General features: G+C 49.0%; 21 protein-coding genes and 7 pseudogenes. 3 read left to right on the top strand and 25 right to left on the bottom strand.

The genetic code is table 11. The features are described 5' to 3' along the window. From MKR94_RS04500 to MKR94_RS04425, 16 genes and pseudogenes are all read right to left on the bottom strand, one after another. The coding region (locus tag MKR94_RS04500; protein WP_338328006.1) for a hemagglutinin repeat-containing protein at nucleotides 1-1,318 on the bottom strand (1,318 nt) is incomplete at its 3' end. 274 nt (nucleotides 1,319-1,592) lie between these two features. Then, on the bottom strand, nucleotides 1,593-1,820 hold the full coding sequence (locus tag MKR94_RS04495) for an Imm31 family immunity protein (protein WP_241645609.1): 228 nt from the start codon (nucleotides 1,818-1,820) through the stop codon (nucleotides 1,593-1,595). 15 nt (nucleotides 1,821-1,835) lie between these two features. Beyond that, on the bottom strand, nucleotides 1,836-2,552 hold the full coding sequence (locus MKR94_RS17140; protein ID WP_422047498.1) for a polymorphic toxin type 17 domain-containing protein: 717 nt from the start codon (nucleotides 2,550-2,552) through the stop codon (nucleotides 1,836-1,838). 126 nt (nucleotides 2,553-2,678) lie between these two features. After that, a pseudogene (locus MKR94_RS17135) lies at nucleotides 2,679-3,347 on the bottom strand (VENN motif pre-toxin domain-containing protein); the annotation flags it as partial. An 88-nt stretch (nucleotides 3,348-3,435) separates the two neighbouring features. Then, nucleotides 3,436-3,792 (bottom strand): hypothetical protein, encoded by a 357-nt coding sequence (locus MKR94_RS04480; protein WP_241645608.1) that lies wholly within the window; start codon nucleotides 3,790-3,792, stop codon nucleotides 3,436-3,438. Continuing rightward, nucleotides 3,789-5,435, bottom strand: coding sequence for a VENN motif pre-toxin domain-containing protein (locus tag MKR94_RS17035; protein ID WP_338328005.1), 1,647 nt, complete (start codon nucleotides 5,433-5,435; stop codon nucleotides 3,789-3,791). The genes MKR94_RS04480 and MKR94_RS17035 overlap by 4 nt, the downstream gene beginning before the upstream one ends. 209 nt (nucleotides 5,436-5,644) lie before the next feature. Beyond that, entirely contained in the window at nucleotides 5,645-6,187 is a 543-nt protein-coding gene (locus MKR94_RS04470) for a hypothetical protein (RefSeq protein ID WP_241645607.1), read from the bottom strand. After that, nucleotides 6,129-7,757: a VENN motif pre-toxin domain-containing protein gene (locus tag MKR94_RS17130; protein ID WP_422047494.1), complete on the bottom strand. Its 1,629-nt coding sequence runs from the start codon at nucleotides 7,755-7,757 to the stop codon at nucleotides 6,129-6,131. Before MKR94_RS17130 ends, MKR94_RS04470 begins: the two co-directional genes overlap by 59 nt. Before the next feature lie 295 nt (nucleotides 7,758-8,052). Beyond that, nucleotides 8,053-8,514, bottom strand: a complete 462-nt coding sequence (locus tag MKR94_RS04455) for a hypothetical protein (protein WP_241645606.1) — start codon at nucleotides 8,512-8,514, stop codon at nucleotides 8,053-8,055. After that, nucleotides 8,514-10,919: pseudogene (locus MKR94_RS04450) on the bottom strand (hemagglutinin repeat-containing protein); the annotation flags it as partial. The gene MKR94_RS04455 and the pseudogene MKR94_RS04450, both read right to left, overlap by 1 nt. Nucleotides 10,920-11,095: 176 nt before the next feature. After that, nucleotides 11,096-11,461 carry a hypothetical protein gene (locus MKR94_RS04445; protein ID WP_241645605.1) on the bottom strand — a complete coding sequence of 122 codons (366 nt, stop codon included), beginning with the start codon at nucleotides 11,459-11,461 and terminating at the stop codon, nucleotides 11,096-11,098. Further along, nucleotides 11,458-12,198, bottom strand: coding sequence for a hypothetical protein (locus MKR94_RS04440; RefSeq protein ID WP_241645604.1), 741 nt, complete (start codon nucleotides 12,196-12,198; stop codon nucleotides 11,458-11,460). Before MKR94_RS04440 ends, MKR94_RS04445 begins: the two co-directional genes overlap by 4 nt. 136 nt (nucleotides 12,199-12,334) lie before the next feature. Then, complete coding sequence (locus MKR94_RS04435) at nucleotides 12,335-12,859, bottom strand: O-acetyl-ADP-ribose deacetylase (protein ID WP_241645603.1); 525 nt, start codon at nucleotides 12,857-12,859, stop codon at nucleotides 12,335-12,337. Then, nucleotides 12,852-13,136, bottom strand: a complete 285-nt coding sequence (locus MKR94_RS04430) for a hypothetical protein (protein WP_241645602.1) — start codon at nucleotides 13,134-13,136, stop codon at nucleotides 12,852-12,854. The genes MKR94_RS04435 and MKR94_RS04430 overlap by 8 nt, the downstream gene beginning before the upstream one ends. A 12-nt stretch (nucleotides 13,137-13,148) precedes the next feature. After that, a complete protein-coding gene (locus tag MKR94_RS17125; protein ID WP_422047497.1) occupies nucleotides 13,149-13,838 on the bottom strand; it encodes a TreTu family toxin in 690 nt (229 codons plus the stop codon). Nucleotides 13,839-13,994: 156 nt separating this feature from the next. Further along, nucleotides 13,995-15,137 (bottom strand): annotated as a pseudogene (locus MKR94_RS04425) (VENN motif pre-toxin domain-containing protein); the annotation flags it as partial. 85 nt (nucleotides 15,138-15,222) lie between these two features. Between MKR94_RS04425 and MKR94_RS04420 the strand changes: the two are divergent. Continuing rightward, nucleotides 15,223-16,534 (top strand): annotated as a pseudogene (locus MKR94_RS04420) (IS4 family transposase). Between the two features lie 39 nt (nucleotides 16,535-16,573). Here MKR94_RS04420 and MKR94_RS04415 read toward each other — a convergent pair. From MKR94_RS04415 to MKR94_RS04385, 9 genes and pseudogenes are all read right to left on the bottom strand, one after another. After that, nucleotides 16,574-17,026 carry a hypothetical protein gene (locus tag MKR94_RS04415; protein WP_241645601.1) on the bottom strand — a complete coding sequence of 151 codons (453 nt, stop codon included), beginning with the start codon at nucleotides 17,024-17,026 and terminating at the stop codon, nucleotides 16,574-16,576. Continuing rightward, on the bottom strand, nucleotides 17,023-26,217 hold the full coding sequence (locus MKR94_RS04410) for a hemagglutinin repeat-containing protein (protein WP_241645600.1): 9,195 nt from the start codon (nucleotides 26,215-26,217) through the stop codon (nucleotides 17,023-17,025). Before MKR94_RS04410 ends, MKR94_RS04415 begins: the two co-directional genes overlap by 4 nt. Before the next feature lie 14 nt (nucleotides 26,218-26,231). Then, nucleotides 26,232-27,929 (bottom strand): ShlB/FhaC/HecB family hemolysin secretion/activation protein, encoded by a 1,698-nt coding sequence (locus MKR94_RS04405; RefSeq protein WP_422047496.1) that lies wholly within the window; start codon nucleotides 27,927-27,929, stop codon nucleotides 26,232-26,234. 202 nt (nucleotides 27,930-28,131) lie between these two features. Continuing rightward, nucleotides 28,132-29,307 carry an HlyD family type I secretion periplasmic adaptor subunit gene (locus MKR94_RS04400; protein WP_241645598.1) on the bottom strand — a complete coding sequence of 392 codons (1,176 nt, stop codon included), beginning with the start codon at nucleotides 29,305-29,307 and terminating at the stop codon, nucleotides 28,132-28,134. Continuing rightward, on the bottom strand, nucleotides 29,304-31,481 hold the full coding sequence (locus tag MKR94_RS04395; protein WP_241645597.1) for a type I secretion system permease/ATPase: 2,178 nt from the start codon (nucleotides 31,479-31,481) through the stop codon (nucleotides 29,304-29,306). Before MKR94_RS04395 ends, MKR94_RS04400 begins: the two co-directional genes overlap by 4 nt. 129 nt (nucleotides 31,482-31,610) lie before the next feature. Continuing rightward, nucleotides 31,611-33,209, bottom strand: a pseudogene (locus MKR94_RS17120) (FG-GAP repeat domain-containing protein); the annotation flags it as partial. Between the two features lie 453 nt (nucleotides 33,210-33,662). After that, nucleotides 33,663-41,363: pseudogene (locus tag MKR94_RS04390) on the bottom strand (Ig-like domain-containing protein); the annotation flags it as partial. Then, nucleotides 41,364-45,113 (bottom strand): annotated as a pseudogene (locus tag MKR94_RS17425) (Ig-like domain-containing protein); the annotation flags it as partial. A 101-nt stretch (nucleotides 45,114-45,214) separates the two neighbouring features. Further along, nucleotides 45,215-46,507 carry a TolC family outer membrane protein gene (locus MKR94_RS04385; RefSeq protein WP_422047495.1) on the bottom strand — a complete coding sequence of 431 codons (1,293 nt, stop codon included), beginning with the start codon at nucleotides 46,505-46,507 and terminating at the stop codon, nucleotides 45,215-45,217. A gap of 905 nt (nucleotides 46,508-47,412) precedes the next feature. On the opposite strand from MKR94_RS04385, the gene MKR94_RS04380 reads away from it, so the two are divergent. Both MKR94_RS04380 and MKR94_RS04375 read left to right on the top strand, forming a co-directional pair. Beyond that, nucleotides 47,413-48,642 carry a mechanosensitive ion channel family protein gene (locus MKR94_RS04380; protein ID WP_241645595.1) on the top strand — a complete coding sequence of 410 codons (1,230 nt, stop codon included), beginning with the start codon at nucleotides 47,413-47,415 and terminating at the stop codon, nucleotides 48,640-48,642. A gap of 228 nt (nucleotides 48,643-48,870) precedes the next feature. Beyond that, nucleotides 48,871-49,176, top strand: coding sequence for a hypothetical protein (locus MKR94_RS04375; RefSeq protein ID WP_241645594.1), 306 nt, complete (start codon nucleotides 48,871-48,873; stop codon nucleotides 49,174-49,176). The last annotated feature ends 208 nt before the right edge of the window (nucleotides 49,177-49,384 follow it).

The raw sequence follows: 49,384 nt of genomic DNA, 5'->3' as shown, positions 1-49,384 counted from the left end.
CCCGCCAATCCTTGTATTGCGGCGGTTGAGGCGGTAATAGCCCGCTGTATGTCACCGCCTGTTCCAAATGGCTGGCTTTCGCACTTTGATAAGCTTTTTCGGCTATCTGCTCTGACGTCGGATCGGCGTTACCCTTACTCACCAACTCCGCACGTGCCGCGTCTAAGGCGGCCGGATCGGACTGTGCCTTGAGTCCTGCTATCTCCCCTTGCGTGAGCGCGATATCGGCGGCTTGATTGCCTATTTCACCGATTAACTGCAGCGTCTGCATCCGTTGCTGCTCTTTTTCCTTATCGAATATCGGGCTAAGCGTCTGGTTGGCATGGGCCACATCGCGGCTCAGGTCATAAACATTCTGTTGCTGCTTGGCCGTGTCGTTGATAATTATCGTGCCATCACTCACTGCAGCATGGGTGGTGGAGCTATCGCTTTTTTCCTTGTTGCCCACAACGGCTAAACCATTCGCTAGATTACCGATAAAGTTCGCCATACCGCCGCCAGTACTGGCGCCCACACTCTGGTGTTCGACCTTATAGGCTGCTTGGTTTTCGATATCACTAAAACCGAGGGTGCCAGTCTCTAAGCGGTTATGCTCAGCACTGGCGGTCGAGCCAATTACTGCACCATTAAGCTGGGTATGTTCACCCACCTTGACATCAAAGCCACCTTTGCCTGCAAACAGCCCAGTCTGTTCTTGCACACTGTCATAGCTACTGTGCATTTTATCTTGGCTAAGATTTAGGCTGCCTGATGGCGTCATGGTGCCGAAGGTAAAGCTGCCGCCCGCACTGGCGCTTTTTTGCTTGGAGTCGTAGCGGTTGCTGTCTTGCTCAGAGGTCAGCGTTAAGTTACGCCCAACCTCTGCTGCAATCCGTTCGCCATTCACCTGTGCACCGGTTAGCGTGGTATCGCGACCGCTATGTAAGGTCACTGCACCGCCGCTGTCGAGTGTTGTCTCTTGGTGGGTCAGGGAACTGCCGTTCTCCTTGCCTTTGCTGGCATTGACGCTGGCAGAAATGCTGAGGCCAGCGCTATTGCCGCTCGCACCAATCCCTACCCCTAACGACCCGCCGTGGCTGCTATTTTTACCGCTCAGGGTTTCACTGTCTTGGCTGGAGTGCAGTAGGATATCCTGTGCGGCACTCAGTGTCGTATCACGTCCAGCTTTAAGCTGACTGCCCGCAATATCGATATCCCCTTGGGTGGCCTGTAAGCTTAGGTCGCGCCCGGCGGTGAGTTGGCTGCCCGCATGCGTCTGCTGCGCGACGCTCTGCTCAGAGTGGGCGCTTTGATTACCGTAAGAGAGGTTAACCCCCATGGAGGATTAAGTCCTGCTATCTTCCCTAGCGTTCGCTCGATATCAGCTGCTTGGTTACCGATAAGTCGGCAGCAGTATCGAAGCCAAAGCCCAGTGAGGTGATATGACGCTATCTAAAGCATCTCTAAGCTGAGACTTAATTAAGCTTTCAGCCCGTAAATAGCGGGAGCTGTTGGTGATGATTGAGGTGATGACGAAAGAGAAAAAGCGGAATGCTGGATGATCTCAATGTAAAAATCCCAGCCGACTGGCTGGGATTTGTTTTGCATAAAGGTTAATAAAAATCATCCTGTGTAAGCTGTTTACCCGTTGGGATGATTTCATTTTTATCAAAAGACAAAAGATATTCTTCGTCGTAGAGTTTTATTGAGTACCCATAAAGTATCCCATCCTCTTCACTTACTCCCATAACTCCGCCTTTTTTACCTGCATATTTCTTATTTTTTTCTTTGCAGTCAGGGGATATTTCTACTTCTTGATAAAAACAAACCTTATTTTCCATAAAGACTTACCTTAGTTATTTATGTGTTATTCGCCCATCAAGAGATATATTTAAATGCGAACCATCTCTTGTTGCCCAGCCAAGTTGAGCTTTGCCCTTTGGTGAAAGTTGTACATCCCATTCAAAAGCCTGCCCGGCTGTACGCGAAGGACCTTTCACCCATTCATTACCGAACTTATCAAGGTAGCCGTTATTAGGTCCCCGTGGTAATGGATTACTGGGCGAATAATTGCTATCAGGGACAAAGCGAATTTTACCTTGCGTTGGAAGTTCTACATATTTTATACGCCCCTTAGTCGACCAAGGTTGAGCTGCGCTACCTGTACCAGAAGGATTGAAAGGTGGCTCTTCTACATAAGTAGGGGATTTACCTGCTTTTATAGATACTGACTCAGCCTTTCCGGCCACCTTCGCAACAACCTTTTCCGTTAGAAGCACGCCACCTTTTACTACTCCGGCACCGCCAGCTAGTAGACTGGCTATATCGGTGACCAGTTTGCCACCTTCAACACCCGCATTGAACGACCCACTGGCTCCGGCTTTCTGGTACTCCGACTCCATCCGGTCAATCCGACTGATATAGGACTGTTTCACCGCATCCGATACGTTACCGAGCACATCTCCGCTGTTAAACAGCGATTTCAGGGCATCATAGGTTTCCTGCGGATTGCTGGCCGTTTTCACGATGCTGTCTATCGTGTCGTACAGTCCTGCAGGGACCCCTGCCACCATACCCGCTGCAAAGCTACCATCCTGCCCTAGATCAATCGCTGTCCATTTTGCCTGCGTCTGTGCTTTACAGGCCACACTCTGACATTCTGCCAGCTCTTCTTTCTTCTGTACCTGCTGTTTCTGGCTTAGATAATTATTCTCAACCGTCACCTTCCCGGTCTGCATCCCTGATACTACACTTGCCGTATCGCCACCCACCAGTCCACCTGCTAATCCTGCGGCTAAACTGGCTAAGGCACTAATGGTTTGTTTCTGTGACTCATCTAGCTCAGAAGGATTTTTATCATAATAGGCCTGCGAAATCAGCCCCACCGCCTCGGCGGTCACCGCACTACTGGCTCCCGCTAAAGCATTCTCACCTTTCGCTAAGGATAACGCAGCATTCACTACCGCATGCGCCATCAGGTTAGCCGTTTTATTCACCTCGCCGTCGGCAGAGATCGTTTGGCGATGGATAACCTCGGCTAAATAAGGGGCACTCGCCCCCGCTAACGCCTTAGCGATATCTCCCCCCGCCAACCCTTGTATTGCCGCGGTTGAGGCGGTAATGGCCCGCTGTATGTCACCGCCTGTTCCAAATGGCTGGCTCGCTTTTTTAGACTCGGCTGTCTCACGCAGTTGGTCATCGGTATAGGTGGGATGCTCAGCTTTAGCGGCGGTAAATCCTGCGATATCCCCTTGCGTACGCGCGATATCGGCGGCTTGATTGCCTATTTCACCGATTAACTGCAGCGTCTGCATCCGTTGCTGCTCTTTTTCCTTATCGAATATCGGGCTAAGCGTCTGATGAACGTGCTGAATGGCAAGGGAATATGGTGGGAACTAAAGCCGCTTGAAGCTGTAGCTACAAAGAAAAATCCCAACCTGAGGGTTGGGATTTGATTCATTCATGCTGAAAGTTGTAGTGCTCAGGCACCTGATAATCCTCAGGAATATCTGACCAGTCAATATTTTTCAAAAGCAGATCAGTATCATCCTTAATATTTTCAAAAAAAACAGAGAGCCTCATCGAATAGACTCTTATGTACACCAAAGCGGCTTGCACTGCCGCTTTATCATCAGATTTCTTCGCTTTATCTAAAAATTCCGTAGCAGCAAATAATTTTTCAGTGTCAGATAAAAATAATTTATCCAAATCAATATCATAGTCAACCATCAAATCTTCACTTCCTGAGATTGCCGCAGGCATAACTCGAAGATAAATATCTTTGATTTCGTTAAAAATTTGAGATTTGTTCATTTTGGTAACCTCCTACCTTCCGCTGCTGCTTTAGCGGTCTTAACAGAATTAATTGTTCCATCTAAATTCAAAACATGAATAAAATTCCCTCTTTGATCAAAAACCTCTAAATGATTTTTGTGCGCTCCATCCAGATAAAACTGATCGCCTTTACGAATATTTTCGTTGATATTACCAGAAGACTTATAAACCGTTTGACCCTGATAAATTTTACTCGTTTTCTGAGCCGTCTCTTTCATTTGGCTACCAAAACCAGACTGCTTGAAGAATTCGCCCATATTTCCCACAGCACCGGCATTAGGCATATGCGGCACTTTTCCAGCCATCCCCAGCCTGTCAGGCGCTTTCCCTTTTCCACCTACCAGCGCCCGGACGATTTCAACTGATATCGTCATGGCATCATAGCGGGTTTCAACATCCGACCAGCTCAGCTTACCGCCGTTGGCATCAACGATACCTTTAATGACGACATCACGGGTTATACTGTCAGGATCTAATCCTTTCAGGATACTTTCAATGTTTGCCTCATCCTGCGGATACAAATCCTTGTAAATCAGCGAGTAAGTTACATTGTCGCCATACTTCACTAATGCAGACTGCGCCTCGTTAACCAGCCCCCCACAGGCCACGCTGCCTTTATTGCCCTGCGTACACGCATCTTTAATGGCCTGGTCGCGGTCTTTATCCGTCTGTTTTATTCCGGCCAGCTCTTTCTCTTCTGTGGGTGTCAACGGTTGTTTAAGAATATCGCGTTTCTGCTCCAGTGCTTTCTTACGCTCGGCTTCATCTACACTCAGCCAGTTATTCTCAACCGTCACCTTCCCGGTCTGCATTCCTGACACTGCACTTGCCGTATCGCCACCTACCAGTCCACCCGCTAATCCTGCGGCTAAACTGGCTAAGGCACTAATGGTTTGTTTCTGTGACTCATCTAGCTCATAAGGCTTTTTATCATAATAGGCCTGCGAAATCAGCCCCACCGCCTCGGCGGTCACCGCACTACTGGCTCCCGCTAAAGCATTTTCACCCTTCGCCAGCGATAACGCCGCATTCACTACCGCATGCGCCATCAGGTTGGCGGGGATATTGACCTCGCCGTCGGCAGAGATCGTTTGGCGATGGATAACCTCGGCTAAATAAGGGGCGCTCGCCCCCGCTAAGGCCTTAGCGATATCGCCCCCCGCCAATCCTTGTATTGCGGCGGTTGAGGCGGTAATAGCCCGCTGTATGTCACCGCCTGTTCCAAATGGCTGGCTCGCTTTTTTGAACTCGGCTGTCTCACGCAGTTGGTCATCGGTATAGGTGGGATGCTCAGCTTTAGCGGCGGTAAACCCTGCGATATCCCCTTGCGTACGCGCAATATCGGCGGCTTGATTGCCTATTTCACCGATTAACTGCAGCGTCTGCATCCGTTGCTGCTCTTTTTCTTTATCGAATATCGGGCTAAGCGTCTGATTCGCATGGGCCACATCGCGGCTCAGGTCATCGACATTCTGTTGCTGCTTGGCCGTGTCGTTGATAATTATCGTGCCATCACTCACTGCGGCATGGGTGGTTGAGCTATCGCTTTTTTCCTTGTTGCCCGTAACGGCTAAACCATTAGCAACAAGTAAGAAACAGGCACACCTACCACCTACAACCAAATCAAGACGCTATACCGTGGGATATATTCGGCAGTACGTAAACATCGGCCTTCACCCTCGATTACGCTGCGCGCCACTTGATGAAGAGCTAGAATTTTAGACCGGTAAGAAGGTGTGAGTAAAATATGAGCAGGAGGAGTTGATTACACGGCTAGTTGAGGAATAAACGGTAGGTAAAAAATCCCGGCTTGGTGGCCGGGATTCGCTTGTTAATAAGGTAAACAATACGCGCCTTCTAATGATTCATATTGTGTGACCGCATCTTTACCTTCGGACAAATATTCCACGTCTATTGCTTCCGGTGGATACTCTTTTGTATAGGAACCTTCCAAAAAGGAACGATACTGCTCTAGTACATATAATGTCTGCTCAATGGTTAAAAGAACCTGTTGTTCTTCCACATATTCACAGCCAATAAAAACCCTACCTTGAGTCACCATGACACAATGAGCATTGCCTAGTCCAAAATTACCATCAGTACTTTTTCCAGAAGCCAGATCAGTTAAATTTTTTATCCAAATATCAACAGAGTCTAAACCATCGGGCAAATCCGATGATAACCATCCCGCGATTTCACTTACGCCGTATCCTTGATTAGGTGTATGACGGATATCCTCATCAATTCCCAATGAGGTAGCGACAAACTGCTTATGAAAATCACTCCACCTTAAATAGATTTTTCGACTATACATCTTATTTCTTCCCATGATATACAGGCCATGCGGTTGCCCCATTGCCATCGGGTTTTCCATAGTAACCTTCTATTTTTATTCCAGAAGAAGATATACCCTGCCATTTGTTTCTATCCAAAGGATCCGGTGTAGAACCTTTGAACGCACTCTCAATCTCCTGAGAAGTTTGACGTTTTGACCAGTGTTCAGGAAAAAACGTCGTCTGTGCTTTCTTATTTACCCATTGGCCTGTCGCCGGATCTCTTACAGAAATATATCCTGTTGAAACACCGTTAACGTCAGGTGCACCAGTAATCTTTTCGACCTTAATATTAGGATCTCTAATATAGTGCCCCCCAGACCCAACTTTGGTGCCATCTTTGAGGGTTTTAACCTCTCCATTCAGGATATGATCCATTCTGATATATGCAGTTTGTGGTCCTTTTCCTGCCTGCTCTTTGACGAGTTCTAATGGTGTAGAAGACACTTTGAAATCATCAAGATATTCGCCAGCTTTCCATGATGATGTATTCTTCGCCGCATTAGCCGCCACAACCTCAGCTTTCGCTGCCGTGGCTTCAGCCGCTGTCTTACCTATCCCAACTGCGCCACCTGCACCGACTCCTCCAGGCACTATGGCTTCCGACACCTGAATGCCAGCGTTGTTAAGGCAAAGCACCACATTGCCCGCACAGGCTTGTATCGCGGCTTTGGCTGACGCAGCTATTTCCGGCGTGGCCGCAGCTAATATCCCGCCACCCAGCCCTGCTGGAAGCGCAACCATCAACACATCCTGCATCGCCAGACCTTTCTGACAGGACGCTGAACCCGGATTATCCGCACAGGAGGCAATATTCTTGCCATGCTCCCTTACGAACTTCTCCTGACCGTCCTCAGTGCCGCCCATCAGGTTATTCTCAACCGTCACCTTCCCGGTCTGCATCCCTGATACTGCACTTGCCGTATCGCCACCCACCAATCCCCCCGCTAATCCTGCGGCTAAACTGGCTAATGCACTGATGGTTTGTTTCTGTGACTCATCTAGCTCATAAGGCTTTTTATCATAATAGGCCTGCGAAATCAGCCCCACCGCCTCGGCGGTCACCGCACTACTGGCTCCCGCTAACGCATTTTCACCCTTCGCCAGGGATAATGCCGCATTCACCACCGCATGCGCCATCAGGTTAGCCGTTTTATTCACCTCGCCGTCGGCAGAGATCGTTTGGCGATGGATAACCTCGGCTAAATAAGGGGCGCTCGCCCCTGCTAAGGCCTTAGCGATATCCCCCCCTGCCAATCCTTGTATTGCGGCGGTTGAGGCGGTAATAGCCCGCTGTATGTCACCGCCTGTTCCAAATGGCTGGCTCGCTTGTTTAAACTCGGCTGTCTCACGCAGTTGGTCATCGGTATAGGTGGGATGCTCAGCTTTAGCGGCGGTAAACCCTGCGATATCCCCTTGCGTACGCGCGATATCGGCGGCTTGATTGCCTATTTCACCGATTAACTGCAGCGTCTGCATCCGTTGCTGCTCTTTTTCTTTATCGAATATCGGGCTAAGCGTCTGATTCGCATGGGCCACATCGCGGCTAAGGTCATCGACATTCTGTTGCTGCTTGGCCGTGTCGTTGATGATTATCGTGCCATCACTCACCGCAGCATGGGTGGTTGAGCTATCGCTTTTTTCCTTGTTGCCCGCAACGGCTAAACCATTAGCAACAAGTAAAAGACAGGCACACCTACAACCAAATCAAGACGCTATACCGTGGGATATGTTTAAACATCAGCCTTCACCATCGATTATTCTTAAAGATCACTTGATGGAGAGCTGGGATTTGAGACAGGCAGGAAGGTTGAAGTGAGTTGTGAGCAGGGCGGGCTGATTATACGGCTGTATAAGGAGTGATTAGTCAGTAAAAAAATCCCGGCTTGATGGCCGGGATAATCTATTAATTAATATAGATAAGACTAGCTCTGCATAAAACATCACTTTGGTCAAATTGCAGATGTAAGGCATATCCTTCTTTGTCATATTTAACCCAGCGGTTTAAATAACCCAGAAGCATATCTGATTTTCCTCCACCATTGGCAGAAGGTTTGCCTAATGTTTTCAATATTGATTTTTCATCCCAACCTGAGCATATCTCAGACAATAATTTCCCTTGAAAAGGTGCATAACCTTCATATTCATCAAAGTAAAAATGGATATGATTTACTATTCCTTTTCGAAATCCGATTTCCAATCCCGATTGCAGATATTTATAGTACTTTGTATGAGCTATTGGATCGTTATATTCCTCAGGATCTTCTGTAATAAGAGGAACTTCTCCAATAGCATTATTAAGTTCTAAAAATTCGTTTGATTTCTCATCTTTGCCAAGAGATTCAATTAATTTAATCCAACCAAACACTATTTAGTTACCCCTATCTGACGGTTTCTTTCTTTGATTTTCTGTATTGCATCATCGACCTGTTTAGGATCATATCCTCGTTCCAACATGTTCTTCTTCAATGAATCGGTATCACGACATTCTGCACCACAAAGATTAATTGCGTCTTTCTCCACTTGCGATGATGTATTCTTTCCGCCGTAAGTAGGGCCTGCCTGATGAACCTCTTTTGGAACTTCAACTGCTGTAGCATTTTGATAAAGATTCTTTGTTTCTGCATCAGTAAGCGGACGTCCTAGCTCTATTTCTTTGGATTTTTTTAGAGCAGCAAATGATGGAATATGATCATGCTCCAGCCCATCGCCGACCACTTCACGTGCTTTAAGTTCTTTATATGAACCAACATCTAGCGGTTTAACAGCCTGAATTTCATCACTGGCCTTATTGATTAACTTAGACGCTTCAGCAACATCCCCTTTCTTCAGCGCTGTTTCAGCAGCTTTAATCGCTTTACCTGCTACATCACCTGCACCGGGAATGATACCTATCGCCGCGGCTAAATAGTCTATCGCTGTCTGAGCTTCTACAAAACCTTTAATATCGCCAACGATCGGAACAAAATCCAGCCCCGTTCCAGCAACATCCTTGACCATCTGCGTACAAGCTGCCTGATTCCCTTCACAGACTGCTTTTTGCGCCTTAAGATAGTTCTCTATTGTCCCTTTCTTATTCGCTTCCGCCGCAGCCAAAACATTAGCCAGCGCATTATTCTCAACCGTCACCTTCCCGGTCTGCATCCCTGATACTGCACTTGCCGTATCGCCACCCACCAGTCCACCTGCTAATCCTGCGGCTAAACTGGCTAAGGCACTAATGGTTTGTTTCTGTGACTCATCTAGCTCATAAGGCTTTTTATCATAATAGGCCTGCGAAATCAGCCCCACCGCCTCGGCGGTCACCGCACTACTGGCTCCCGCTAACGCATTTTCACCCTTCGCCAGCGATAATGCCGCATTCACCACCGCATGCGCCATCAGGTTAGCCGTTTTATTCACCTCGCCGTCGGCAGAGATCGTTTGGCGATGGATAACCTCGGCTAAATAAGGGGCGCTCGCCCCTGCTAAGGCCTTAGCGATATCGCCCCCCGCCAATCCTTGTATTGCGGCGGTTGAGGCGGTAATAGCCCGCTGTATGTCACCGCCTGTTCCAAATGGCTGGCTCGCTTTTTTGAACTCGGCTGTCTCACGCAGTTGGTCATCGGTATAGGTGGGATGCTCAGCTTTAGCGGCGGTAAACCCTGCGATATCCCCTTGCGTACGCGCGATATCGGCGGCTTGATTGCCTATTTCACCGATTAACTGTAGCGTCTGCATCCGTTGCTGCTCTTTTTCTTTATCGAATATCGGGCTAAGCGTCTGATTCGCATGGGCCACATCGCGGCTCAGGTCATCAACATTCTGTTGCTGCTTGGCTGTGTCGTTGATGATTATCGTGCCATCACTCACCGCAGCATGGGTGGTTGAGCTATCGCTTTTTTCCTTGTTGCCCGTAACGGCTAAACCATTCGCTAGATTACCGATAAAGTTCGCCATACCGCCGCCAGTACTGGCGCCTACGCTCTGATGTTCGACCTTATAGGCTGCTTGGTTTTCGATATCACTAAAACCGAGGGTGCCGGTCTCTAAGCGGTTATGCTCAGCACTGGCGGTCGAGCCAATCACTGCACCATTAAGCTGGGTATGCTCACCCACCTTGACATCAAAGCCACCTTTGCCCGCAAACAGCCCAGTCTGTTCTTGCACACTGTCATAGCTACTGTGCATTTTATCTTGGCTAAGATTTAGGCTGCCTGATGGCGTCATGGTGCCGAAGGTAAAGCTGCCGCCCGCACTGGCGCTTTTTTGCTTGGAGTCGTAGCGGTTGCTGTCTTGCTCAGAGGTCAGCGTTAAGTTACGCCCAACCTCTGCTGCAATCCGTTCGCCATTCACCTGTGCACCGGTTAGCGTGGTATCGCGACCGCTATGTAAGGTCACTGCACCGCCGCTGTCGAGTGTTGTCTCTTGGTGGGTCAGGGAACTGCCGTTCTCCTTGCCTTTGCTGGCATTGACGCTGGCAGAAATGCTGATGCCAGCGCTATTGCCGCTCGCACCAATCCCTACCCCTAACGACCCGCCGTGGCTGCTATTTTTACCGCTCAGGGTTTCACTGTCTTGGCTGGAGTGCAGTAGGATATCCTGCGCGGCACTCAATGTCGTATCACGTCCAGCTTTAAGCTGACTGCCCGCAATATCGATATCCCCTTGGGTGGCCTGCAAGCTTAGGTCGCGCCCAGCGGTGAGCTGGCTACCCGAGTGCGTCTGCTGCGCGACGCTCTGCTCGGAGTGGGCGCTTTGATTACCATAAGAGAGGTTAACCCCCATGGAGGATTAAGTCCTGCTATCTTCCCTTGCGTTCGCTCGATATCAGCTGCTTGGTTACCGATAAGTCGGCAGCAGTATCGAAGCCAAAGCCCAGTGAGGTGATATGATGCTATCTAAAGCATCTCTAAGCTGAGACTTAAAATGAAAGTCCCAACCCCAAGGGTTGAGATTGAGATTAATTTTCATTTACAGGGATAATAATAATCTTTTGGTATTCTATAGTTCTCAGGAAAATCATCCAGACTAGGAATTTTGGCGTAACGATCAATGTCTTCTTTTGTTTGTTCAAAAACGCCAGATATTCCCGATAAGAATGTTGATATACGTAACAATGCTGCTTGCATAGCTAGTTCATCTTTATTTTCATTTGCCTTAAAAAATAACTCTATTGTTGAGTTAATGTTTCTCATATTCCTTTCTAGACTTTCTACAATCGAATAGTCCTCAGCTAAATATAGTTCATCCTCATCAAGACCTTTCCCTAATTTATGTTTTAATAAATCTAAATAAATATCTTTAAATTTATCCAACTTATTAATATCTATCATTTTGGCAACCTTCTACCTTCAGCTTTAGCTGCTTTAGTTTTTGCATCATTAAAAGAACCATCAAGATTAAGAACGGCTTTAACTTTTGTTCCTGTACTATCAAAAACTTCAATGTGGTTTTTGTGCATCCCATCAAGATAGTACTTATCACCTTTTGCAATATAATCTCCGACAGGTTTTTTCGCTTTGAAAACATTTTGCCCTTGAAAGACCTGACTTGTTTTCTGAGCAGTCTCTTTCATTTGGCTACCAAAACCTGGCTGCCGAAAGAATTCTCCCATATTCCCCACAGCCCCTTGGTTGGGCTGATAAGACTGTTTCGAGCCCTTCCCAATAACACCCAGCGCCGACAAACCTTTTCCGCCGACAGCAGCACCGAAGCCTATCGTTTCGCCCGCTTCCTTGGTATAGAGCGCAACCTTGACATATTCCGGCAATGACTGATAAATCTTTCTCGCGCTTTCTTCATTTTCTGCCAGTACAAATCTGTCTAACTGCGATAAATCGTCACTATTCAAACTTGAAAAGATCGGCAATCGCCTTAAACTGGTCGCTACATCTGTTCCCGCTTCAGCTTCGGCTAAAACTCCACTTGCACAAAATGGATCACCTGAACAGCTTTTTGCAACGGCCTCTTCGCGATTCTTTTTGCTTATTTCAGCGAATTTTTTATAAATTTCGAGCTTATCGGTGCCATTTTTATCTGCATTCTCAAGCTCCTTATTGAGCTTAATCACCTCGTTTGAATTCAGATAATTATTCTCAACAACAACAACAACAACAACAACAACAACAACAACAACAACAACAACAACAACAACAACAACAACAACAACAACAACTAATTTTATTAAAAATATTTATTTCATCCATTCATAATGACTCTATGAGTTCTTTATAAATCAAATAATTCTCAATCTCAAAGCATACGATATTAACCTTTTGAATATTATGATACAAATACAAACTATCTGTGATTGTTTCCAATGCAATCGAAGCCGCTTGATTTTTAGGGAAATTATAAATACCTGTACTTATGTTAGGAAAGGAAATGCTAGTAGCTCCATTATTATTTGCAACAATAAAACTATTTAAATAACAATTTTTTAGATTATCAGTTTCATGGTTATTACCACCATTCCAGCGGGGCCCTACAGTATGAATGACATATTTAGCAGGTAAGTTACCTGCTGTAGTAATAACGGCTTCACCAACTTTACAGCCACCTTGTTTAGCACGAATTTTTTGGCACGCATTTAAAATTTCTTTTCCGCCCATACGATGAATCGCACCATCGACACCGCTTCCACCTAGCAAAGAGCTATTTGCAGCATTTACAATTATATCAACGGGGATTTTTGTTATATCCCCATGAATTATTTCTATTTTTCTATTCATTTAACATTATATCCAAAAATAGATTGATTGAGTTTTTTTTCTTTTCAGTTTCGACTGGTTCCAAAAGAATAGTCATTACTTGTTTATCCAATTTCAGATCATAAATATCAATATCTAACCATCCCTTTGACCAGATATCAATACCCGAAACTTTGCTATCCCCTTCAATTACAACTCTTTCTAAACTACCAAAATCCCCCTCAGGATATGAACTGTAAGTTAATTTATAATCACTTAACTTAGGGGCAATGTTATCTTTAAAATAACTCATGTCCATAATTTAACTCCTTTATTTCTTATCAAGAACATTAATATTATTAACATCAGGTGTTAATGAGCCACCTTGCTTATCCAATTGATATTTCTGCGATGGTTTAGCATCACTTCCTAACATTTTGTACCAGCCATCTTTACCACCTTGAATCAAGCTACTACTTGGCACATCAAATTCTACATATACAGAACCTTTTGGAGCAGCTCCTTTGAAATCATTTACGCCGTTCGTAGATATAAATGTTTGCCCACCACCACCTTGCACAACTTTCCCTGAACTTTGCATTTGAGCAAGTTCATCAGATGACATCCAGCGGCCTACCCTCGTAACACTAATGTTATTAACAACTTTTGTCTCACCTACTTTTAGTGACGAGTTAATATTGACCTTGTCAGCATTTTTTATCGCCGTTTCTTCAGCAGTTGTATTACCGATCCCTACAGCACCACCTGTACCATTAACAATATCATCAATAGCAGAGGCTGGTTTACTTGCACTACTCGCCCCTGCTGCTGGCGTTTTCTCTCCACTTTTCGCGGGTTGATCTAACGTTAGAGCTAAAATTGTTGAAGCCAGCACTGCTTTGGTCAGGTTATCCTTATGAAGTTGTGTATTATTCGCGACTGGCTCAAGCTGCGATATTGAGTAATTTGCCAGCTCCCGACATTGACCTACGCAATCAGAAGAAGCTGCGAGTTGCTTCAATTTCGCAAGCTCTGATTTCTGATCTGCAACAGATATTCCGGTAGATAGAGCCTGTTTCTGTTGCTCCGCGTCAAGTTTTTTCAGGTCAGAGCGTAACTGTTCTCTCTCAGCATCCGTCTTCGCCTTCGCGTACTTTTCGGTGAAGGTAGTGATATCCTTATCACTCAGATAATTATTCTCAACCGTCACCTTCCCGGTCTGCATCCCTGATACTGCACTTGCCGTATCGCCACCCACCAGTCCACCTGCTAATCCTGCGGCTAAACTGGCTAAGGCACTAATGGTTTGTTTCTGTGACTCATCCAGCTCAGATGCTTTTTTACCATAATAGGCCTGCGAAATCAGCCCCACCGCCTCGGCGGTCACCGCACTACTGGCTCCCGCTAAAGCATTTTCACCCTTAGCCAGGGATAACGCCGCATTCACTACCGCATGCGCCATCAGGTTGGCGGGGATATTGACCTCTCCGTCGGCAGAGGTCGTTTGGCGATGGATAACCTCGGCTAAATAAGGGGCGCTCGCCCCTGCTAAGGCCTTAGCGATATCCCCTCCCGCCAATCCTTGTATTGCGGCGGTTGAGGCAGTAATGGCCTGTTGTATTGCGCTGCCTGTTCCAAATGGCTGGCTCGCTTGTTTAAACTCGGCTGTCTCACGCAGTTGGTCATCGGTATAGGTGGGGTGCTCAGCTTTAGCGGCGGTAAACCCTGCGATATCCCCTTGCGTACGCGCGATATCGGCGGCTTGATTGCCTATTTCACCGATTAACTGCAGCGTCTGCATCCGTTGCTGCTCTTTTTCCTTATCGAATATCGGGCTAAGCGTCTGATTCGCATGGGCCACATCGCGGCTAAGGTCATCGACATTCTGTTGCTGCTTGGCCGTGTCGTTGATGATTATCGTGCCATCACTCACCGCAGCATGGGGGGTTGAGCTATCGCTTTTTTCCTTGTTGCCCGTAACGGCTAAACCATTCGCAAGATTACCGATAAAGTTCGCCATACCGCCGCCAGTACTGGCGCCCACACTCTGGTGTTCGACCTTATAGGCTGCTTGGTTTTCGATATCACTAAAACCGAGGGTGCCAGTCTCTAAGCGGTTATGCTCGGGACTGGCGGTCGAGCCAATCACCGCACCATTAAGCTGGGTATGTTCACCCACCTTGACATCAAAGCCACCTTTGCCCGCAAACAGCCCAGTCTGTTCTTGCACACTGTCATAGGTACTGTGCATTTTATCTTGGCTAAGATTTAGGCTGCCTGATGGCGTCATGGTGCCGAAGGTAAAGCTGCCGCCCGCACTGGTAATACCGATCAGTTAAGGATCACTTGAACGATCCAGTGATTGTGTAAGAATCCAGAAACGCCCCTCGTTTCTGGTTTTTTTTATGCGCATTGCTCAGGCTCTTGACCTTGTTTCCCGTTACGACTCTACCCGCAATCCCCCTGACTTCGCTGGGGGATTTACTCGATCCCGAACTCGTCTCACTCTGTTTGGCCGAATCCGGCTCCGTCACACTACGTTCTCCCGCTGGAAATGATGGTCTGGTGCATTATTGGCATGGCACTCGAACGCGAAGAACCTCTTCACCAAATCGTTAATCGTCTGAATATTATACTCCCCGGTAATTGCCCCAAGCGCGGTTATCCAAGCACGTCAGCGTCTGGGAAGTGATGCCGTACGCCTCGTATTTACTCAAACAGCACAGATGTGGCACAACTCTGTCACTTATCCACACTGGTATGGCCTGATATTACTCGCGGTGGGCGGTGTTATATGGCAGACACAAGATACGCCAGAAAACGATACAGCGTTCCCACGCCAGACTTATGCAGGAAAACCGGGGCTTTATCCGCAGGTAAAAATGGTCTGTCAGATGGAGCTGACCAGTCATCTTCTTACTGCTGCTACCTTCGGTACGATGAAAGAAAGCGAATATACGTTGGCAGAAAAGTTAATCGAGTAAACAGGCGATAATACTCTGACTTTACTCGATAAAGGTTATTATTCACTCGTTCTATTGAATGCTTGGCATCAGGCTGGATAAAGCCGCCACTGGATGATCCCATTGAGAAAAGGAGTGCAGTACGAAGTGATGAAAAAACGTGGCAAAGGTGATCATCTGATAAGGATGAAAAACAGTCCTCAGGCCCGAAAAAAATGGTCAGCGTTGGGAGAGGATATGATTGAGCGCCTTCTAATGTTTACCCGCAAAGGTAAAGTCCACCATATGATGACCTCAATGACAGATGCCTTACGTTATCCGGGAGTAAGAAATGGTCGATCTTTACGGCCACCGACGGGAAATTGAACTGGGTTATCGTGAAATTAAACAGACGATGTTACTCAGTGGGTTAACGCTAAGAAGTAAAAAGCCAGAACTTGTTGAGTAGAAGTTATGGGGAGTGTTATTGGCCTATAATCTTGTTCGTTATCAGATGATTATAATGGCGAAAAGCCTAAAAGGTTACTGGCCTAACCAGCTAAGTTTCTCAGACTCATGCAGTCTGGTAATGAGGACATTAATGACACTTCAAGGGGCATCACCGGGTGGTATCCCTGAATTATTGCATAATTTGGAGGCTATAGGACAGTTGGTGAAGCTGCCGCTAAGTAGAGAAAGAGCCTTTCCGAGAGTGGTGAAGGAAAGACCTCGTAAGTATCCAAAAGCGCAAGAAAAAAGCCAGTCAGTTGCTTAACTGACTGGCATTACGCCGACAGGGGCGGGATTTTAATTTCTAAATTGAAATATCTTCAATTGAACCATCCATTAAATAGACCGAAATTTTCTCCTGACCCAATTCGACATGGTCAATATACTCAACAAAATCAATGTGCTTATATTCATCAAGAGTCTCTTTCATAAAAACAATAACTTCAACCTCGCATACTATAAATAAATATTTTTCATCAAACTCAAAATTATAAAAGAAAGATGATAGTTCTACACTCTTAATTAATTCATTATTTGTGAGGCAAAAAAAAGCTACAACCTGATCGAATCCAATAATTATTATATTGCCTAACTTTATAACAGTAGGTTTTATTTCACTTTGCATAGAAAATTTAAAAACCACCACTTCATCACAACTCACACAGTAATAGTGATGAGCATATTCGATATCATGAAAAATAGAGGGTATATTTTTATGGTAAAAGTCATCTTTTGTTAGGGAGATAATTTTTATCATTTTTTATTACTCGCAATTTTAGGGATTAATGTTGTAACCTTTGGTGTTGCTGACATATTACCTTCAGGATAAAAGAAACCAACTTGAATAGCTCCTTTATCTGAAACAGGAATGCTTTTAACAACAGTAGTACCAAATTTATTCGATTTCTGGGAAATTATTACACCATCACTTGCTGCTTTATTGAACAAACTTGTTAATGCCTGTCCATTATTTATTCCCAGTGTATTTAGATCATTTAAATTCTGGGCCGATCTTTCAATATTATGAGGATTACCAGTTGTAACTTTTCCGAAGAAATAATCGAATTTCTTTGGATCGATATTGTAACCTTTGGGTAAAACTTCATTTGGTACAGACGGTTTAACCACCTTAACCGGCTGTAATATCTCCATCCCCTTCATTCCTGCTAGTGCGACCGCAATTGCCTGCGTCTGCATTGCGGCATCATAATCTTTGGCGACGTCATTCCAGCTACGTTTGGTAGAGTTCGCTATCGCTGCTATTGCTTGGTCACGGCTGATGCTACCTGCATCTACTCCCTGAAGAATATTTTCAAGATCCTTTGCATCCTGCGGGTACAGATCTTTATACATCAACCTGAAATTGAAATCTTCACCATATTTATTAAGTGCATCCTGCGCGGAGCCAATCAACGTACCACAGGCCGATCCACCTTTATTACCATCAGTACAGACTGCTTTTATCGCTGCATCACGCGCTTTATCCGTCCGATTAATTTCGGCCAATTCTTTCGCTTCTGTCGGCGTGAGTTCCTGCTTCAGGTAATCGCGCTTCGTTTCCAGTTGCTTCTTTCTGTCCGCTTCTTCAACACTCAGCCAGTTATTCTCAACCGTCACCTTCCCGGTTTGCATTCCTGATACTGCACTTGCCGTATCACCGCCCACCAGTCCACCCGCTAATCCTGCGGCTAAACTGGCCAGTGCACTTACGGTTTGCTTTTCATCTTCTTTGAGCTCGGTAGGCTTTTTATCATAATACGCCTCTGAAATCATCCCTACCGCCTCAGCAGTCACCGCACTACTGGCTCCCGCTAACGCATTTTCACCCTTCGCCAGCGATAATGCCGCATTCACCACCGCATGCGCCATCAGGTTAGCCGTTTTATTCACCTCGCCGTCGGCAGAGATCGTTTGGCGATGGATAACCTCGGCTAAATAAGGGGCGCTCGCCCCCGCTAAGGCCTTAGCGATATCGCCTCCCGCCAATCCTTGTATTGCGGCGGTTGAGGCAGTAATAGCCCGCTGTATGTCACCGCCTGTTCCAAATGGCTGGCTCGCTTTTTTGAACTCGGCTGTCTCACGCAGTTGGTCATCGGTATAGGTCGGATGCTTAGCTTTAGAGGCGGTAAACCCTGCGATATCCCCTTGCGTACGCGCGATATCGGCGGCTTGATTGCCTATTTCACCGATTAACTGCAGCGTCTGCATCCGTTGCTGCTCTTTTTCCTTATCGAATATCGGACTAAGCGTCTGGTTGGCATGGGCCACATCGCGGCTCAGGTCATCAACATTCTGTTGCTGCTTGGCCGTGTCGTTGATGATTATCGTGCCATCACTTACCGCAGCATGGGTGGTTGAGCTATCGCTTTTTTCCTTGTTGCCCGTAACGGCTAAACCATTAGCAAGATTACCGATAAAGTTCGCCATACCGCCGCCAGTACTGGCGCCTACGCTCTGGTGTTCGACCTTATAGGCTGCTTGGTTTTCGATATCACTAAAACCGAGGGTGCCGGTCTCTAAGCGGTTATGCTCAGCACTGGCGGTCGAGCCAATCACTGCACCATTAAGCTGGGTATGCTCACCCACCTTGACATCAAAGCCACCTTTGCCCGCAAACAGCCCAGTCTGTTCTTGCACACTGTCATAGCTACTGTGCATTTTATCTTGGCTAAGATTTAGGCTGCCTGATGGCGTCATGGTGCCGAAGGTAAAGCTGCCGCCCGCACTGGCGCTTTTTTGCTTAGAGTCATAGCGGTTACTGTCTTGCTCAGAGGTCAGCGTTAAATTACGCCCAACCTCTGCTGCAATCCGTTCACCATTCACCTGTGCACCGGTTAGCGTGGTATCGCGACCGCTAAGTAAGGTCACTGCACCGCCGCTGTCGAGTGTTGTCTCTTGGTGGGTCAGGGAACTGCCGTTCTCCTTGCCTTTGCTGGCATTGACGCTGGCAGAAATGCTGAGGCCAGCGCTATTGCCGCTCGCACCAATCCCTACCCCTAACGACCCGCCGTGGCTGCTATTTTTACCGCTCAGGGTTTCACTGTCTTGGCTGGAGTGCAGTAGGATATCCTGCGCGGCACTCAGTGTCGTATCACGTCCAGCTTTAAGCTGACTGCCCGCAATATCGATATCCCCTTGGGTGGCCTGCAAGCTTAGGTCGCGCCCAGCGGTGAGCTGGCTACCCGAGTGCGTCTGCTGCGCGACGCTCTGCTCAGAGTGGGCGCTTTGATTACCGTAAGAGAGGTTAACCCCCATGGCGTCTTGCGGCGTTTGCTTTAGATTATTGAGATCACTGGCTTGTTTAGCACTGTAACCGGTTAATACCGATTGGGTCGCTTTTAACGCCGCCAACCGGCCACTGTCTTCCTTAGCCGCCGAATGGGCCTGCTGAGTGGCCGTGTTTAAAGCGCTCCCCACCACGCCGCTCAGCGCTAGGGTTAATCCACTCGACTTCTGTTCGGTTTTGGTGAGGGCGGTATGGCTATTTTCTGCCGCGCTGATATCGATACGCTTGCCACTTATCGCCATATCTTGGCCAGCCAACAGATCGCTGCCATGCAGGGTCACCTGATTACCGGCCGTCACCGTAACGTTACCTTGAGTGCTGCCGATCACGCTGCCTTTTTGTACATTACTGCGGTCGTCTTGATCCGTTTTTTGCGATGAGGTACCGACAGTGAAGCCGATCCCACCGGTACCACTTAACCCTGATTTCTTCTTCTTAGTCATACTGGTTGAGTGATCAGACTCCTCGGCTGTGGTGATCACCACATCATTACCCGCCAGTAGCTTAACGGCATTATCCCCCACTATATTACCGGCTTCTGAACGCAGGTCGTGCCCTGCGAGCAGCGTCACCTGATCGCCGGACACTGAACTGCTTACTGCGTTGATCTGATGGGTACTGGTGGCTACCTCAGTCGTCGTTTTCGATAAACCGTGACGTTTTTTGGTTTTCATATAGGTCGACTGATCCCAGCTATCCTGACCACTGAGTAACGTCAAATCGTGACCCGCCGTCAGTGTCGCATCGCCCCCTGCTGTCACTTCTGCAGCGCGTAAGGTCATATCGTTCCCGGCTTGCATCGTTAAGCTGCCACCAGCATTAATGACGGAGCCTTGGTCATGGGTCTCTAGACTACGGTCATAATCTTTTTTACCGCGAGTATAGTCCGTTGCGTGACTTTGTTTTACCGTATCAAGATTCAGGTCGTGACCGGCGATCACCCGCGTCGTGCTCTCGTTGCCCTGATTACTTAAGACGCTAGCAGTTAGCTGGATATCATGCCCGGCTTGCAGCGTTAATTGGCCCTGTTGGCCAGTTACCGCTATCCCCGCTTGGCGTCCAGTCCATGCTTCACTCCCCCGTTGGAAGCTTTCGGTTTGACTGAGGATGTCATGCCCTGCCTGTAAGGTGAGTTGATCACCGCCCAGTAATTGGCCGCCCCGGTTGACAATATTGTGACTCGCCAATAACTGAGTGGTATTGCCACTGATATCACCCAGATTAAGGAGGTTGCTTGCTGAAATCGCGGTCAGCCCGCGGCCAGCGATAGTGCCGCTATTGAGCAGATCCTGCGCGGTCGTGATCTGAACGGCGTTACCTGCTAACAATGCTCCGTTACCACTCAACTGATTTTTATCAACTCGAGCATAGAGCTTGGGTACCGCCACCAGTTGGGTGGTGCCATCGGATAACGTGATACGCTCATTAACCATTAGCACCATATCGCTAGTCATCTGAGCCATCTGTTCTGCACTCAATGCTGTCCCCGGAGCGATGCCAAATTTCTCACTAAAGGCTTTGCCACTGGTGAGCAGCGCACGATATTGCGCTTCATCATTGCTATAACCGGTTAAGAACCGTTGTCCGGTCGCTTGTACGATCTGATCGCGCACCAAGGATTGCTCATAATAGCCATCGCCTAATCGCTTGATAAGCTGGTCTTGATAGATATCACTGCTACTTACCGTGGATTTACCCCGCGTAAATTGCGGGTCGGTTTCGACCAGATACTGACTGTCGGTACCGGGATGAAGCTGATAGAGGCTGGTAGTAGGAATGTTAACCGGCGCATGCGTGGTGCGAATAACCCAATTGCCTGCAGAGGCCGTCTCCCCCAGTTGTGTCGAGGCATCGACGGGTGCGGGGAGGGGCACGTCGGTCACTAAAGCTTGATGGTCTTGTTTTGCTAAGGCGACATTGGCCAACAAATCAGATGCCCCGGCGGTCGCTGTGGGGGGCGCAACCTGTGTGGCAATAGTTTGCCCCTCACCGACACCCTGGCCTTGAAGCTGGGCAGTGAGATGCAGCGGTAGCGTTAACTCACTGACCGGCGGTTGATAGACTTCGGGGCCTTCATAGCGCGTCTGCTTATGCTTTTTACGTCGCCCGCCCGCCAGTCGTTCACCTTGTTGTTCGAGAGTCTGCTTGACCTCGGTTTCCTCGTTATTCACCGCGCCGTTAATGACTAACGCTTGGCCCGCCACCACCTGGCTATCTTTGTTATGCAAGTCACCGTTTAAGACGAGATCGCCACCACTACGCAGTATGGCGCTCTGTTGATTGCTGACCGTTTGGGCTTTGGTGACCTGGTCGAAATTGAAAACATTAAATCGCCGTCCGGCATCCGTCACACCCGGCTGGTGGAAGTAGATAATGCCGTTGGCAGCATCCTGATAGACATAGAGATAATCCTCTTTGCCATCGATGGTAAATTTGACGCGGTTACCTTGCGCATCCAGCGCATAACTACGCCCTTGCGCATCAAAGTTAAATACCACTTTATAGTCGCGAGATTTGGATTTATCGATGGTGGCATCGAACCGATAATGCACGCCATCGGTACGACCGCAAGCATCTGTCCATTTACGTCCGGTACAAAACTCAATCTCGACCAGGTCATTTAGGCTCGATACCGTTTGTAGGTCATCACTGACTGTTAAGTGCGTGTCACGGTTCTCAATGTGCTGCGCAGCGATCCCCAGACGGCCCATCGCCTCAATGGTCGCACTGAGATTATCAACCTGTGTTGCCTGACCAATAAGCGTGCCATCGGCAGCCAAGGCACCGCCTATCTGTAGATCGCCGTTACTGTAGATCAGGCTATTATCTTGGTTAGTGAGGTGATCGGTGGCGATAAGCAGACTTTCCCGTCCGGCGATGGTTGCCGCTTTATTCTCCAGACTCTCATTAGTCAATAGCGGGGCATCAATGACCAATTGATCACCGTAAATTCTTCCCGTACCACGATTGTGAAGTTCATCGGCGTGCAGCAACACTTGCCCACCGTCGATTAAGCCTTGATTTTCTAGGTAATGACTAGTGATTGTGGTGCTGCCTGAGTTGATCTCACCCGTCTGCTGGTTAGTGAGCCGATCACTGGTCAAGGTCAGATGCTGGCCTGCCGTCAAGCTACCGCTATTATTGAGTTGGTGGCCCGCGGTATTCAGCTGCAGATCGTTTCCAGCCGCCAGTTGGCCGTCTTGTTGAAAATCGCTGCCGACCTCTATACTCAGGTTATTACCCGAGGTCACCCGACCAACCTGAGTGAACTGGCCAAGCGTTAGCGCGGCATCACCATTGGCGACAATATCGCCTTGGTCATTATTCAAACTCACGCCACTGCCTGGTATGCCGATCGTTAATTGCCCCTGCGAGGAGAGCAGTCCCTGTTGGTTAGCCAAGGTATCGCTCACCTGCGCATGCAGTGACTCGCCTGCGCGTAAGCTGCCTTGCCGGTTATCCAGATTCGCCGCGGTGATAGCGAGAGTTTGGGCTTCAATCCCCTGCCCTTCATCACGTGTGAGCTGATTATCCAGCTGCTGAGTGGACAGCCTGAGCTGTTCTCCCGCCTTCATTAGCCCGTGCTGATTACGGATCGATTCGCTGGCGGTGATCTGTGCATTACCCGCCGCATAGAGCGTTCCCTGATCGTTAATCGCTTGGGCAACCAAGGTCGACAGATCAGCACCCGATAGCACTTTACCGCCTTGGTTGTTGAGTTGTGTGCCACTCAGTGACAGACCTTGTCCACCTTGTAGTTGCCCGGACTGATTATTGAGCACCCCCGCTTGCAGGGTAATGCTACCGCCAGCAAGCAGTTGGCCTTGCTGATTGGCAAATTCACCTTGCCCCAGATCCACCGAGGTATTTCCCCCCGACTGTATTGACCCTTGACCATTCTGTAAGCTTTGTAGCGTTAACTGGTTTGTCTCGCTGGCAAGCAGGCTGCCTAGCTGGTTATCAAGACTTTGTGCCGTAATTGCGAGGTCACGCCCCGCAATCACACCTTTCGCATTGTCTAGCTCACCACTGTTGAGGATAAGCTCCCCCGCGGAGCGTAGGCCAAGACTCGCGCTATCCGTCTCGCGATTGTTAAGCGTTTGACCCTGCGTAGTAATGGCGAGGCGATCACTGCCTTGGATCAGCCCCGCCTGATTGGTTAAGGCTGCTGTCTGCAGGTCGAGAGTTTTAGCGATCAGCACCCCCTGTTGATTGTTCAGCTGACCACTCTCAATTTGTAAGTCTTTGGCTGCGCTGATCAGACCTTGTTGGTTATCCAAGCTCTCGCTAAGATGTAACGCCCCTTGGCCTTGCGTCGAGTGTAACGTCCCCGCTTGGTTATTCAGTTGCTCTGCCGTAACGGCGAACGCGCCGCCCGTTTGCAGCACCCCCTGACGGTTATCGACGACACCGGCGGTGCTGAGGGTCAGCGGTCCCTCAACGGCGGTGATTCTTCCCTGCTGGTTAGTCAGCGCGGCACTGTCTAGGCTAACCTGATCACGGGCCGAAATACTCCCAGCATGGTTGGTGAGCGCTCCCTGAGTGTGAACCGTGACGCCAGATTGCGCGGCCACAATCTTTCCTTGATCATTATCCAGTGAATCGGCCGTCAGCGTCAGCGCAGCTTGACTCTGCAACGTGCCGTGTTGATTGTTCAGCTCCCCGGTTGTGTGTACCTTAAGCGATCCGTTTTGTGCGCTGAGTAAGCCCTGCTGATTAGCGAGTTGCGAGGCGTTAAGGGTTAACGCTTGATCGCTAATCACCTCGCCTAGACGATTATCCCACTGCTCGCCTGTGGCGGTAATTGTTTTGCCCGCCATCAATCCGCTACGGTTATCGATGGTTTGTGCCTGTATCGCAAGCGTTCCACCCGCTCTCAAGCCCAAGCTATCGGCTTGGGTGTCGGCGTTAGTGAGGGTTCCGCCCTGAGTCGTAATCGACAGTCCGTCCGCGGCTTGTACCAAGCCCCCTCTGTTATTGAGATCTTGACTGGTTAGGCTAAGGTCGCTGGCGCTGGCAAGAGTGCCTTGCGTGTTGTCGATCTGTTCGCTATCGAGCCTCAACGCCTGAGGGCCTTGTGAAATAATGGCGCCCCCATGGTTATCCACTCCTTTTGTGGCGGTCAAATCGACTGCCTGGGCAATCAATTTACCCTGCCGGTTGGTTAGCTTTCCTGGGGTGCTCAGGGTCACCTGCTGCGCAGCAAGCTGTGCGCGGTCAAGGTGTAAATCGCCTTCCTGAGCCGTCACCTTCACCTGATTCGCTTGGGTTTGACTATCGCTGAGGTCAACCTCTTTACCCGTCAGGCTAATGTGATCATGGCTGAGGTGGGTGCCGTGGCTCTGTAATTGTTGGGTCGCGGCAAGAGTAAGCTGGCCCGTGGCCGTCGCTTGACCTTGTGCATCAATACCTGCCCCTAAGGCGCTGCCATGCTGGTTAGTGATGGTATTCGCTTGCAGTGTCGCATTATGCCCGGCCACTAAGGTCGAACTGGACTGACTGACTAATTTCCCGCTTGCTGAGAGTTGCAGATCACCTTGCGCGCGAATTTGCCCAGCATTGTTAATGTCCCCCTGGCTGGCAGCGGTAATATTGCCTGCGGCAGCGATTTGTCCCGTGTTATCCATCCCTGCCGTGTGTAGAGCAACGTTTTGCTGAGCTTGCACAACCCCTGTATTGGTTAATTTACCGCTGGCATCCAACGTGAAATGGCCTTGTGCCGCGCCGATCTCGCCACGGTTACGCACCCCGACCCCTTGCTCAGTGCCCACCAACGTAATACGGTTGGCATACATTCCCGCTAAGGCGGCGGTATCGATGGCAAAGGTGGGGCGTCCAGCGGGATCATCGTTTTTAACCTTTACGACGTTGCCGTCGGCATCGGTTTGGTTATGTCCGGTAGTGACTTTAAGATCACCCGCTTGCACGCGACCATTGACCTCGACCGCACGCGCAATCAGCCGAGTATAATCTTGACCTGTGCCGTTCATCCCTGCACCACTGATGGTAATGCGCCCACGATCAACGTCATAACCCGAGATTTGGCCATTTTCTAATCGAACACGCCCAGCCGCTAACGTATTACGCCCTGCGTTGATCACACCGCAACCACTGCAGCTTATCCCCGCTGGGTTAGCAATGATCACATCGGCTTTACGTCCCGCCACCTCAATAAACCCACGCAACTGACTAGGGTTCGCACTGTTGACTTCATTAAGGATCACTTTGGCGGAGCCTTTCGCCAGCCACGGGTTGCCGGCAATTTGCCCCGCTAACTGAGTCGGTGTCGCATGTTGACTATTGTTTAAAATCGCGCCACGTTGATCAACGTCAAATTGACGATAAGTATTGTGAGACAGCCCTTGGCTGTTTGGGGCGCGGATATCGACTTGAGGTAAACCGTTACCGGTTCGTTGTACCGTGGGTTGCTGCCCCCGGGGTGCATTCGGATCAGCAACAATACCCGCGGCGTGCGCAAAGGGGCTGATGGCGCTCCCCGCGATGATCAGCGCAAAGGTAAGGGGTCGGAGTGTCGCGAGCATCGAAGGTTGTACAGGTTGACTGCAGGTCGACGGCCCCCCTGCACGTCGTGCCAACTCCGACACGACCACCAGTCGTTGTAGACAACGGTTAAAGATAATCCGGTAACAGTGCTTATTCATTTTTCATCCCTGTATTAATACTGCCAATTGACGCTAAATCCAAAGGTCACCTTGTCAGTCTTAAACCCCTTGGGTTTAGCTAATGGCGTCCCTGCAAAGAGGTCATATCCCAATCCCATACTTGACAAGGATCCTCTTACCCCGACTACACTGCCCGCTAAATGTCGGCCAATCAGCGTAGAGCCGTCACTGCGCCCCCCGACTTCGCCATAGTCCGCGCCAAGATAGAGTTCTTGACTCGGCAGCGGCGTCTGCCATGCAACCGTATTTTGTACATACCAGCCGTGACTGGCACTGAGCGTTCGTTCACCGTTAAAGCCTCGAACTGTCCAACGGTTACCAATCGCTAACTGATCGGGAGAGGTTAATGGCGTCGAACTCTGTTGGCGAAGATAGGTGAGTTGATAACGGAAGTTCTGGTCAGCCAGCTGAAAAGGCCAGTCCAGTCCAAGGTTCCAAGTGAATATTTTACTTTTCGCCGTCGCGCGATAACCGGCTTCATATTGCTCTTCATAGGCGGGTAACGCTCCGAACCAACGGGTACCATGTTGGTAATTCACACTGCCATTAAGCGTAACGGGGCCAAAATAATGCCGATGGTCAAGACCTAACTGCCACGCACTGGTTCGTCGGCGTTGCACCTCAATTTCGCTTCGATCGATATAGTTTTGTAACTCACGGATCAGCAAGCTACTGCGCAGTGTGGTTTTACCGCTGGCGTTGCGCTGAATGACGCGACTTACCCCAACATTAAGATTTTTACTTTTTCCAGAGTAGCGGATATCACCGTTATATCCCGCCACATTCTGAACGTAGTCATATTCGCCACCTGTTACTTCAAGCAACCAGTAGCCGAGAGGAACAGAGTAATGGCCGTTGATATTTTTACTCTGTTTATGTCCTTTAAATCCAATGTCATGGCTGGCGGAAACATAGAGTAAATCACTGAGTGAAAAGGGATTATCCACGGCTAACATCCCACCGACTTGCGTACGACCTGTACTTTTGGTTCCCGAGTCGTCGGCCCAAAGATTGACCCGCCATATTTTCGCCTGTCGACGAGTGATGACGACGTCACTCTCACCCTCTTTTTCACCCGGGACAATTTCCATCGTATCTTCAACGGTGGGCAGGCGTTGTTGATTTTCAAGTCCTTGTTCGATATCACGCAGGTCCAATAATTTTCCAGAGGAGCCGGGGACTGACGTTGCCAAGGTTGCACGCTGATCAGAGCCTGCCGCATAACGCACTTGCCCCAACTTTCCAGCGACGACCGACAGCGTTAATTCTCCCTGACTGAGGTCTTGAGCGGGAACCAGCACGCGAGAGGTTACCCATCCGTGTGTAATCAACCGGTTTTGTATACGCCCCATTAACTGATTGATCCCTTGCACACCAAGACAGTGCCCCACCCCCTGATCGGCGATCGCCTGCACTCGAAACCACCAAGGTAAGGGATCGGTTCCAGTCAAATGCACTTTTTTAATCGGGAAGCACGGGCTTTCCTGAACAAAAGGACCTTCGATATTTTTCGGTAACGATTTATCGAGTGAGATATCGGGCGTCGCAGGCGTCAGTTGGGCGTCTTTGGCCGATTGCTGCGTCTGGATATGCTGTTGTTGCTGGTCGATAAAGGGGGCGGCGTAGGCTAATGCGGTGAAAGCTGTCAAACCGGCCGTTATCACTTGGATAGTATAAGAAAGGGGCTTCATCCTTGATGACATACTTGACTCTGAGATATTAAGAATTCGTTAAGAATAGTGAAATTTTACGTCAAAATATAACAAATAGCGTCCATGAGCAACGTTAATTATCCGAAATTGATGTTTTTTTGATCAGGGTGTGACGAAAGAAGATCAGTGAAGTTAGCAAGAATCTGACCAGACGGGGCTAACCCGCCTGGTCTATCAACGATTAACGTTCGCGTAACGCTTCTTTCGCTTTATTTAACGGCTTAATGAGATATTGCAATACCGTTTTATGGCCGGTTTTGATATCAACCGTTGCAATCATGCCGGGAAAGATGGGGAACTGCTTATGATCGCGGTTTTCCAAATGATTACTGTTGGTGCGGATATAGACTCGATAGTAAAAAATATCGCGTTTCACCTCATCTTGAATGGTATCGGGCGATATCATAGTAACCTCGCCCGGTAATCCGCCAAAAATGGAGTAATCATAAGCAGTAATCTTTACCATCGCCTTCTGACCGGGATGGATAAATGCCACGTCGCGGGGCGCGATTTTTGCCTCAATAACCATTTGATCATCGAGCGGCACCAAGGTCATTAACTTACCATTAGGGGGAATAACGCCGCCCACCGTGGTCACATCAATATCTTTTACAATGCCACGTACGGGAGCATTGAAGGTAAGACGAGTCAGTGAATCCTCCCGACCACGAGTAACGGAGCGTTGCGCTTCAATTTCTTCATTCGCTTTCGCTAACTCTTCACGGGCCTTCACGTAATACTGGTTTTGCATCTCGGTAATCTTACTTTCCAGATCGTTTTTCTGCCGCTGTAAGCGTAACACTTCCACATTGCTGGCCGCCCCCAATTTCACTAAAGGCTGTGTCATGGTCAGTTCTCGTTGCACTAACACCACCCCTTCGCGTAATCCCGCTAGCCCTTTTGCTAAACTGGCGCGTCGTGACTCATACAACGCGGTTTCCTGTTTAATCAATCCACTGTCATTCATAATCTCTGGAGGAAAGGTTAAAGGCGTACCATTCACTTCGGCATTCAACCGCGCCGCCGTTGCCAGCGCGGCATTCAATCTCGACTCGCTCTCCATCACACTGTACTGCGTTTTAGTCCGGTCCAACTGGGCAAGGGGTTGACCTTCTTCAACAATATCGCCCTCTTTCACAAATAAATTATGGACGATGCCCCCTTCCAACGATTGAATCACTTGTTCATGTGAGGAAGGCACGACTTTACCATTACCGGTTGTCACTTCATCCAAGTGGAAAAAACTCGCCCAAGTAATAAACACGCAGAGCAAGGCAAACAGGCTCCACGCAACCAGCGTTGAACGCGGTAATTTTGGTTCCCGTAAGCGACTGTTGTATTGATTAATTTCACTCATGCGTTGGCCTCTTCAGTGGTCGGCGTATTACGTAAGGTCACTCGACGCGTTGCCCCAGGGCGTGACAATCCACTCTGCTGTAAAATAGCGTCGCGCGGACCATCTTTGATAATTTTGCCGTTATCAAGAATGATAATCCGATCAACCAGTTCAAGGGCTGCTAGGCGGTGGGTGGCAATCACGAGTGTTTTGCTAGGATTGAGCCACTGGCGTAACGCATGAATAAAATGTTGTTCGCTCATCTCGTCTAAGGAAGCGGTCGGTTCGTCTAATAATAAAATGGAGGGCGAGGTTAATATTGCACGCGACAATAATAATGCCTGGCGCTGTCCGCCCGACATACCAAAGCCCCCTTCATTGACCAGCGCATTTAAGCCTAGCTTTTGGTTGCGCACAAAGTCGAGGGCTCCACTCAAGGTTAGCGCATGGTGGATCTCTTCATCGCTGGCTAACGGATTCCCCAGCGTAATGTTGTCGCGGATCGAACCGAAAAATAGCCGTGCGTGCTGGGTCAGTAATTGCATATCACGCCGTAAATCAGCAGGGTCGAGGTGGGCTAGTGCGATATCGTCTAACAAGATACTGCCCGCTTGGGGTTCTTGCATGGCAGCAAGTAACTGCAATAAGGTACTTTTACCAGAGCCATTGCGTCCTAATAAGGCGATTTTCTCGCCGGGTTTGATCGTCAATTGCGCAAGACTTAAGACTTCTGTTTTCTCTTCCTCGTCATAGTAGAAACTGACGTTCTTCAGCTGATAATGACCTTGAAGATGAGCTTTATGAACACGTTTACTGGCTAAAGGGTCATCGATCGGTCGTTGCATTAACTCATCCAGCCCTTTACGAGCGACTTTCGCTGATTGCCAACGTGACAGTACGCCAGAAATTTGTGACAGCGGTGCAATAGTCCGTGAGGCAAGAATGGAAGTTCCCACCAGGGCGCCGGTGGTCATATCCCCACTCATGACTAAGTAGCAACCCACAAGCAGTACCACGGCATAGACGATCGATTGGACTTCTTGGGTCCAAGTCATCAATAAGCCGGTCAGCCAGCGTTGTTTCATACCAACCGTTGCGGCTACATCGTTAGTGTTGTTCCACTGATTCTGAAAACGCTGCTCCGCGCGCATCAGTTTAATGTCTTCAATGCCCTGTACCGCTTCAACTAACGTCGCGTTACGAATCGCCGACTCACGCATCCCTTCTGCCGATAATTTAGCGAGGGGAATCTGGATCAATAATCCCGGAATCACTAACAGTGGCACGGCTAATAACACGACGAACACGAGCGGCCCGCCGATCATCCATAAGATCGCCACAAAAAATAAGAAGAAAGGTAAGTCGGAAAAGGCCGAGATGGTGGTCGAGGTAATAAGCTCACGCACCGACTCTAGCTCTCGGATTTGTGAGATAAAGGACCCTGTTGAGCGGGAACGCTTACCATTCTTGATCCGCAACGCATGGGCGAATACTCGTTCGGAAATACGTAAATCGGCACGCTTACCGATCACATCCGAAATATGCACACGTAACATGCGCATCGTAAACTCAAATAAAATGGCAATCATGACGCCACTGAAGAGTACCCAAAGCGTTGGCACAGATTGTGCAGGGACAACACGATCGTAGATTTGCATTGAAAAAATCATACCTGACAACGCCAACACGTTGGCGACTAGGGCAACGATCATGATATCGCTGTAGCGCCGCCAATCTTTAAGAGCGAGCTGCCAGAACCAATTTTTTTGATAGGGTTGGATATAGTCATCAACGCGCGCATCACGCACCGATTCTACCGGTCGTAATACAATGATACGTTGCAGGCGTGCGGCGAGTTCTTCCCGCGTTAGCCTGGTCTCTAAGCCTTGTTCACCGCTAAATTGAAGGCTAAGCGAACCGCTATCATCCATTTTGGTGATGACGGCAATCTGCTGTTCGGTCAGTTCCACCACTAAGGGCAAACGATACGGGTCAAGAAGATGCGGATCCGCCGCCACAGTGCGCAGACTAAGACCCAATTGTTTCGCCATATCTTCCAATACCCATTGTTCCGGGGATTGGCTTTCATGATTAATGGTCATCCGGACATGTTCTTGAGAGAAATCCAGACGATAAAATTTTGCAACACTCAACATCGCCTGCAACCAAGGCTCATAGTAAGGATGCGTTTTCATAACAAATACCTACTCAAACAACTCAATAGAAGTCCTCGCCGGCGGGGGATTCGTCGGTTGAAGACGACCCCGCCGAGGACGGTAATCAATGAAAAGAGTCCCCATGGGCTACCCCATGGGGAGAGGCTGCTACACCACTAACAGCTGGTGATTCGCCAGTAAGGTCGCTAAGTCAGTCTGCACCCCATTCAGAGTGACTACCGTTGTGGCATCAAACTGACTGCCGGTTCCATCTCTGTCGATCTGGATCTCGGTATTGCTGCCATTGTGAACAACATGTAAGTAATCGGTAATATTACCGGCACTTGCACCAATCGTTGCCACGCCGTCAACATAACTGGCTGAACCATCCCCTTTATAGCCGGAACCGCTCAATAGCTCCCTTAAGTCGATACGGTCAGTATCCGCTGTGGCTTCCCAACTGCCGACAGTGAAGCCATTCACGACGTCACTCCCATTTCCACCTGTTGCATCAGCGCTATTGATCAACTTATACAACATCGTATCGTGACCGCCATTGCCAATATTAAAGGTGTCGTTACCGCCACGGCCTTCGAATTGGTTATCCCCTTTATTTCCGGTAATAACATCATTGAAATCGGAGCCGTTGATCCCCTCAATATTGACTAAACGTGATGTATTGAAGCCGGTATCCTGAGCCGAGGAAATGCTGAGGTCGACTTTGACTCCCGCAGTGGCATTACGATAATCCACCACATCGACCCCTCCGGTACTGCTCCAGCTATCATGGTCAGAACGGGTCGTCCAGCCACCGCCGCCGTTATAGGTATAAGACCCCTCTTCTGCCACAAAGGTATCGTTATAACCTGTCCCGCTTAAGGTACCGCTGTGACCGCCTGTTGCGGCATCAGCCGTTAAGGAGTAGCTCTCTTTTCCATTACCCGCTGCGAGGTTATCCCAGGTCACATTGTCCGACCTCCCATTAGTAATTTTTACTAATTGAGCCGAATACGTATCATTAGGATTTAAGCCATAGAAACTTACTAATGCTGAAGTGTCGTTCACACCAATGCCTGATTGCGCATTAATAATTTGTGAGGCCACTAACTTACCAGCGGAGTTGTATAGATTAACGGTATTTCCATAAAAAACATTGATCCCTTCACTGTCTACGATGCGTAAATGCATGGCTGTGCCATCAGCAATCTGGTTATTGTTCTGGATTAATACCACTTTACCGTTTTGCTGCGAAACCAGCAGGTCTTGTGTGCCATTCCAGTCATAATCCATTGCCGCAATCCCCGTCACATTCACCAGCTTACTGGCCAAATTACTCGCCGTGAAAATGGCTCCGTGATTGTTATTGGTAAATAGCGTTGCCGTTTGTGCCCCACCGAACGTGCTGAATTTCACCACATCCATTTGGCCATCACCGTTCCAATCGACGGCTGTGGAGAGATAACCTTGCGTAGCACCCGTTGATTCAATCGCCGTGCCGGTGGTAGCAAGTTTACCTTTCCCGTCGTTGTAATAGATAAGACCCGGGTTGCTTTTATATCCGCTCGCAATATACAGATCCATGTAACCGTCGCCGTTAAAATCCGCCCAGGTCATGGACGCGGCATTGTTACTGTTCGCTCCGTTACCCACAAAAACGCCGGTCACATCCTGTCCAACCGCGAGGCTACCATCACCCTTGTTATTAATAACCGTTAAGGTGTAAGCGCCCCCGCGGTTAGTGTGCTGAACGATATCCACGGTGCCGTCGTTATTCAGGTCAACCCCTGAAATTTCACGGCCGGAATCAAACTGCCCGTAAAAGGAGCTTTCTCCACCGGTCCCATCTGGCGTTAACACTCCTTTGTTGTTGTTCAGATAAGTCAATGAATCCATCCCCGCATCGCCATAGGCTAAGTCGAGGTAACCATCTCCTGTCCGGTCATAAGCCATAACGCCGCCGTACCAGATTGTTGTTCCCATGGCGAGTTGCTTGGCATTGTAATCAGTGCCATCAAAGCTCCAGGTAATCTGTGTACTCCCGCTATAGGTTGTTTCGGTGCCGTAAAGGGTTTGTACACCGCTACGATCAACGTCAGCCCCTGTCATACTGACCAGCGATGCGCGCTTATCGATTAACTTATTCGCGTCATAGCTTGAGACGTCGTTACCATTGAACATTTGGCTATTCGTACCGATCGTCCATAACCCTTGGCTATTGGTACCAATCAGCATGGTGGAGTTATGGGCCGCACCCGCAGTCGTTGCCCAATCGGTGTTCACGCTTTCGGTGTTGACCACTAGGCTGCCATGGGCAAGGCCTGTGGTGTTACCGTTACCCGCACTACTTTTGATTTGCGCCGTCACGTCGTAACTGTTAACCGCCAATGCAGCGCTATCAGGCACCTGAAGGTACCAAGTGTTGTGGGCATAATCGACCACCACGGCGCCATCGTTTTCAGAGGTATAGGTTTTTCCGTCAACCGTGACTTGAATATATTCACCCTTCTCAAGGCTCGCCGAGACAGTGCCTTTAATAATGGGTGTCGTATCCGAAGTCGTCACCGTATCAATGGTCGCAACCGTTGTCGGGATTGTCGTATCGACCTTCATATTGAAGGCATCGGAGTCGGTATAGTTACCCGCAAGGTCCATAACGCGCACAAAATAACTGTGTTTGCCATCGGCCAGACCGCTGTCTTGGTATGTCCAATGCGTCGCATCAGTCATCGTGGCGAGCCCCAGCAGCACACCATCACGGAAGATCTGCACAATATCACCTTTAGCAACTGCTTGAGTCAGGGTGCCATTGATAACAGGTGCTGTATCATCCGTTGCCACTTTCGCACCGAAGTTACCTTGACGTTCACCTTGATCGTCCGTGTAGCTGACAATACTGCCATGGCTGGCTGGTGCAGTCGTATCCACCGTAACGGTCTGATGTGCGACCGATCCCACATTACCTGCTTGGTCAATAATGCGGACTTGATACTGATAGTCGCCATCTGTAAGGGTACGGCTGTCACTATAGGTCCACTGCTTATCGGTGACAGTGGCATCCACCCACGTTTGCCCGCCATCAAGGCTAATCTGTACTCGCTCATCACTCGCCAATGCACTGCCCAACGACCCTTTCAAGGTCAGTGTTTGGTCAAGGGTGATAAAGTCGCTTACAGACTGTCCAGTATCCTCGCTAATACCATCAATGGTAATACCATAGTCAGGGGCTTTGGTATCGACCGTGACTTTTTGCGAGGTGGTGGCCCCGATATTACCCGCTTCGTCAATGACCCGAATTTGGTAGTTATAGACGTCATCTGACAGCGTACGACTTTCTTGATAGTGCCAAGTGGTACCCTCTACTACCGCATCGGTCCACGTGTTACCGCCATCGACACTGACTTGGACATATTCGTTAGTATTTAAGGCTTTACCTAATGAACCTTCTAAGGTGTACGAGGTTTGATTGGTTAAAAAATCATGCGCATCAAAACCGCTGTCGACAGTAATGTCATCAACCGTGACTTTCTCTGCCACATCTGGCGCAATCGTATCAATTGTCACCTGTTGATGGGTAAAGGCCCCGACATTGCCTGCCGCATCAACCACCCGCACCCAATAGGTGTAGTTGCCATCTGCTAAGGTACGGCTATCAGTAAAGTTCCATTGCGTGCCGATCACATTGACATTCTGCCACGTCTTACCGTCGTCAAGGCTAATCTGCGCATACTCATTTGCCGAGAGTGAGGCACCGAGTGACCCTTTGACCGTGAGTGACGTGTCGCTGGTAATAAAGTCGTTACTGTTCAGACCGGTATCTTGATCGATACTATCGATTGAGATCGTTTTCGCGCTATCTGGAACTTGCGTATCGACAATGACCACTTGGCTGGCGGTCGCACTGATATTACCTGCCTCATCAATGACCCTAACTTGGTAATTATATTGACCATCGGTCAGGGTCCGGCTATCGACATAGGTCCACGTTTTATCGCTTACACTGACATCTACCCAGGTTTTCCCGCCATCAATGCTGACTTGTGCATGATCATCTTTACCCAGCGCTGCGCCCAAGGTGCCCGTGACGGACAGCCGAGTATCACTGGTGATAAAATCATGATCCGACAGGCCAGTATCCCGAAGAATCCCATCAATAGTGATCGTGGCTGCATCAGGTGCTGTGGTATCAACTATGACTTTTTGTTCAGCGGTCGCGCCGACATTCCCTGCATCATCGATGACTCGAACTTGGTAATCCCAAGACCCGTCAGCTAAGGTACGTCCATCACTAAAGGTCCAGTGAGTGCCAGTGACAGTGAGGGTTTGCCAGGTTGTACCGCCATCCAGACTGATTTCGGCATGTTCATCACCGGCTAAGGCAGCCGTTAACTTACCGTTTAGCACCACTTTTGCATCGTTGGTGATGAAATCCGTAGCACTCAGCCCAGTATCATCTTTCAATGCATCAATAGTAATTCCCATACTTGGGGCGGAAATATCAACGTTTATGCTGTGAGCCGCCGATCCACTGTTACCGATGCTGTTGGTGACCTGCGCTTGAATTGCATAAGTTTCACCATCCTCGAGCGCAGTGACATCCTTACTACTGACCGTGGCTTGCCAATTTCCTTTATTATCGACGACAGCGGTGTAAGTCTTACCATTTAACGTAATCGAGACCTGTTGGCCAGCTGGTGCGGTGGTGGTACCACTGACGACTAATGGTTGGCTATGTTCCGCTGCATTCACCACATCATCTGCCGCAAAGGTATTAATGGTTATCGTCGGGACGTCACCATTAAGCGTTACGGCATGGGTTGCTTGACCTGGGTTGCCCGCTTTATCGGTCACCGAGGCCGTAACGGTGTAGTCCCCATCACGGAGTCCAACAAGGTCTTGCGCCGAAACTGCCACGGACCACTTACCGTCTTTATCGACCGTAGTGGTATAACTATGGCCATTAAAGGTCACGGTTACTGACTGCCCCACTTCCGCCGATGTACTGCCGCTGAGCGTTTGCCCCACTTTCTGCTCATCGCTGTTGATAATGTCATCGCCAGCCACGGTATCGATAGTGATCGTTGGTGCTTGAGTATCCACGGTGAGGTCATGAGCAGTATGTCCCTCATTCCCAGCACGATCCGTTACCGATACGCTGATACTGTTGGTCCCTTGAGCGAGGCCTTTTAGGTCATCACTCGCGACAGATACCTGCCAAGATCCATCAGCTTTCACCGTAGTGGTGTAGTGGTGGCTTCCTAAGCTGACAGTCACCGTCTGGCCCGCTTGCGCCGTGGTACTGCCCCCTAAGACCAGAGGCTGTTGTTGCTCTGCCGCATTGAGCACATCATCGCCGGCAACAGTGTTTATACTGATAACCGGGGCCGTGGTATCGACCGTAATAGCATGAACAGTACTAACATTATTACCGACATCATTAGTCGCCGAAGCACTTACCGAGTAGATCGCCTCACCCAGATTCGCCACATCAGCGGCAGGCGCTACCGTACTCCAATTGCCTTTGTCATCCACTGTTGCAGTGTATTGATGGCCGTTAAGGTTCACCGTGACCTTAATGCCCGAAGCCAGTCCCGTCGCTTGACCGGTGATCGTGAGATCTTGGCCTTTTTCCGTGCTGTTGATGATGTCATCGCCAGCAATGGTGTTAATCGATAAGGTAGGTAGCCCTGTGTCCACCTTAATGTCGTGGCTGGCACTGCCCACATTACCCGCACTGTCGGTTACGGTGACTGCAATCGTCACGTTACCGTCTTGCAGTCCGGCGATCACCGAAGCAGGCACACCGACACTCCAGTGACCCGACGCATCCAGCACCGTGTTATAGGTATTGCCAGCAATGGTCACTACCACGCGGTTGCCCGCTTCGCCACCGGTCGCCCTGCCGGTGATAACTTGCGCTTGGCCGTGCTCGGTGACGTTGATGACATCATCCCCTGCCACGCGATCAACCGTGATCACTGGCGCTTGCAGATCCACTTGAACGTTGTGTGTCGCCTCGATGCTATTGCCCGCTTTGTCTGCAACGCTTGCGTTGACAGTGATTTGTCCATTGTTTAGCGCCTGCAGATCGGCCGCTGGGATCTCAACCTGCCAGTGGCCTTGTGCATCAACAGTGGTCTGGTACTTCTCACCGTTTAGGGTCACCGTCACGGTTTGACCTGCTTGCGCCGTGCTGCTGCCGCTGATCAGCTGGTCACTGCCCGCCTCTTTGGCATTCAGAACGTTATCTTGCGTAAGGTTATCGATCGTCAGGCTTGGTGCCACGGTATCGACCAGGATCTCGCGGCCCGCTTGCGCACTGTTACCATTTGGCGTGGAGACGCTGACCTCAACGTTGCGCTGGCCATCGTAAAGCCCAGACATATCCGCGGCAGGAACTGTCAACGTCCAGCTACCGTCGCTGCCGACAGTGGTGCTGTATTGGTGTCCGGCAAATTTTACGGTCACGGTGCTGCCTTCTGCTACATCGTGCGTGCTGCCACTGAGTGCCAGATCTTGGCCTTTTTCTGCGGCATTCAGCCTATCGTCACTGCTTACGGTATCGATGCTGATCGCCACCTCTGCCAGATCGACGGTGACCGGATGCAAGATAGCCACTGGGTTACCGGCACTGCTCTCTCCACTGACCGCAATTTGTACGCGACCTGCTGCCCAAGTGCTGACATCGCTACTCGGCACTGCCGCGCTCCACGAGCCATCCGCCAGCACTGTGGCGTTGTAGGTCTTACCGTTAATGGTGACAGTTAAGGCACTGTTTGCGGCAATCCCTTGGCTCGAACCAGTAATGATCAGATTTTGGTTGTGCTCAATGGTGTTGATGATGTCATCGCCCGCCACGGTATCAACGCGTAATCCCGGTAAGTTGGCATCAATACTGATGGCATGCTCTGCATGGCCGGTATTGCCAGTTTTATTAGTGACCGAAGCCTCGACAGTCAAGGCACCGTTACCCATCGCCGTGAGATCGTCACTGGATACCTTAACACTCCAGGTCAGATCGTTAGCCACGGTGGCGGTGTAGGTGTTGCCACCCAGATGAACCGTCACGGTATCGCCCGCGGCCGCGCCACTGACTTTACCGCTTAAGGTTTGCCCTGCCGCTAACTCACTGGCGTTGATCACATCATCGCCTGCGACAGTGTTAATGATAACCAGTGGCGTCTGAGTACCAACCGAGAGGGCATGAGAAGTACTGCCACTATTTCCGGCATCATTCACTGCTGAAGCGGTGACGACGTAATTCGCCTCCCCTAGGTTGGCGGCATCGGCGGCTGGGATCACCGTGCTCCATTGACCTTTATCATCCACGGTCGCAGTGTATTGAAGGCCGTTCAGGTTAACGGTGACGGTTGCGCCCGAGGCCAATCCAGTGGCTTGACCGGTAACAGTAATATCTTGGCCTTTTTCCGTGCTGTTGATGATGTCATCGCCAGCAATGGTGTTGATGCTCAGTACCGGTGCGGTTAACTCAACATGAATATCGTGGGTGGTGCTGTGGCTATTGCCCGCTTTATCAGTAACCGTTGCCGTAACCTGATAATCGCCTTCGCTCATAGCTGAAACATCGGTTGCCGGAATGCCGAGACTCCATTGACCTTGTGCATCAACCACCAGGTTATAGGTTTTACCGTTCAGCGTTACCACAACGGTATCACCCGTTTCTGTACCACTGGCCTTACCTTGAATGATCAGGGCTTGACCATGCTCGGTAGCGTTGACGATATCGTCGCCAGCAACGGTGGCAATAGTGGTTACTGGCGCAGTCACGTCGATAAGCAGGTCGATCGCCGAGGTTGAGCTGTTTCCAGCGATATCGACGACGCTAGCTGAAACCTTGTATTGCCCGTCTTGTAGGGCCGCAACATCTTCTTGTGGTACGGATACCGACCAAGACCCGTCAGCCTCAACGGTTGCACTGTACTGTTTACTGTTGAACGTGATATTGACCGTCTGCCCCGTTTGCGCCGAAGTCGTTCCCGTTAACGTCAGCGGCTGTTGTGCCTCTTGAGCGTTTAGGAGGTTATTGGTGCTAATCGGATCAAGCTGTAACATTGGCGTTGCACTATCGACGATATAGTCATGGCTTGCCTGCACACTGTTACCACTGTCGTTATGGACGGAAACCTGAACTTGCGCACTGCCTTCTTTAAGATCAGCCAGCGCTGAAGAAGGGACGTGTAGGGTCCAGTTGCCTTTGGCATCCACCACCACCGAATAGCTTTTACCTGCAAAGGCGATGACTACAGTATTCCCCGGTTCAATATGGCGGGTACTGCCCGAGAGCGTGAGGTCTTGCCCTTTTTCTGCAGCATTAATGACGTTATCACTGGTCACAGAATTAATGGTAATGGATGGTAATCCTGTGTCGACCGTAATATCGTGGCTCGCTTTGCCCACATTCCCCACGCTATCGGTGACTGTGACGGCGATAGTCACATCACCGTCTTGAAGACCCGACACGACGGCGGCAGGAACACCAATACTCCACTTTCCAGCCTCATCTAAAACCGTGGTGTAGGTTTTTCCGCCAATTGTCACGGTAACAGTATTGCCTGCCGCGCCGCCTGTGGCACTACCACTAATGATTTGTGCCTGGCTATGTTCATCAATATTAATGATATCGTCGCCAGCCACTTTATCAATGGTCACCACCGGTGCTTGAGCGTCGACGGTAAAGCTATGTTCAGCTTGCGTGGTATTGCCTGCTTTATCGGCAACGGTCACGCTAAGGGTGGTGTCGCCTTCACTTAATGCTTGCAGATCGGTAGCAGGCACTTTGACCTGCCAATGGCCCTGCGCGTCAACGGTCGCCTTATACTCTTTACCCTGTAGACTCACCGTGACTTCTTGGCCAGCCTGCGCCGTACTGCTGCCGCTAATCAGCTGGTCGTTAGCCGACTCTTGTGCGTTAAGGACGTTATCTTGCGTCAGATTATCAATCGTTAAGCTAGGTGGTACGGTATCCACTTGAATTTCACGGCCAGCCTGCGCGCTATTCCCCGCTGGGGTTGTGATACTGACATCCACATACTGAGTCCCGTCAGCCAGGTCGACCATATTCGCCGCAGGAACGGTTATCGCCCATTTACCCTCACTGTCCACGGTTGTGCTGTACTGATGCCCAGCAAAGGTAATCGTTACGTCACTGCCTACGGCAGCATCATGCGTACTTCCACTCAGGGCCAAGTCTTTACCTTTCTCCGCGGCATTCAGCATATCGTCACGACTGACGGTGTTGATACTGATTGCAACGTCGGCAAGATCAACGGTGACAGGATGTAGGATATTAACCGGGTTACCCGCGCTGCTTTCACCGCTAACTGCAATTTGTAGACTGCCGGCCGGCCAGGTGCTGACATCGCTGCTTGGGACCGCTGCACTCCAACTGCCATCCGCCATCACGTTAGCGCTATAGGTCTTACCATTAATGGTTACGGTTAACGTACTGTTCTCGGTAAGGCCTTGGCTTGACCCCGTGACCAGAAGATTTTGGCCGTGCTCAATCGTGTTAATAATATCGTCACCGGCGACAGTGTTGACACGCAGCCCCGGTAGATTGGCATCAATACTTATTGCGTGTTGCGCATGACCGGTATTGCCATGTTGATTGGTGACTGAAGCGTCGACCGTCAATGGACCGTTACCCATTGCCGTGAGATCGTCACTGGACACCTTGATGCTCCAGGTAAGATCTTTTGCCACGGTTGCGGTGTAACGATTTCCTCCGAGCAGTACGGTAACGGTGTCGCCCGCGACTGCACCGCTTACTTGGCCACTAAGTGTTTGTCCGGCGGCGAGCTCACTGGCGTTGATAACATCATCGCCCGCAGTGGTATTAATGCTGACTGTCGGTAAGTGTGTATCGACAGTCAGGGTGGTCGAGGTTGTGACAGTGTTGCCGACACCATTGGTTGCGCTCGCAGAGACTGAAAGTTGCCCTTCGGGTAAGGCGTTGGTCTCTTGGGCGGTCAAGGTCACTGACCACTTACCCTGATTGTCAGTGGTTGTTGTATAGGACTTCCCTGCCAAGGTGACCGTCACCGTTGTCCCTTCTGCCAGATCACTGCTCTGACCAGAAAGTGTTAACGGCGATTGGTGCTCATCGGCATTCACTACAGCGTCAGTGGCAATTGTCGCAAAGACCAGTACAGGGTCTTGGGTATCAACTGTGACATCGTGGGTCGCGGTACCAGTGTTACCCGCCTTATCGGTGACGGTCACACTGATTTCGGTTTTGCCTTCTTGTAGCGCTGCGATCGCTGAACTTGGAATACCCGTACTCCATTGTCCTTGCGCATCAAGGATTGCGGTGTAGGTTTGGCCATTTAAGGTGATTGTAACCGTATCGCCGGCTGCCGCGCCGGTCGCCGACCCGCTAAGAATTTGTGCTTGGTGGTGTTCAGCCGCATTGATGACATCATCGCCTGCCAAAGTATTGATAGTGACCACTGGCACAACCGTATCCACAGCAAAATCATGGGAAGCACTAGAAGGGTTGCCAGAGATATCTGCGACGGTGGCCGTAACGGCATTCTGGCCTTGGGGAAGCGCAGCAAGATCGTCAGCCGGGACGCTAACCTGCCAATGCCCTTGTTTATCAACTGTTGTCGTATACTCTTTACCACCCAGCGAGACGGTGACGGTCTGACCCGCTTCAGCAGTCGATGCTCCGGTAAGCAGTAACGGCTGTTTCGCTTCGCTTGCGTTAAGCAGGTTATCTGCTGTGACCATATCAATAGTGATGGACGGAGGCTGGGTATCCACTGTGATAGTGCGAGAACTTTCTGAACTATTGCCACTCTGATTGGTGACAGTCGCCGAAATATCGGTGTGCCCCTCGGTTAACCCACTCATTGCTGACGCTGGCACCGTGACATGCCAAGAACCCTCTTTTTCAACATTTGCAGTAAATAACTGCCCAGCAAACTTAATGATGACACTCTGTCCGGCTTCAACGTGTTGTGTTTTACCCGAAAGGACTAACGCTTGCTGTTGCTCAGCCGCGTTGATCATGTCGTCGCTCGATACCGTATCAATGGTGAGCGCAACCTGATCATTATTAACCGTGATAGGATGGGTGATTGCCGCATTGTTACCGTAGGCGTCGCTTGCCGTTGCGGTAATCGTTAACGCGCCAGCAGGCCAATTAGCCATATCCGCCGCCGGAATACCAATTTGCCAGTGCCCTTGATTCTCCACCACTGCACGGTAAACGATTTGATTAACCGTCACGCTAATAATCGTGCCAGCATCCAAATGTTCACTGTTGCCGGTGACAGTAAGATCTTGCTGCTGTTCAAGTGCATTGATCACGTCATCACCAGAGACTGTATCGATACGCAGCCCTGGACGTTGAGCATTGATATCAATACCTAGTGAGTTTTCGCCGGTGTTTCCGTGGGCATTTGTTACCGATACATCGATAGCAATTTTTCCGTCACCCAATGCTGCCATATCGGCTGCAGGAATAGCGGTATGCCACGTTAAGTCTTTTTCAACTGTGGTGGTGTAGGTGTTGCCGCCAAGAGTGACCGTAATGCTATCCCCTGCCGCAGCGCCGACAACCCGACCGCTGAGTGTCTGATCGACAGCAATTTCCTCATGATTGACAAGGTTATCGGTCGCAAAGGCATCAATGGTAACTTGCGGCAGATGGGTATCAACCAATACCGTGGTTTGCGCGCTTCCTGGATTACCCGCGCTGTCTGTACCTGTCACGGTGACGGTATACAGAGTATTATCGAGATGCATCACATCTGTCGCAGGCACGGTAATTTTCCATCCCCCCTGCGCCACGGTAGCCTGATAGTCGATATGGTTGAGGGTAACGGTAACGACTGTGCCATCCGCTAAATTACTCTTACCACTCAAGGCTAAGGGCTGAAGGGCTTCATTGGCATTGATGACATTATCTTGGCTGATTGCCTCAATCGATAAGGTGGGTGCCGCACCACTTAGCGTGAAATCATGCGTGGCCGTCCCGGTATTTCCTGCGGCATCTGTGATCGATACGGTGGCAGAGTGTTGTCCCTGTGCGAGGGAGGCAAAAATTGCTGCAGGGACGCCGACACTCCAAGTCCCGTCGGCGGCGACCACGCCATTCAGGACGGTATCACCAATAGTCACCTTGACGAGATCTCCCGCCGCCACGCCCGTCGCTTTACCGGTAAGCAGTTGTGCGGTCTGTTGTTCGTCGCTATTGACGACATCATCCCCGGCAAAGGTATCAATTGTGATCACTGGCGAAGCCGTATCAACGATAAAATGGCTGCTCGCTGTCGCGGTATTGCCCGCTAAGTCAGTGATGGAGGCGGTATAGCTGTAATCGCCATCCTTTAGGCTTTTGACCGTTTCGGCTGGCACAGAGACCTGCCATTTACCTTGATCGTCAACGGTCGCTTGGTAGGTTTGGGCGCCAAAGGTTAGGGTTACGCTTGACCCGCTGGCAGCATTCGATGTCCCCGCTAGCGTCAATGCCGCTTGGTGCTCCGCAGCGTTAACGACTTGATCGCCAGCAACGGTATCCAGTGTTAGGGTCGGTGCTTGCGTATCTACCGTGATATTTTGCGTTTGGGTGATCTGATTACCCGTGCTATCCGTTGCGGTGACCGTTACAGTCCAATTCCCTTCGGTAAGAGCTTTCGCATCATCAGCTGGCATGACGACACTCCACTGGCCTGATGAGTCAACGCTTGCCGTGTAATTTTTACCGTTAATCGAAACCGTTACGGGTGTCCCTTCGGCCAGCTGTTGGCTTAATCCAGAGATCGTGACATCGGCTTGATGCTCATCGGCATTGAGTTGGTTATCACCCGCTATGGTATTAACCACTAGCTGAGCTTTAGCGGTCACGATGGTGACGTCGATCGATCCAGCAGAGGTCGAGGCTGAACCGTCAATTTGTGTCACCGACCAGCTGTGTGCGCCATCTGTCTGCGTCGGAAGGTTGACGGTCCAAGTCCCTTTGCTGTCAACCATCGTGCTGGCAATGGTGTTACCTTCTCCATCTTTAATTTGGATGGTGGCACCCGGCTCTCCCGTGCCGCTAAAGGTAGGGGTATTGTCATCGATGGTGCTTTGCGCCGTCACTAAGCCTTGTTTATCGCCTTGATTATCTGTGACCGTAAATGTCGGTGTGGCCTTTTCAACGGGTTGCGTATTATCAATAACTTTAGTTTTAGAGTGCCCGCCGCCGCTAGACAGTAACGCACCGAGTGCGCCGCCCCCAACCGCTGCACCGGCAATCCATCCCCAAGGAAGATCGCTTAATACCCCTTCCTGGGCCATAAATGGCTCAATAGTGTCAATCGGCGTGCTGTGTGCCACTAATGGCGTCGCACTCAAATCCGCACCTTCTGCCACATCTTCAAAACTAATATGCGTGAGTTGATTATTATCGTTGAAGACTAATTCCGAATGGGCATGAGATTGCGCATCTTCAACAAAATAACCATTACAGCGAATGACGCTGCCATCTTTCATATAAATCAGGAGATCTTTACCCTGACGAATATATTTCACTACATCCTGTGCTTGCCCGTGAATCTCTACAACGCTTGGTGCCTTCAGGGGTAAAGCCATATTACCTTGTGCGTGTAAAACGGATTTTTCTGCCGTTTTCCGCGCGATAACATCGATATCAAATGTTTTCACATTATTCTCCTGGTATAAAAAAACTATGTAGCAACCCTGAGCAAGTCATTTCTATTGCCCTAAAAGCCCATAGCGATGGGTAAATTGCTGTTGTGTTTAATTTAATTAAGGTCGGGCAGTGTCGCTCGTGTATTTTTTTCGATCCCTAATAACGGTAATAAGTTATCAAGTGAAGTTGCATAATTAATCGCTGCGGTCCATGCATCATATTGAGAATTAATCTGCGAAGAGGTAGCTTGCCAGACATCTTGCTCAACACTCAGCAGATCATTAATACTTCTTTTATTTAAGGTATATTCATTTTTATAAACTTCACGGGTTTGATCGGCATTAAGGACTTGTTGTTTATTCACATCGATTCGGGCCTGTGCGCCTAACCAATCAGCTAAGGCAACGGAGGCTTTTTGTAATACGTCAAAGCGTGCTTGGTCCACTTGCGTTGCCGCCACTTCTTTCGCGCCTTGGGCCTGCTTAACTTGAGCTGACACGGCACCGCCTTGATAAATTGGCGCATCAACGTTGAGCTGAATTTGATTATCCCAGTAAGATCGATTACTGGATTGATATCGGGTGCGTCCCCCGCGCACGCTAATCGTAGGCCAATATTGCGCCCGAACTTTTTGAATACCGTATTGCGCAGACGACTCCATCTCTTTCGCAGCCAGTACAGAGGGGATTAACGAATAATCGATATCGTTAAGTGACGTATCTTTAATCGCAAGCGTCGTAGGTATAGGTGCGTAGTCTGAGGCGTTCATCCCCGTTAATACCGCAAGCTTTGCCCGCGCACTCATTAAGGTGGCTTGATACTGTTGCAGAGTCGCTTGCATACCGGCTACCCGCGTCCGCGTTTGCAGCTCGTCCGATGTCGAACTTAACCCCGCCTGCGCACGCAACTGGGCCATACGCGAAACACTTTGTAGCGCCACGATATTTTGCTGAGCTGCCTGTACTAGAGCGCTATAGCGCTGCACTTCGACGTAATCTAGCGCCGTTTTTTCTGCAACGGAAGAGAGCGTCGCCATCAGTTGATAACGATAGCTGTTACGCTGAGCCTCACTTTGGTTAATCGCATTATTGGTTTTGCCAAAATCATAGACAAGTTGAGTCAAACTCATTCCCCATGTCGTAGAGTTGCTTAAGGAACCACTGGAATCTGTCGTCTGACTATGGCCTGCACTGCCACTTAATGAGAGCTGCGGCATCCATGCACTGCGAGCCTGATCAATTTGCGCTTGGCCAATCCCCACCTGAGCAGCTTGTTGCCCCACCGAAGGATCCCGCTGAAAAGCGAACATAATGGCATCCTTTAAGGTGGTCGTCGTCATGGGGGCCGCCCAACCAAGTGGGGTTTGGGCTGCGCAACTGAATGTTTGGCCAACAGACAACATCATCATCGCCATCAAGCCTATTTTTACTTTCTTCATTATTTACTCTCAAAGTAATGCGGTCTGGTTAATCTCAATAGGCGAATGACTGACATAAGAATTGTTTACCCGCTATCAACACGGGTATACAGATGAACTGTTTATTGCCTGAACGAAAATAGATACCGCTTATTTAACGTTTATTATTTCAATAAAATAAAAAATAAAACTGCATATTTTCTTTATTGGAAAGAATTCACATTTTATTTATTCACTGATCTAGAAAAATGTTGCTCGCCAACCTCATAATGAGGCTGCGTATATAGTAATAATCTTATCAGAAGAAAAATTATTCAGCTATAGCCAATACTTTTTATCGATTGCTTTGTAAAGATAAAAAAAATTAATATGTTTATTTGATCTACATCAAAATCAATTATATTAATGACTGTTTAGTAAGGGTTTTTCTAATAACAAAAAAACTAATTATTAACAAATAAGAGGGTTAGGACAGCAATATTGAGGGTAAAAAATTGTTTTTTTTACAAAAGAAAAGTATTGCAAATAAGTCCATACGCACGAATAATCAAAGTAAAAATCAAGAAAACAGATTTTCGATAATTAATATTATAAATATCAACGTAGTTTCATAAAAATATTTTCTCCCACCTCACTACTCCGAAAACTAGAGCCCGTTTAGTAAGTGTTTACCCTTTCTGCGACGAAAAGTTAGCGAATTCTTTGCATAGTAAGCGTTTTAACCTTAATAGTCATGCATAGGAATACCTTAACGAAAGCTTCATTGAGTAATATTTTTGGTAAACCTGGGTTTTTTCACTTTAATAGTGGTCAAACCCATTTTTAGGCTAGAAAAAAACTAAAAAAAATTTGATGATCGCCCTCCTTAACGTCGACAACTACTGAGTGTTTTCATGCAAGATCTTTTGACTCTGTGGCACTGGGTACTTAACACCCCAGTGACCTACTCTCTACTCGCCGTAACATTGATGCTACTCGCAGGGTTTGTCTCCTCTGTGATCTGTAAATTCTTCTTACTTAGCATTGTGCGAAAATTTATTTTGCATACCAACAGTCAGCGCGATACTCAGAAAAAAGACTTACGCATCACCCGTAGGCTGGCGAATATTATTCCGGTGGTTACCGTCTATTTCCTTTCTCAACTCATTCCTGGGTTGTCAGAAGGCTTGGTCGAAGCGATAAGGACCATTTGTGGGGTGCTCTTTATCGTCAATATCACGATGCTGATCAATGAATTGTTGGATACCACTAAAGATGTTTATGCCCGCAAGCATGGTTCTAAGGCTGGATCGATTAAAGGGTATGTACAGATCGGTAAAATAGTCGTGTCGTCGATTGCTACCATTCTGGTGATTGCAACCTTATCGAATAAATCTCCGGGCATCATTATTTCGAGTTTAGGTGCTATTGCTGCGGTACTGATGCTGGTGTTTCAACATACACTTATTTCGCTTGTTGCGAACATCCAGGTCTCCTCTTCTCATGTCATCCAACTGGGTGATTGGATAGAGATGCCCGTCGCCAATATTAGTGGTGAGGTGACCGATATCGCCTTGCACACCATCACCATTCGTAATTGGGATAACACGCTATCACAAGTCCCTACTAAAAACTTTATTACTGAGACTTACACTAACTGGCAACCGATGTTCACTTCCGGTGGTCGACGCATTAAGCGCAGCTTCTTCATTGATCAATCGAGTATAGCGTTTGCAACCCTTGCCTTAGCCGAGCGTCTTGACGAACAGGGTTCAATGATCAGCGATAAAATCGCCGACTATATTCGGCAAAATCTTGCCCTTTCCTCTAATCAAGGTATAACCAATTTAGGGCTTTATCGTGGCTATATATTGAGTTATTTGCGGCAGCGAGAAGATATCTGTAACGATATGTATGTGGTGGTTCGCCAACTCAGTCCTACCGCTGAGGGGCTACCGATTGAGATCTACTGTTTTACCTCCAATGTGTTTTGGAATGAATATGAAGAGACGCAATCCCAAATATTTGAATTTATGTACGCAACTGCGGGATTTTTTCAACTCGGTATTTTCCAGCGCCCTTCTGGTAGAGATATAACGGGGCATTTACCCATGGAGATTCCTAAGCGGGTGAGTGACGAATAAAGTTTTCTTCAAAGGCTGAGGGTAGCTCCCTTAGTCTTTCCAATTACGATCGCCAGCAACGGCCCGCTAAGCTTTTACGCGATAATTTTACCTTGTCTTCAGTATCCTCTTGCCATCAGTAAATATAGATTGAAAATTTCAATACTAATCACCTTGCTAAGTCTTATACTTATTCTCGGTTTCATTTACTCTATGTTCGGTTAATTATTATTCAGTAAGGGATTATCCATGTCTTCAAAAAAATTTATCTCGGCATGCGTGTGGATGGTTGTAGGAGGGATTGTCGGCTGGTTAGTTAACACTGCGACAGTGGGAAAATATAACGTGATTAACGCGACCTGTAGTGTGATCAATACAGCCGTTGATAATCAGTTGTTGGCACAAGACCAGGTGCGGTCTCTTGGACAAGCTTCACAGAAACTTTTATTAAATACCGCTGCGGGCGATGCGTTCCAATTGGATGAAAAACAAATTCAAGCGGCATCGAATAACTCAAATTGCTCACAGTTTATGGTGGGAATGAGTAGTCATTGATTCAGTATCTCGAACAATAGGAAGGAGTGTCTCTTATCTCATTCTATTAAAAGGTCTGATTCATCAACTCTCTCAACGCAATTAGGTAGGAACAGAAGGAGACTGGAGGGGACGTTTTTCGGCAACAAAAGAAAAACCGCCTTTCGGCGGTTAAGCAAATTTGCACAGAGTGCTCATTTTTATACATTAGAATCGGTGGTGCCCAGGG

This window comes from Rosenbergiella metrosideri, from assembly GCF_022602565.1.
In the GTDB taxonomy this organism is placed as follows: Bacteria; Pseudomonadota; Gammaproteobacteria; order Enterobacterales; family Enterobacteriaceae; genus Rosenbergiella; species Rosenbergiella metrosideri.
This window is presented reverse-complemented; position numbering and strand designations above follow the sequence as displayed.

Excerpts from the sequence above, each read along its gene's own strand:
- MKR94_RS04375 (WP_241645594.1), top strand. The coding sequence starts at position 48,871 with ATGTCTTCAAAAAAATTTATCTCGGCATGCGTGTGGATGGTTGTAGGA.
- MKR94_RS04435 (WP_241645603.1), bottom strand. The coding sequence starts at position 12,859 with ATGAATAGAAAAATAGAAATAATTCATGGGGATATAACAAAAATCCCC.
- MKR94_RS04470 (WP_241645607.1), bottom strand. The coding sequence starts at position 6,187 with ATGGAAAACCCGATGGCAATGGGGCAACCGCATGGCCTGTATATCATG.
- MKR94_RS04480 (WP_241645608.1), bottom strand. The coding sequence starts at position 3,792 with ATGAACAAATCTCAAATTTTTAACGAAATCAAAGATATTTATCTTCGA.
- MKR94_RS04445 (WP_241645605.1), bottom strand. The coding sequence starts at position 11,461 with ATGATAGATATTAATAAGTTGGATAAATTTAAAGATATTTATTTAGAT.
- MKR94_RS04405 (WP_422047496.1), bottom strand. The coding sequence starts at position 27,929 with ATGAAGCCCCTTTCTTATACTATCCAAGTGATAACGGCCGGTTTGACA.
- MKR94_RS04430 (WP_241645602.1), bottom strand. The coding sequence starts at position 13,136 with ATGGACATGAGTTATTTTAAAGATAACATTGCCCCTAAGTTAAGTGAT.
- MKR94_RS04410 (WP_241645600.1), bottom strand. The coding sequence starts at position 26,217 with ATGAATAAGCACTGTTACCGGATTATCTTTAACCGTTGTCTACAACGA.
- MKR94_RS04400 (WP_241645598.1), bottom strand. The coding sequence starts at position 29,307 with ATGAGTGAAATTAATCAATACAACAGTCGCTTACGGGAACCAAAATTA.
- MKR94_RS04380 (WP_241645595.1), top strand. The coding sequence starts at position 47,413 with ATGCAAGATCTTTTGACTCTGTGGCACTGGGTACTTAACACCCCAGTG.
- MKR94_RS04415 (WP_241645601.1), bottom strand. The coding sequence starts at position 17,026 with ATGATAAAAATTATCTCCCTAACAAAAGATGACTTTTACCATAAAAAT.
- MKR94_RS17140 (WP_422047498.1), bottom strand. The coding sequence starts at position 2,552 with ATGGTGGCAGGGGTCCCTGCAGGACTGTACGACACGATAGACAGCATC.
- MKR94_RS04495 (WP_241645609.1), bottom strand. The coding sequence starts at position 1,820 with ATGGAAAATAAGGTTTGTTTTTATCAAGAAGTAGAAATATCCCCTGAC.
- MKR94_RS04385 (WP_422047495.1), bottom strand. The coding sequence starts at position 46,507 with ATGATGTTGTCTGTTGGCCAAACATTCAGTTGCGCAGCCCAAACCCCA.
- MKR94_RS04395 (WP_241645597.1), bottom strand. The coding sequence starts at position 31,481 with ATGAAAACGCATCCTTACTATGAGCCTTGGTTGCAGGCGATGTTGAGT.